At 68.5% G+C, this 57,671-nt stretch carries 46 protein-coding genes and 1 pseudogene (1 of these 47 running past the window's edge); 27 read left to right on the top strand and 20 right to left on the bottom strand.

The features are described from left to right. From ACFU7D_RS01960 to ACFU7D_RS01945, 4 genes are all read left to right on the top strand, one after another. Positions 1 to 65, top strand: the end of a protein-coding gene (locus tag ACFU7D_RS01960; protein WP_378862599.1) for a hypothetical protein. 793 nt of this gene lie to the left of the window's left edge; 65 of the gene's 858 nt are visible here — the last part of the coding sequence; its start codon lies beyond the left edge, outside the window; the stop codon is at positions 63 to 65. Next, positions 62 to 586 (top strand): restriction endonuclease, encoded by a 525-nt coding sequence (locus tag ACFU7D_RS01955; protein ID WP_378862596.1) that lies wholly within the window; start codon positions 62 to 64, stop codon positions 584 to 586. The genes ACFU7D_RS01960 and ACFU7D_RS01955 overlap by 4 nt, the downstream gene beginning before the upstream one ends. Before the next feature lie 148 nt (positions 587 to 734). Continuing rightward, positions 735 to 1,466 carry a TIGR02391 family protein gene (locus tag ACFU7D_RS01950; RefSeq protein WP_378862593.1) on the top strand — a complete coding sequence of 244 codons (732 nt, stop codon included), beginning with the start codon at positions 735 to 737 and terminating at the stop codon, positions 1,464 to 1,466. A gap of 131 nt (positions 1,467 to 1,597) precedes the next feature. Continuing rightward, the gene (locus tag ACFU7D_RS01945) at positions 1,598 to 1,807 is read left to right on the top strand and encodes a hypothetical protein (RefSeq protein ID WP_378862590.1); all 210 of its coding nucleotides are present in this window, start codon (positions 1,598 to 1,600) and stop codon (positions 1,805 to 1,807) included. 227 nt (positions 1,808 to 2,034) lie between these two features. On the opposite strand, the gene ACFU7D_RS01940 is transcribed toward ACFU7D_RS01945, so the two are convergent. From ACFU7D_RS01940 to ACFU7D_RS01915, 6 genes are all read right to left on the bottom strand, one after another. Beyond that, positions 2,035 to 2,760, bottom strand: coding sequence for a hypothetical protein (locus ACFU7D_RS01940; RefSeq protein ID WP_378862587.1), 726 nt, complete (start codon positions 2,758 to 2,760; stop codon positions 2,035 to 2,037). Positions 2,761 to 3,797: 1,037 nt separating this feature from the next. Beyond that, positions 3,798 to 5,531, bottom strand: coding sequence for a helicase (locus ACFU7D_RS01935; protein ID WP_378862585.1), 1,734 nt, complete (start codon positions 5,529 to 5,531; stop codon positions 3,798 to 3,800). A gap of 74 nt (positions 5,532 to 5,605) precedes the next feature. Further along, on the bottom strand, positions 5,606 to 8,155 hold the full coding sequence (gene hrpB / locus ACFU7D_RS01930) for an ATP-dependent helicase HrpB (protein WP_378862582.1): 2,550 nt from the start codon (positions 8,153 to 8,155) through the stop codon (positions 5,606 to 5,608). 1,248 nt (positions 8,156 to 9,403) lie between these two features. Then, complete coding sequence (locus tag ACFU7D_RS01925) at positions 9,404 to 11,104, bottom strand: AAA family ATPase (RefSeq protein WP_378862579.1); 1,701 nt, start codon at positions 11,102 to 11,104, stop codon at positions 9,404 to 9,406. A gap of 204 nt (positions 11,105 to 11,308) precedes the next feature. Then, positions 11,309 to 11,809, bottom strand: coding sequence for a tyrosine-type recombinase/integrase (locus ACFU7D_RS01920; RefSeq protein ID WP_378862677.1), 501 nt, complete (start codon positions 11,807 to 11,809; stop codon positions 11,309 to 11,311). Positions 11,810 to 11,835: 26 nt separating this feature from the next. After that, complete coding sequence (locus ACFU7D_RS01915; RefSeq protein ID WP_378862576.1) at positions 11,836 to 12,222, bottom strand: site-specific integrase; 387 nt, start codon at positions 12,220 to 12,222, stop codon at positions 11,836 to 11,838. A 260-nt stretch (positions 12,223 to 12,482) separates the two neighbouring features. Here ACFU7D_RS01915 and ACFU7D_RS01910 point away from each other — a divergent pair, with 260 nt between their 5' ends. Further along, entirely contained in the window at positions 12,483 to 16,643 is a 4,161-nt protein-coding gene (locus tag ACFU7D_RS01910) for an NACHT domain-containing protein (protein WP_378862567.1), read from the top strand. 377 nt (positions 16,644 to 17,020) lie between these two features. Here the strand turns inward: ACFU7D_RS01910 and ACFU7D_RS01905 are convergent, their stop codons facing one another. Beyond that, positions 17,021 to 17,404: an MmcQ/YjbR family DNA-binding protein gene (locus ACFU7D_RS01905; protein WP_378862564.1), complete on the bottom strand. Its 384-nt coding sequence runs from the start codon at positions 17,402 to 17,404 to the stop codon at positions 17,021 to 17,023. 79 nt (positions 17,405 to 17,483) lie between these two features. Between ACFU7D_RS01905 and ACFU7D_RS01900 the strand changes: the two genes are divergently transcribed. Together ACFU7D_RS01900 and ACFU7D_RS01895 are read left to right on the top strand one after the other, a co-directional pair. Further along, entirely contained in the window at positions 17,484 to 17,939 is a 456-nt protein-coding gene (locus tag ACFU7D_RS01900) for a nitroreductase family deazaflavin-dependent oxidoreductase (protein WP_378862674.1), read from the top strand. A gap of 1 nt (position 17,940) precedes the next feature. Further along, entirely contained in the window at positions 17,941 to 18,318 is a 378-nt protein-coding gene (locus ACFU7D_RS01895) for a nitroreductase family deazaflavin-dependent oxidoreductase (RefSeq protein WP_378862561.1), read from the top strand. A gap of 64 nt (positions 18,319 to 18,382) precedes the next feature. Here the strand turns inward: ACFU7D_RS01895 and ACFU7D_RS01890 are convergent, their stop codons facing one another. Both ACFU7D_RS01890 and ACFU7D_RS01885 read right to left on the bottom strand, forming a co-directional pair. After that, positions 18,383 to 18,877, bottom strand: a complete 495-nt coding sequence (locus ACFU7D_RS01890) for an NUDIX domain-containing protein (RefSeq protein WP_378862558.1) — start codon at positions 18,875 to 18,877, stop codon at positions 18,383 to 18,385. A gap of 34 nt (positions 18,878 to 18,911) precedes the next feature. Then, positions 18,912 to 20,267, bottom strand: a complete 1,356-nt coding sequence (locus ACFU7D_RS01885) for a hypothetical protein (RefSeq protein ID WP_378862556.1) — start codon at positions 20,265 to 20,267, stop codon at positions 18,912 to 18,914. Positions 20,268 to 20,492: 225 nt separating this feature from the next. Here ACFU7D_RS01885 and ACFU7D_RS01880 point away from each other — a divergent pair, with 225 nt between their 5' ends. The 6 genes and pseudogenes from ACFU7D_RS01880 (at position 20,493) to ACFU7D_RS01855 (ending at position 24,196) form a co-directional block, all read left to right on the top strand. After that, complete coding sequence (locus tag ACFU7D_RS01880; RefSeq protein ID WP_378862553.1) at positions 20,493 to 21,242, top strand: hypothetical protein; 750 nt, start codon at positions 20,493 to 20,495, stop codon at positions 21,240 to 21,242. A gap of 76 nt (positions 21,243 to 21,318) precedes the next feature. After that, positions 21,319 to 22,233, top strand: coding sequence for a hypothetical protein (locus tag ACFU7D_RS01875; protein ID WP_378862550.1), 915 nt, complete (start codon positions 21,319 to 21,321; stop codon positions 22,231 to 22,233). A gap of 1 nt (position 22,234) precedes the next feature. Then, positions 22,235 to 22,927, top strand: a complete 693-nt coding sequence (locus ACFU7D_RS01870) for a class I SAM-dependent methyltransferase (protein ID WP_378862548.1) — start codon at positions 22,235 to 22,237, stop codon at positions 22,925 to 22,927. 34 nt (positions 22,928 to 22,961) lie between these two features. Further along, a complete protein-coding gene (locus tag ACFU7D_RS01865) occupies positions 22,962 to 23,504 on the top strand; it encodes an HAD domain-containing protein (RefSeq protein WP_378862545.1) in 543 nt (180 codons plus the stop codon). Next, a pseudogene (locus ACFU7D_RS01860) lies at positions 23,501 to 23,698 on the top strand (helix-turn-helix domain-containing protein); the annotation flags it as partial. The gene ACFU7D_RS01865 and the pseudogene ACFU7D_RS01860, both read left to right, overlap by 4 nt. 9 nt (positions 23,699 to 23,707) lie before the next feature. Then, the gene (locus ACFU7D_RS01855; protein ID WP_378862679.1) at positions 23,708 to 24,196 is read left to right on the top strand and encodes a TetR/AcrR family transcriptional regulator; all 489 of its coding nucleotides are present in this window, start codon (positions 23,708 to 23,710) and stop codon (positions 24,194 to 24,196) included. On the opposite strand, the gene ACFU7D_RS01850 is transcribed toward ACFU7D_RS01855, so the two are convergent. Then, a complete protein-coding gene (locus tag ACFU7D_RS01850) occupies positions 24,159 to 24,596 on the bottom strand; it encodes an NUDIX domain-containing protein (protein WP_378862542.1) in 438 nt (145 codons plus the stop codon). The two genes, ACFU7D_RS01855 and ACFU7D_RS01850, sit on opposite strands and share 38 nt — an antisense overlap. Before the next feature lie 306 nt (positions 24,597 to 24,902). Here ACFU7D_RS01850 and ACFU7D_RS01845 point away from each other — a divergent pair, with 306 nt between their 5' ends. Further along, the gene (locus ACFU7D_RS01845) at positions 24,903 to 25,718 is read left to right on the top strand and encodes a TIGR02452 family protein (RefSeq protein ID WP_378862539.1); all 816 of its coding nucleotides are present in this window, start codon (positions 24,903 to 24,905) and stop codon (positions 25,716 to 25,718) included. 17 nt (positions 25,719 to 25,735) lie between these two features. On the opposite strand, the gene ACFU7D_RS01840 is transcribed toward ACFU7D_RS01845, so the two are convergent. Continuing rightward, positions 25,736 to 27,499 (bottom strand): beta-galactosidase family protein, encoded by a 1,764-nt coding sequence (locus ACFU7D_RS01840; protein ID WP_378862536.1) that lies wholly within the window; start codon positions 27,497 to 27,499, stop codon positions 25,736 to 25,738. Positions 27,500 to 27,601: 102 nt separating this feature from the next. Between ACFU7D_RS01840 and ACFU7D_RS01835 the strand changes: the two genes are divergently transcribed. The 8 genes from ACFU7D_RS01835 (at position 27,602) to ACFU7D_RS01800 (ending at position 41,848) form a co-directional block, all read left to right on the top strand. Further along, complete coding sequence (locus tag ACFU7D_RS01835; protein ID WP_378862533.1) at positions 27,602 to 31,447, top strand: endo-alpha-N-acetylgalactosaminidase family protein; 3,846 nt, start codon at positions 27,602 to 27,604, stop codon at positions 31,445 to 31,447. A gap of 38 nt (positions 31,448 to 31,485) precedes the next feature. After that, positions 31,486 to 32,268, top strand: a complete 783-nt coding sequence (locus tag ACFU7D_RS01830) for a DeoR/GlpR family DNA-binding transcription regulator (protein WP_378862530.1) — start codon at positions 31,486 to 31,488, stop codon at positions 32,266 to 32,268. A 91-nt stretch (positions 32,269 to 32,359) separates the two neighbouring features. After that, on the top strand, positions 32,360 to 33,280 hold the full coding sequence (locus tag ACFU7D_RS01825; RefSeq protein ID WP_378862527.1) for an SIS domain-containing protein: 921 nt from the start codon (positions 32,360 to 32,362) through the stop codon (positions 33,278 to 33,280). Further along, positions 33,280 to 34,206: an ROK family protein gene (locus tag ACFU7D_RS01820; RefSeq protein ID WP_378862524.1), complete on the top strand. Its 927-nt coding sequence runs from the start codon at positions 33,280 to 33,282 to the stop codon at positions 34,204 to 34,206. Before ACFU7D_RS01825 ends, ACFU7D_RS01820 begins: the two co-directional genes overlap by 1 nt. Beyond that, entirely contained in the window at positions 34,203 to 35,111 is a 909-nt protein-coding gene (locus ACFU7D_RS01815) for a 1-phosphofructokinase family hexose kinase (protein WP_378862521.1), read from the top strand. Before ACFU7D_RS01820 ends, ACFU7D_RS01815 begins: the two co-directional genes overlap by 4 nt. 1 nt (position 35,112) lies before the next feature. Continuing rightward, positions 35,113 to 35,964, top strand: a complete 852-nt coding sequence (locus tag ACFU7D_RS01810; RefSeq protein WP_378862518.1) for a ketose-bisphosphate aldolase — start codon at positions 35,113 to 35,115, stop codon at positions 35,962 to 35,964. A gap of 84 nt (positions 35,965 to 36,048) precedes the next feature. Beyond that, positions 36,049 to 39,627, top strand: a complete 3,579-nt coding sequence (locus ACFU7D_RS01805) for a TIM-barrel domain-containing protein (RefSeq protein WP_378862515.1) — start codon at positions 36,049 to 36,051, stop codon at positions 39,625 to 39,627. A 106-nt stretch (positions 39,628 to 39,733) separates the two neighbouring features. Next, on the top strand, positions 39,734 to 41,848 hold the full coding sequence (locus ACFU7D_RS01800; RefSeq protein ID WP_378862512.1) for a hypothetical protein: 2,115 nt from the start codon (positions 39,734 to 39,736) through the stop codon (positions 41,846 to 41,848). Between the two features lie 34 nt (positions 41,849 to 41,882). On the opposite strand, the gene ACFU7D_RS01795 is transcribed toward ACFU7D_RS01800, so the two are convergent. The 8 genes from ACFU7D_RS01795 to ACFU7D_RS01760 form a co-directional block, all read right to left on the bottom strand. Then, positions 41,883 to 42,731, bottom strand: a complete 849-nt coding sequence (locus ACFU7D_RS01795) for a GAF domain-containing protein (RefSeq protein ID WP_378862509.1) — start codon at positions 42,729 to 42,731, stop codon at positions 41,883 to 41,885. Positions 42,732 to 42,759: 28 nt separating this feature from the next. Next, positions 42,760 to 44,664: a CheR family methyltransferase gene (locus ACFU7D_RS01790; RefSeq protein WP_378862507.1), complete on the bottom strand. Its 1,905-nt coding sequence runs from the start codon at positions 44,662 to 44,664 to the stop codon at positions 42,760 to 42,762. Beyond that, the gene (locus tag ACFU7D_RS01785; protein ID WP_378862504.1) at positions 44,664 to 45,266 is read right to left on the bottom strand and encodes a chemotaxis protein CheB; all 603 of its coding nucleotides are present in this window, start codon (positions 45,264 to 45,266) and stop codon (positions 44,664 to 44,666) included. Before ACFU7D_RS01785 ends, ACFU7D_RS01790 begins: the two co-directional genes overlap by 1 nt. A gap of 62 nt (positions 45,267 to 45,328) precedes the next feature. Continuing rightward, positions 45,329 to 46,096 carry an ANTAR domain-containing protein gene (locus ACFU7D_RS01780; protein WP_378862501.1) on the bottom strand — a complete coding sequence of 256 codons (768 nt, stop codon included), beginning with the start codon at positions 46,094 to 46,096 and terminating at the stop codon, positions 45,329 to 45,331. 65 nt (positions 46,097 to 46,161) lie between these two features. Then, positions 46,162 to 46,851 (bottom strand): sensor histidine kinase, encoded by a 690-nt coding sequence (locus tag ACFU7D_RS01775; RefSeq protein WP_378723746.1) that lies wholly within the window; start codon positions 46,849 to 46,851, stop codon positions 46,162 to 46,164. Positions 46,852 to 46,986: 135 nt separating this feature from the next. Next, positions 46,987 to 48,105: an FAD-dependent oxidoreductase gene (locus tag ACFU7D_RS01770; protein WP_378862497.1), complete on the bottom strand. Its 1,119-nt coding sequence runs from the start codon at positions 48,103 to 48,105 to the stop codon at positions 46,987 to 46,989. Next, on the bottom strand, positions 48,102 to 48,980 hold the full coding sequence (locus ACFU7D_RS01765; RefSeq protein WP_378862494.1) for a DUF1295 domain-containing protein: 879 nt from the start codon (positions 48,978 to 48,980) through the stop codon (positions 48,102 to 48,104). The genes ACFU7D_RS01770 and ACFU7D_RS01765 overlap by 4 nt, the downstream gene beginning before the upstream one ends. A 65-nt stretch (positions 48,981 to 49,045) precedes the next feature. After that, positions 49,046 to 49,702: a FadR/GntR family transcriptional regulator gene (locus ACFU7D_RS01760; RefSeq protein WP_378862491.1), complete on the bottom strand. Its 657-nt coding sequence runs from the start codon at positions 49,700 to 49,702 to the stop codon at positions 49,046 to 49,048. A 48-nt stretch (positions 49,703 to 49,750) separates the two neighbouring features. On the opposite strand from ACFU7D_RS01760, the gene ACFU7D_RS01755 reads away from it, so the two are divergent. Together ACFU7D_RS01755 and ACFU7D_RS01750 are read left to right on the top strand one after the other, a co-directional pair. After that, complete coding sequence (locus ACFU7D_RS01755; protein ID WP_378862488.1) at positions 49,751 to 50,977, top strand: CynX/NimT family MFS transporter; 1,227 nt, start codon at positions 49,751 to 49,753, stop codon at positions 50,975 to 50,977. Between the two features lie 21 nt (positions 50,978 to 50,998). After that, positions 50,999 to 51,625, top strand: a complete 627-nt coding sequence (locus ACFU7D_RS01750; protein ID WP_378862484.1) for a hypothetical protein — start codon at positions 50,999 to 51,001, stop codon at positions 51,623 to 51,625. A gap of 3 nt (positions 51,626 to 51,628) precedes the next feature. Here ACFU7D_RS01750 and ACFU7D_RS01745 read toward each other — a convergent pair whose 3' ends face one another. Further along, complete coding sequence (locus ACFU7D_RS01745) at positions 51,629 to 52,282, bottom strand: TetR/AcrR family transcriptional regulator (RefSeq protein ID WP_378862481.1); 654 nt, start codon at positions 52,280 to 52,282, stop codon at positions 51,629 to 51,631. A gap of 99 nt (positions 52,283 to 52,381) precedes the next feature. Between ACFU7D_RS01745 and ACFU7D_RS01740 the strand changes: the two genes are divergently transcribed. The 3 genes from ACFU7D_RS01740 to ACFU7D_RS01730 are packed head-to-tail and all read left to right on the top strand — an operon-like array spanning position 52,382 to position 57,457. Continuing rightward, positions 52,382 to 53,866, top strand: coding sequence for an aldehyde dehydrogenase (locus ACFU7D_RS01740; protein ID WP_378862478.1), 1,485 nt, complete (start codon positions 52,382 to 52,384; stop codon positions 53,864 to 53,866). A 28-nt stretch (positions 53,867 to 53,894) separates the two neighbouring features. Then, positions 53,895 to 55,409: an APC family permease gene (locus ACFU7D_RS01735; RefSeq protein WP_378862475.1), complete on the top strand. Its 1,515-nt coding sequence runs from the start codon at positions 53,895 to 53,897 to the stop codon at positions 55,407 to 55,409. Next, entirely contained in the window at positions 55,406 to 57,457 is a 2,052-nt protein-coding gene (locus tag ACFU7D_RS01730; RefSeq protein ID WP_378862472.1) for an FAD-dependent oxidoreductase, read from the top strand. Before ACFU7D_RS01735 ends, ACFU7D_RS01730 begins: the two co-directional genes overlap by 4 nt. Positions 57,458 to 57,671: the final 214 nt, after the last annotated feature.

Below are 57,671 nucleotides of genomic sequence, written 5' to 3'. Positions count from 1 at the left end.
TCCAAACCGAAAGTCTTGGCCGAGTGCTATCTGCGGCTCGTAATCGAGCGGTGCATGCACTATGAGCGGCCTCGACCCGCAAGTTGTGAAGCAGATGATGGACGCCTCGGATAATGCCCCGCACGCTCAGGCGAAGGGCGAGCGCTTCGAGTTGTTGCTCAAGTACGTCTTCGAGTCCGTTCCGAATACACTCGTCGTGCACAATTCTGCATCGTTCTTAGGCTCCGAGCAGATCGACCTAGCGGTTGCGAACCGAGGGGGCTTTCCCGGACTTCCTGACAAGTTCCTGGTTGAGTGCAAGAACTACTCCGACCCAGTCGATAGCAAGGCTGTTGGCTACTTTCTTTACATCTGTTTGAGCCGCTCTGCCGAGCTTGCGGTGATTGTTGCGTCAAACGGGCTAACGGGTGACAATGACGAACTCACACACGCACACTCCCTAGCCATGACGGCACAAGCTCTCAGATGTCGCCTTGTCGTCCTTACGCGTGATGATCTTCTTGGGTTGGCTAATGAGCAAGATTTGGTTGATCTGCTTGAGGAACGGCACCTCGCGGCATTTTCCACCGGTGGCATCGGCGCATGACCACAGTTCTTGCGGTATCGGGATGGTGCCACTGTTGCGGCGGTGCGACGCAGACGCTTCCGGCAAGACACACGAGCAGGGCCCGGGCCACGGGGTCGGTCAGGTGAATCCTGACTCGTTGTGTCGGTGCTTCGGGCAAAATGGGCACATGGCAAAGTTGGACACCGCGTGGGCAATCGATGAGATTGACGGCTTCATCCGGGCGACGGACCAGGTCGCTTACGACAATCGTCCGGGTTCTGGAGTCGTGGTGTTCGGAACTCACATGCGAAGCTCGGAGACGGACGCATCGCAGCGCGCACACGTTGTCGAGCAGATTCTTGACCGCGTGCTGCCCCGCTGGCGCAAGGAGCGTCCCGTGAAGGACGAGGAGTTTGCCTGGCTTCGCGACCAGGCAGCTCGCGCGAAAGCGGCGTTGCACCGCGAGGCGGAACTTGCCGAGAAGCTCGGCGACAACGCCCCCGACATGGACGCTGCCAATTTGCATCCGTGGGCATGGGAGAACGGCAAGAGCTACTGGAGCAACGGTTTCTATCACCAAGCGGTGATGCAGGCGGCGCTCCGCGTCAACTCGGAGGCGCAGGTGAAGCTCGCGCGCGTCGACGTCTCCGAGACGGACCTGTTTAACCAAGCGTTCTCCCTTGATCCGCCGAAGGCGGGTATGCCGCGCTTTCGGCTCATGAAGGACGACGGCAGCAAGACCTACCAGAGCCTGCACCGGGGAGCGCGGTCCTTTGCAGAAGGCCTGTACGCAGCCATCCGCAACCCAGGAATGCACGTGCCACAAGACGGCGGCGAGGAGCAGCTCGCACTGGAGCAACTGGCGGCGTTCAGTCTCCTCGCCCGATGGATCCATCAGGCCGACGTGGAATCCGTCTGAACGGTGGCGCCAATCCAGCGACTGCGAACGGTCGGGTCTTACGCGATCGTCGTCGCCCGTCTGCAGGGCGCTGACGCGACGGAGTTGCCCGCCAGCGCGATCCAGAACGCAGTGCGAGGGAAGATGGGGTCATGACGCGTTGGGTAGAGATCAACAGCGGCAATCCGGTTTATCGAATCCGAGACACCCGGGTGGTCGACATCAACAGCGGCAACCCGGTCTACCGGATTCGAGGAGACAGGGTGGTGGATATCAACAGCGGCAACCTGGTCTATCGAATCCGAGACACCCGGGTGGTCGACATCAACAGCGGCAACCCGGTCTACCGGATCCGCGAGTAGTCGAATGCCTGCTCATCGGCATGAGTTGAACGTCCGGATGGCCACGCTGACGCGGTGCGACGGCTTCTCGGCCGTGATCGGTACGCCGCGGTTGAAGGACGCGGCGACCTCAAGGTTGTGGCTCGGTCGCCCGGCAAGCGGCTGTGTGACGCAGCTTCGCGGTCGCTTGAGCCGGTTCAAGCGTGCGCCGGCTGTTCAATGACTGGACCGGGGTGCAAGGCGCGCGGCTAGCGAGGCCGCGCGATGGCTTCCTGGACCAGCGGGGTGATGTCCGCTGCCGGGTTACGCCAGTCTGCTCGGCCAGGGTGGGTTACCTGGATGACGTTCACGCCGCCCGTGCCGGCATACGCACGACTGGTCCATCCGCGACGGTTCTGTTCGACGAAGGTTCCCCATGGCTCGTCGAAGGCGCCGAGCTTTACCCGCACGTAGTCAGCGACGCGTGCTCCGAAGCAGACGACCACGCGGACCTCCAGCTCTTCGATGACCGCCTGGTGGACCGGCCAGCAGGCATCGGCGAGCATGTTGAGTTCGTCCTCAATGTGGACGGCCTGGCGGCTGCGGGGGAAGACCAGGTTGCCTGATGGGATCTCGCCGGGATCGAGGCCGAGCCGGTCGAGGAGGTGCAGCACGCGCGGCTGGAGTCCCCAGGTGCCGGGTTTCGCCCCTGGTCCCCACGGTTCGTCGCGGTAGCGCGACCAGTTGTCTGGCTCGTCGCGCAGGGCAACTTCGAGGTGATGTTCGATCGTGCCGCCGATGAGGTCGGCGTCGCCGCCAGGGTTGAGGCCCAGGAGGTAGAGCGGCGATGGGCTGCTATAGGCGTCGCGACCTGAGTAGAACACGACGCCGGAGCGCGTGGCGACCTCGCGCGGGACTAGGGCGGCGAAGCGTTCGATCGACGGCCGTGACGCACCGCCGTCGATCTCGGCGCCAGGGCCGTTAGTGCTCGACATGGTCCTCACAGTAGGGGTCGCTGGATCGTCGATTGTGCAGGCTGAGCATCAGAGCTAGTCCCGCTGGGCGACCACGCTTGGCCGCTCTGGCGGCGGATCGAAGCACCTGGCTGAGGTGCCGGATGGTGGCGATTGGACACATAAGCCACGCTGGCGTTGGGCCGCGCCCTCGTTGTGGCGGCTGGGGTCATGCAGGCGGCGCGCCGAGCGGTCTGAACAATGATTCGCGCGCCCAAGCCTGAATCGCCTCACCGCTCGGCGCCGGGACCGCTTCGAGGGCTGGTCCACTAGGCGCAGCCTCTGGCCACAACGCCTCGAACCATGCACCCTCGTCTATGGCATCCCAGTGTCTGCGCACGAAGGCAGCCAGGTCGCGCCTGCGGGGACCATCAGCCACATGTCGGGCCAAGTACGCCAAGGCGTAGGCAACTTGGGATCTTCCGTGTGCCCGGCGCGCGCGTCGGAGGACCGAGCGCAGGTAACCGAGCGCTTGGCTCCACGCCTGGTCGTCGCCAGCTCCAGCGAGGCCGATGATGGCGTAGTTCTTTACGCTCGCGTCAGGCGCGGCCAACCCCTCCATGAGGTCTGGGGTGGCCAGAGCACCAGCTCGCTTCGCCAGTGCTAGGAGTGATGCGCAGCGCGTATCCCGTGTGCCGGGGCCTGTTGCCTGGATGGCGCGACGGAGAGCGGCATCCCCACGGGTCCCGGCCAGATCACCGAGGTGAGCGGCGATCAATGGCTTGGCAAAGACGAGGTCGCCAGATCCGTCGAGCATCTGTGCGAGGAGTTCGTCTGCGTGGGGATCGACGAAGGCGTCCTGTATCGCACGAGCACGATCGGCACTTCGTCGGCTGCGCGCCGCCGCGAGGGTGGCCCCGTGATTGCATGCGTCACTCACAGATGCAGCATGCCCGATCCCCGCGGCCAGCGGACACTCAACTCGGCAGGCGATTGCGCCCGGCATAGGCGGCGGAATGCCGCCTCACCTCTGCATGGGTGTCTCCACGGTGACGGTGTGGCTTGCAGGAGCCGAGAAGTCAGTCGCCGTCCTCGGTCAGGGTGGTGGAGGGAAGCCAGTCGGCGCCGAGGAGCTGGGCGACGCCGGTGAGGCCGGTGGTGTCGCCTCCCACCGTGTCAGAGGCGGCAGCGATCCGCTCGACCATCACCCTGCCGACCTGCTCCTCGACGGTGCCCTCGGCGTAGGCGATGTGCCAGGGCGAGAGCTGGTGGTCGCGGTGGGTGCGGCCGGTCACCTGCCGTCCCGCGATGCCTGAGAAGCGGGCCTGGTGGAAGACGCCGACCCGCGGCTCGCTGCTGGCCCGGCGACCGTCGGCGAGGGTTTCACCGGCGTGCAGGCTGATCGAGGCGACAGTGGTGAAGACGCAGACCTTCGCCTGTCCGGTCTGGAACCGGAGCCGCTGGGCCTCTGCGTCGAACCGGTCGCGACCGTAGATCGTGGCGACTTCGAGGCCGGAGTCACGCAGTCGGTCGGCGATCGGGTCGGCGGCGGTCGCGACGAACTCGACCGAGCACGCCACCTGTCGCTCGGCCTCGACCTGCTGGACGATCCAGGCGACCGTGGAGTCGACGCGGATCAGCCCGGCCTTCTGTCGGAAGCGCAGCAGCGCTGCCCGCCCCTTTGCGACATTGCGGCCACGCCGGGCGATGTCCATCTCGCGGCAGAACTCTCCCCATTCGGCCTCGTACGCCGTCCGCTCCGACGGCGTGAGTGCCACCGGCATGCCGGAGATCGGCACCGGTCCCCATGGTGCCGCGCGGTGCAGCATCGCGGGCGGTCGCTCGTCCTCGAGCCAGCCGCGTACGAGCTTGAGGTCGGCGGCGCGCCGCGCCGGATCGGCGGTCCAGGTTGCGCCGTAGCGTCCCCGCTCGACCCCGATCCCGTTGCGCTCGAGCGCGGTGGCGAACGTGGCGCCGGGCTGGGTCGCCGAGGTCCACTCCTGCATCGGCTCGCCGAGGACCTGCGCATAGGCCGGGGCGAGGTAGGGCAGGTCGAGCGGCGTGTGCCCGGGCGTCGCGGTCGTCGCGATGACGAAGGGGGCTTTGTCGTGCGGCCGCCCGTGGCCCGAGATCCGCGCCCAGAGCTTCCACCGCTTCGTCGTCGTACGTCGCAGCGCGTGCGCCTCGTCCGCGATGATCACGTCCCACGCGTGATCCTTGACCTTCTCCAGGCGGTCCCACGTGATCACGACCCATTCGAGACCGCCGTCGCCAAGCGCGGCGATCGTGCGGCACCAGTGGCCGATCGTGATCGCGGCAGGGCGGTCGGCCACGACCAGCACCCGTCGCGCACCGCGGAGGTCGCCCACCGCTGTCGCCCCGAGGACCGCGGAGATCGTCTTGCCCACGCCGGGCTCGTCGGCCAGCAGGAACTGCCGTCCGCCTGCCGCAGCACGCGCCGCGATAGCGTCAGCAGCCTCGTACTGGATCTGCCGCGGCTCGAGCGCTTCGGTCGGCTCGAGGCTCCGTGTCGGCATGTCGGGAGTGAGGGTGCTCTCGATGAACCGACCGAGCGTGTACGGACGCGGCGCGTACGGCGCGAGGTGCGCCGGCAGCGCGCGCCCGACGTACAGGTGGGTCTTGACTCCCGGGTGCCACGCGGCGCCTTCGACCTGGGTGCCGTAAGGAACGTCGAGCACCCACAGCCGCTCGCCCGGACCGACGGCGGGCAGCGGCCGGTTCGGTTGCCGCGTCCCGCTACGGCGCGTACGCCCGCCGCGGCGGCGAGCACTGGATCGGCGAGGACTGGCCACCCCTCGACGCTATCGGGGTCTCCTCCATGTGCAGAGATGGCTCGCCCACGTCGGTCGGCGAGTCGACCCGCTGCTCACCTTCGGCGGCGGGGGTTGTTCGTACGCGCGGTGGCTGGTGCGCTGCGGGGATCCTCCGGCCAGGCGTGCTTGGGATAGCGCCCGCGCAGATCAGCACGAACGCCGGGGTAGCCGTTGTCCCAGAAGGACTCCAGGTCTGCAGTGACGGCTGCCGGGCGTCGCGCGGGGGAGAGCAGATGCAGCAGGAGCGGGACCCGGCCGTCCGCGAGGGCCGGCGCTGCGGTCCAGCCGAAGACCTCTTGGATGCGCACAGCGAGCACCGGTTGTTCGGCGGAGTAGTCGATCCGCACGCTCGACCCACTGGGGACCTGAACTCGCTCGGGAGCCAGATCGTCGAGCCTGCCTGCCTGCGGCCACGGCACCATCGCCCGTAGCGCGGCAGCCACGTCGACGCGACGAAGATCCTGGGCCGAGCGAACCCGCGCCAGCTGGGGACCGAGCCACGACTGGAGGTTCTGCGTCAGTGCCGCGTCGCTCACATCGGGCCACGGGTCACCGAGCGCACGGTGCAGGAAGTCGAGGCGGTCGCGCAGCGCCGTGGCCGCCTCCGACCAGGCGAAGAGAGCGATTCCCTCCCTCGCCACCGCCTCTCGGATCGCGTCGGCCACGGCCTGCGCGGGTGGATCGCTGAGCGGGACGGAGCGGAGTTCGATCGCGCCCAGCAGCGTACGTCGGCGCGCCAGCACCCGCCCTTCGGTCCAGGTGACCTCGTCCACCTCGGTCCACAGGGACCCGGCCGCCTCCAGCGCGAGGTCCTCGGTGAGCGGGGCCGCCGATCGGATCCGGGCTTCACGCTGCCCGGGCCGTCGCTCCGCGTCTCCGACCGCGAGCCACTCCATTCCGACCAAGGGCCCCGGGGCACGCGGATCGAGCGCCGCGCCCGTTCCGGACGTCATCAAGTAGCTCGAGGCACTCGAACGCTTGCGCGCAATCCGGTCCGGATGCGCCAGGGCCACCACCAGCCCCACCGCCACGTCATCGGTGAGTGCTCGGGCTGCCTGGGAATGGTCCGACGCGTTGCTCCGTCCGCCCGTGGTGCCCTGCTTCTCGACGATCGTCTCCAGGCGGGTGGCCTGGCTGCGCCACGAGCCCGCACGCTGGTTGCCACGGAGCGACCGGAGCGCGGCAACCAGGTCGCCGCCGGGAGCGAGTACGTCCTCGCTCAGCATCGCGACCACCTCTGAGGCGCGCTTGGCTCCGACGAGACCAGCCCCGTCGATGAGGGCACGCGCCAGCCTGGGGTCGGTCGGCACGCCGGCGATGACCCGGCCTCGCGGGGTGGCTCTCCCATCCTCGGTCATCGCCCCCAGATCCACCAGCACCTCCTCGGCTGACGACAATGCATGCGCCGGTGGCTGGTCGAGCAGCGCCAGATCGCGCACGTCGAGACTGCCCCAGCACGCCACCTCCAGGGCGAAGGCCGTCAGATCGGCGGTGGCGATCTCGGGCTCCGGGTGAGCGGCCAGATGCGCGTGCTCCGCCTCGGACCAGCAACGCAGCACGGCCCCCGGCCCCAGCCGTCCGGCCCGACCTGCCCGCTGCTCGGCCGCTGCCCGGCTCACCGCGACGGTGACCAGAGAAGCCAGTCCGCGACGGTGGTCAGTGCGCGGCTCGCGCGAGAATCCGGCATCCACCACGACACGTACCCCAGGTACGGTCAGCGACGACTCGGCGACCGCGGTCGAGACGATCACTCGTCGACGCGGGCCCTCGCTGAGCGCACGATCCTGCTCGGCGCCGGACAGCCGTCCGTGCAGGGCGTGCACGTCCGCGTCCACGCCGGCTAGGCGATGTACGGTCGCCTCGACCTCCGCGACACCCGGCACGAAGACCAGGACGTCACCCTCGTGCTCTATGAGCGCACGACGTACGGTCGCTGCGACGTGGTCGTGGAAGCTTGGGGTGATGCCCCGCTCGTCGGTGCGGCGTACCCCCGCAGGCAGCGGGCACCAGACCGCCTCGACCGGGTGCAGAGCACCCGGGACGCGGATCACCGGAGCGGACTCGACCCCACCGAGCAGGGCGGCGGTCCGTTCGGCCTCGATGGTGGCCGACATCGCCACCAGGGACAGGTCGTCACGCAGGTGGGCTCGGACGTCGATGAGCAGCGCCAAGGTCAGGTCGGCGTCGAGGTGGCGCTCGTGCACTTCGTCGAGCACGACAGCCCCGACGCCGACCAGTTCGGGATCGTGCTGGATCCGCCGGAGCAGCAGGCCGGTCGTGACGATCTCGACACGTGTACGTCGACTGGTGCGTCGGTCTCCGCGCACGGAGTATCCGACCGTCTCGCCAACCGGTTCGCCCAGCAGGTGTGCCAGCCGACGGGCAGCAGCACGGGCTGCGATGCGGCTGGGCTGCGTGACGACGACCCGTCCGGCGACCACCTCGGCGACCGCGGGCGGGACCAAGGTCGTCTTGCCGGTGCCTGGCGGTGCATGGACCACCGCGGCTCCGTGGGCACGAAGCGCCTCGTCGAGAGCGGCCAAGCCGGCGGTGACCGGGAGATCGGGCGGCGCGGCGAGCAGACTGCGCAGGGGGTCGGACACTCCTGCAGTGTGCCTGACGTGCCTCGGCCGGCGTCGCGTCGGCGCCCAGGGCTGTCACCACGACGACGCCCGGGCAGAACGAGCTCATCGTCTGACGCATCGAATCGGGGGTGGCGATCTGGGACTGGTGGATGTGGGGAGCAGTGCTGAAGGGTCATGTGTCTCAGGCCCGTCGTGCCCTAGCCGGTCACTGTCCGGTGTCCGCAGTGCTCCTGCCGATCGGTGCGGCATCGGCCACTTGCACTTCCGTCCAGCACCGCCTCAAGTCTCGACACGGTTGGTGCGCCCCACTGGCGGCGGAAGGACGCGCACGCATTCAGCGTCGAGTCGTATCTGGCGAAGTTGTCCCGCCATGGCGTGCGCCGGGGTCAGGTGCGCTGACCTGCCGAGACTCAGCCGACCTGGCGCGTGGTTCCAATGAGACGTCAACCTAGCTCGCGGGCAACTTGTTCGCTTGAGTCGCTAAGAACGAAGGGATTCGATCATCGTTTAGCACCCCACGCAAGAAGGCTGGCCGCCAACCATTTTCATCGGATTCCTCTACCTCCTCTCGGAGTCGAACTGAGAGTTCCGCTCGAGCTGCCTCGTCATCGATGGCGCCGGAAACCCTCCTCCTAATGTGCGCGGGCAGGATACCCCAGTATCGGCGGGCGCTTTCTCTCCATTCATCACCAAGAACTTGCGACAAATGAAACTCAACAGTCGTTCGCCTCGCATGAGGAATTGTGGGAAGCGGGACGGGCAAGAGGGTCACGGCTGTCAAGTCGTAGCCAAATGCGACCTGCCATAGGGGTTGCGAGGCCCAATCGTCGTAGTACGGATGAATCAGCCGCTCTGAGGGAACAGTCCCCGAATGCCCAACGCCTTTCTCGTCACTGTTGCAGATCGTACAGGCAGGGACCAGATTCTCACGTAGAATCGAGAATTCTGGATATTCTGCTTTAGGTAGGGCGTGATCCAAAGATCTGCCACCTGAAGAACCGCACATTGGGCAACTCGAAAAGCCGCCGGGCGGCCGTCGAATGCGAGCGATGGGGCCATTCTTGCGACGGCTATCGTAGAGCTTCCTCAGCTCTGTTCCTTCGGTTTCAGTAAAGTTGGCCGGCTTCACGACCCAGGGATTTCCTTGGCCGTTTCTGTAGGCTGAAGCAGCGGCCAGCCACCGCGAGCGGAAGCCATTCCACCCCTGCTTATTGCATTGGCGAGTTATCACGTCGTCACCCGCGCCTGGCGGGAATGGTAAGTGTTTCACTCTTCTCGGCGTTCTGACAAGATTTGTGCGAGGTACGAGAGAGTCTCGGCGTTAAGATCATCTTGGAAACGCTGTCGAAAGGCCTCGACAGACGGGTCCAGCGTAGATTCCATCCACTGGTCCAGAAGGCTTTGATAGCGATGCTTTAGCGCAAGGTCTCCGAAGACAAACTGGGAAATCGTGTCTATGCTTGCACCAAATGTCTGTAGGCCGGGGGGTTCAATCGTAACCTCGCTAGGATTGGTAGTTCGGATAATCCGAACCCTCCGTGCGGGCACTTCGCGGACCACGTATGCAGAATGGCTAGCTATCAATGCAACCGAACTTGCCGAGCCCAAGAGTCGGTCAAGCATCGACATGAATTGTGACACATATCGCGGATGCAGATGAGTTTCTGGTTCATCAAACAGTAACAGCGACCCTGGTCGCACCGAACCAGCAGCCTGCACGGCGAAACGCACCAAAGCCTGCTCGCCACTACTCAGGTCTCGCACCCGTCCCGATGCATCGATAACTTTGGGCTCGGCGTTCGAAATCATTCTTGCTTGGAGGCGGAGGCGGCGCTGCTCGCCCGAGATTGAGAAGAACGGCAGATATCTGGAACCGTTGTGGACGGTAGGGGTGGGCAAGTGAGGGGCCTCCTCGTCGGGGTCGTCCTTGACTTCGACATGAAGGTGACTCTTGACGCCAAGAGGTTCCAGAACCTCGTCTAGGAGATCCACTCGTTTCATGCCTGCCAGGTCCTCATCAGCAGCATCCATCCGGACACAATCGATAAACGACTGCGCTAAGGTGTCCGCGCCGGTCGCCGGTCCTCCAGCCATTCGGTGAAATCTATAATCCACACCCCGCCACGGTGGAAGTTGAGAGGGATAGGAGTCTGAGGCGGCCGACGAAAAGACCACGAGTCTTGAGAATATGGGTTTGGGGTCGAACGTCGCCGTGTCATCGGACGCCGCGTCACCATCCCAAGTTTGCCTTTCTTGGAGACCCTCGATTAGTGCCTGAAAGAGTCGGGTCTTCCCAACCCCGTTCTCGCCAACCAGCACGAGCGATCGCCTCGAGAGTGGAAAGTCAACGCCAAAATCGGCGTCGAGTACGTGGTCGCCAGGCATCCCCGCAAGGCTCGCTCTGACTTCAAAAGACTGGGCCGAATCTTCGACATCGTGCGATAAAATTGGGCTGAGGTAGCGGGCGCCCTGTCGTACGGCTACCCAAGTGTCAGCGTTGCGAAGTACTCCTTCGGTAAAATTGACAGTTTCTGCTAGGCCAATTGTCGGGCTATCCACCCCCTCTAGTCTGGTAACGACGATATCGTGCAACGATCGCAAGGAAGCAAACGCGTTGCCGAATCCTATTCGCTCGACTATCGTCTTGTAGCTCGTGAGGTCCGCAAGTGCAGAGACGAATATCTCGTCTAGAATCTCAATGTTCACGTGCCCGCGATCGCGCAGGAGCGTCTGCACCTTGGTGTCAGTGCGCAACTCATCGGCAAACATTAGTTTCATTGCTAGCGGAGCGTATTCTTCTTCAAATCCAACGAAATGCAGATGGGCATTGAAGTTCTTGGAAAAGTCGTTCCAGGTGCCTCCATCTGCAACCGCGGCAAGTACCAACTGCCCATCTGGCCTCGGGATCTGTGCTTCGCTTCGAGCTAGAACGATGCGAATTGCAGTCTCGGCCGGATTGCTCGCCACGGTGGATCAGTTTCCCATCTGTCACGGCGACGCCCTTGCTCGCGTAACCCAATTGCTCGTCAGGCTATCCTGACGACTCGCGACTTACAGGTTCCGGGGCCGTAAATCGCCCTCCTTGAGACGCGGCCTGCGTGTGACAGCGAGGGTTAGTAGGCCCGTGCGCAGCATAGTGGGCGTAGCTGATGTGCTCATGATGCTGAGTGGTCAGACGCCGGCGACGTAGGCAGTGAGGAAGTGGACTCCGTGGCTGTCGAGGTTCCCGCGGGCGCGGTCGTAGTGTTCGGTGGTTCTGGGGTCTGCGTGCCGGGCCAGGATCTGGGCATCGCGGAGCGGGACACCTGCGTCGAGGGCGTTGGTGATCGCTGCGTGCCGTAACGAGTGTGGGCTGATGTGCCGAGGGATTCCGGCAGCCTTTGCGGCCCGTGTGACCGTCCGGTACGCGTCGCGTCGGTCGATCGACTTGCCTGACGTGGGTCGCAAGATGAGTCGTTCGGTGGTCCGTTCGCCGCGGCAGGCATCCAGAACGCGGAGGACGGGGACGGTGATCGGCATGGTCGTGGGCTTGTCGCCCTTGCCGACCAGGTGGAGCACGCGGTGGCCCCGCAGTGTCTCGGTGTAGTCCTCGATCCGGACTGCTGCTGCTTCGGAGGCACGTAGCGCGTTGACGCCCAACAGGTAGGCCAGGGCACCGTGGTGGACGGTGATGGTCTGGGCGAGCTGAAGGAAGCGGATCAGTTCGAGCCGGTCGAGGCGTGGGTTCGGGATTCGTCTGTGTGCACCTTGGGCAGCCGTGCGTAGACGGCGGGATCGGCCGGGATCAGTCTGTCGATGTGGGCGAACCGGAAGCAGCCACGGAGTCCGTGCATCATCGTGTTGATCGAGGACGCCATGAGACCGGCCTCGCCCAGGTTGCGGATGTAGAGCTTCACGTGGGCACGTTGGATCCCGATCAGCGGATCCAGCCCGTTCGTCTGGTACCACGTGAACCAGCGGCACAGCTGGTAGGAGTACAGCTCGTGGGTATGACCCGAGTAGTGGGCCAGGAGCGAGACCGCGGCCATCTCTGCGGTCGTCATCGATAGTGGCTGGGACGGCGGCAGCTTCGATGCGGTGGACATGCGACACCTCACGCGACGACCCAAGCGAGGCCAGGCCATGCTCGCCGCCAACACGGCGAGGCACTCGGACAGATCAACGCTGACGACGTCAGGACCAGCGCCGCTGGCGGCGTTAAGACGCGCTGCGGACTCGGACCCGACATGGCCTCCCTCGAGGATCTCTGCGACGCTAATGTTCAATCTGATACCGGCTGGCGCTGTGGCGCAGGGGATGGTGCTCAGTCTTTGGGCGAGCCGGTCTGGGATACAGGAGTCAGGGCATGAATAGTTCCGGCGCTATCGTCAGCCTTGAGCGATTCTGGGTCGCCTCTGGCGAGGCCTACGAGCTGACACAGGACGGCTGGCTGGCCGAGCCCTCCGATGGCACGTTCTACTCGATCAACGCTCGCATAACCTCCACGCGCGATCTTGCTCGTACTCGATGTCTTGTGCTGTTGGGGGAGCCCGGCATCGGCAAGACCAGTGCGCTCAATGAGGGTCGGGACTTCCGGCCCGATCTGAGCGTTCCGGTACAGCATTTCGACCTGGGTTCCTTCAGCAGCGAGGAGCGGCTGGTGAGCCGTGTCTTCGAGAGCGCCGAACTCGCGGTGTGGAGAAAGGGGCGCGGCGAGCTGTGCCTGAGCCTTGACGGCTTCGACGAGGCATATAGCCGCGTCGAGACCCTGCCACGCCTTCTCGTCGACTTTCTCAACCAATGTGACTGCTCTCGGCTATACCTGCGGGTCGCATGCCGAACCGCGAACTGGCCAGCATTCCTGCGGGAGGCGCTGGAGGTGGGGTTTGGCGAGGACAGCGTCCGCGTCCAGGAGCTGCTGCCGCTGCGACGCGACGACGCAGCAACGCTCCTTCGAGCAGCCGGCGTCGATCCGATCGACGTCTTGACCGCGGTCGAAGCCGCCCGTGTAGTGCCCCTAGCTGCGCGACCGTTGACGCTGAACCTGCTGCGAGCCGCGATCGACCCCGCCGGCGGATTCCCGCAAAGCGCCTCAGAGCTGTACGACAAGGGCCTTCTGGCGCTAGCCGATGAGATGAATCCGATCCGGCATGGCACAGGCTTCGCCGCCGGCAGCGCCGCCGAACGGCTCAGGGTCGCATCGCGAATTGCGGCGATCTCGATCTTCGGGGGCCGTCCGTCGATCTGGATCGGCCACATCGCTGAGGCTGAGGACGCGACGATCACCGTCGATGAGTGCCTGCCAACGGATTTCGTCGCACAGGCGCACGCGACCTCCTCGGAAGTCGTTGATGCAACGCTGCGAACGGGCCTGTTCACGGGCAACGGCGAGTCTCGGCTGGGGTGGGCACATGCAACGTTCGCTGACTACCTGACCGTGCGGTGGATGCTTGCAAGCTCGCTCGACGACCAGCAGATCGAGTCTCTGCTGTTCGCCGAGGACGGGCAGATGTATCCGCGAGTACGGCAGGTCGCCACGTGGTTGGTCGCGATGGCGCCGACTCGGTTCCGCTCCTTCATCACCCGCGACCCCCAGGCGTTTCTTCAGAACGCAGACATCCCCGAGGAATCGCTGAGGGCTGAGCTGGTCGACGCGCTCTTCGCAGCGGCGCGCGCTGGCACGTTCTATGACGAGTACAACCTCGACTTGACCGGACTCGGCCATGCGGGCCTGGCGGCCCAGGTTCGTCAAGCGCTCGCGGACCAAAGTGACGATGCCAGACGGCTCGCGCTGCGCATCGCACGCCAATGCCTACTCACTGAACTTGTCCCCGACCTGACCGCCCTCGCGTTGAACCCGACGGCCGAGGTGAGCCTGCGGGTGTCGGCAGCGCTCGATGTGCGCGACCTCTCCGAGAAGAGCCCGAGCACTGCGCTGGTCGGTCTGCTCAAACCGTCGGGAACAAGTCGCGCGGAGAGCCCCATTCACCATGAGCTCGAGGGCGCAGCATTATTGGCGTCCTGGCCGCATGCCATCACCACTGCAGAAGTCTTCGCAATGCTCAGCCCCCGTCATCCCCGCAACTTTATCGGCATGTACTCCACGTTCGTACGCCACTTCGCCGCGGAGTTGACAGACGCAGACCTCGCCCCCGCTTGCGATTGGGTCCTCTCAAACCCTGACAGGCTCAACGACAGCCGGTTCGCGGCCCTGGTCGACGCCGTCACTCGCTTGTGCATCAGCCATCTCGAGGACCCGCACGCTCGCCAAGCGCTGCGACACGTGGCGTTTCAACGCGCCGAGGACTACGAGCCGCTCTTCAGCGAGCGCGCGCTCGACCCGGCCCCAGAACTGAACGACGATCAGCGACGAGGAGTGGCGCTCGTGCTCCTGGCCGAGGCAACCAAGGAACAGACCTGGGCCATGAGCGACCACCTATCGAATCACGGACTACGTCTGCTCTCGGAGGCCGATCTTGAATGGCTCATCGAGCAATATCGATACGCCGACGGGACCCTTCGCACCAACATCGCCACCGCGCTGCACTACCTGTACCGCCCCGATCTTGTGGCACACAGCGACGTGGTGCTGGGCCTGTCGGATAACGACCCAGCGGCGGAAATCTTCAGCTCATGGCGCGCCGTAGTGCTGCTCGCCTCACCGGAAGCGGCGCAGGCACGTGCTCAGTGGGCTCAGTGGGCCGATCGCCGAAGGAAGCGAGAGGAGCGGAGGGCAACCGAGGCGAAGGACGCCTGGGTCAACCCAAAGATCGCCGCGCTCGCGCAGAGTGCCGTCGGCGGCGACGTCGAAGCGTACTGGTACGCAGTGCGCCTGGTGACTGTGCGACCTGGCACGCAGCGGTTCATGGACGAGTTCCAGCCCGACCTCACCGAGCATCCTCGGTGGAAGACCCTCCCCGCGACCACTCATGCCGACCTCGTTGCGGCGTCGGTTAAGTACCTGCGCGACGGGCGGTGCGAACCTGATCGCTGGTTGACCAAGGACGTCATGTTCCACCCCGCGCGGGCGGGCTACCGCGCCCTGGTACTCCTGCTCCGAGAACGACCCGCCGCGCTAGCGGCTCTCCCGTCCGCCATCTGGCAGGAATGGGCTCCGATCATCATCGACTGGACTGTCACGGTTAACGGCGCCAAGCCCGACGACAAGACCACCCTGATCGAACTGGCAGCCGAGCACGCCCGCCCCGAGATGGTCTCGACTCTCCTCGCGCTCATCGACCGTGACATCGCCGAGCAGAAGCACGTCTTCGCAAGAACCGAGTTGGCCGCGCTCATGTCGGAAGACCTTGCCAGCGAGCTGGTCTCAAGGCTGGACGAGGCAACAGCCAAGGAAACCCGAGACAGCCTGCTCGACGCCCTCCTCGCAGGCGGCTGGATCAGTCTGGTCGAACCCGTGCTGCTCCGCTGGATCGGCGACACGGAGCGGATCGGTGACTCCGATCGCGCGGCAGAAGCAGCCATGACGCTGCTCCAGCACGCGCCCACGGCCGGATGGCCACGCCTGCGAACGCTGCTGGAGACCGATCCGGAGTTCATCAAGAAGGCCTTCCTCACGAACCGTTTCGTCTACGACCGCAAGGTGCCCGACCTAGATGACGCCAGCCTTGGCGACCTGTATCTCCGCCTCCGTGAGCTCTTCCCTCCCACAGAGGACCCACAGTTCGACGACGTTCACGGGGTCGGCCCGCGCGAGGCTCTTGCAAACTGGCGTGACGCGCTGCTCGAAGGACTCCGACTCAAAGGCACGGCCAGCGCTGTTCAAGCCATCCAGGCACTCTGCGACGCCCTGCCGGAGGAGACTTGGTTGAAGCGAGTCCTGATCGACGCCAAGCGGATTCTCCGTGATCAGTCCTGGCAGCCGCTCAGCCCGCAAGAGCTTGATCAACTTACAGCTAGTCAATCGGTGCGACTGGTCCGCACGGACGCTGACCTTCAGAACGCCGCCCTCTTGGCCCTGGAAGGCATCCAGGCCCGCCTGCAGGGCGACACCCCATCAGCGCCACTCCTATGGGATACACACGCGGCGCGACCCAAGACCGAAGAGGAGATCTCCGACTACCTGGCCATCGAACTGAATGACAGGCTCGGCCATGCAGGTGCGGTCGTCAACCGCGAGGTCCAGGTCCGTCGTATCAGGCCGTCTGGGCTGCCTGAACGTACCGACCTCCGCTTCGAAGCCATCCCTACAGATGTCGCACGAGAGGGGACGGCCTCAGTGAAGATTCCGGGTGAGGTGAAAGGAACCTGGAACGCCGGGGTAATCGACTCGGTCAGCAGCCAGCTCGTAGGGCGCTACATGGCTGACTTCCAAACCGAATACGGCATCTACATCGTCGTTTGGTTCGACCAGGAACCTTGGGCTGACAGATCTGATCGGCGTCGGAACGCCGCTGCTCGCTTCGCTGGCATCGACGATCTACGTGCTCAATTAGGTGGCGCCGCTGCGGCGGCGGGAGGAAAGGTTGCCGTCGTTGTCCTCAACGCTTCGATCCGACGAGGGGCCTGAGAATTCGACCGGACGGACGTCGCGGATGGCCGCGTCGGCCGTCGCTTGGTACCGGGCGTCACCGAGGCGGCGTCCGACCGTGTTCGCCGTTGGTCATCCCCAGGACGACGGTGAAATTGGGCATGGCGTCACTCTCGTCGCACGTGATCGGGGATGTCCCGGGGCACGGTCGTGGATGCTCGAACACTGAAACTGATCCAAGTGGTTGCTCAGAGTCTGACCCGCACCTGAGGGAGAGCGGAAGCTCTTCGTGTTTCGATGGTGGTGGCGTGTTGGCTCGCTCCCACACGTCACGAACGTCGTCGCAGTGATCCGCCCGCGTCAAACTGGGCGGTATGTCTCGCCCTGCCCGAGCACGATCGCGGCGAGGCAGCACTTCAGCCGTCAAACCCTTCGACCAACTCAGCTGGGGCGGCGGCCAGCCATGCGTCGACCAATAGGTCGCGGAGGTCGCGTGGGTCGATGGCGCTGAGCTCGATGAGCACGGCGGGGTAGTTGTTGAAGTGCTCGATGGTGAAGACGCCGTCGATGCCGGCGGCGAGGATGCCTTCTTTCTCGTGCAGGTCGGCGGTGTTGACGGCGAGGATCGGCGGGGCCGGCGGTGTCTGGTCGCCGAAGCGTTTGAGGTCGGCCTTGCTGAACGGGCGCAGCCAAGCGATGCTCTTGCCGCGTACGGACCAGGTCGGGTGTCCGTAGCGCTCGCCCTCGGTCACCTCGGGCAGTTCGCCGATGATCCGGGCGAGGTCTTCGAGGGTTGCCATCTTCGGAGCGTAGCTCTTGGTTCTGCTGGTTTGAACCGGATCGACCGAGTGGGTGAGTAAGGTCCCTGACGTGACGTCGATGATCGACTCGATCGCATCCCGGCTGCTGCGGACGCGCGCCGTCGTACGTGCTCCGATCTGGCTCTATCGACACCACGCCGGGTGGCTCTTCGGGTCCCGGATGCTGATGCTCGAGCACGTTGGCCGCCGATCGGGGGCGCCGCGGTACGTGTGTCTCGAGGTCGTCGAGCGGCCGAGCGCGGACGAGATCGTGGTGGTGAGCGGCTTCGGCACCGGCGCGCAGTGGTATCAGAACCTTCGTGCCGAGCCTGCCTGTCGCGTCAGCATCGGGGCGCGGTACAGCGTCGCGGCGCGGGCGCGCTTCCTCACGGATGAGGAGTCCGCTGCCGCGCTGGGTCGCTACCAGCAGGCGCACCCGAAGGCCTGGCAGCGTCTGCGCGGCGCGATCGAGGCGGCGGTCGGTCACGAGGTCGAGGGACTGCCGATGGTGAACCTGAAGCTCGAAGGAGACTGAGATGCGTCGCAGGTGGCTCTGGTTGCTGAAGAACTCGCTCAACCGGGTGACGAGCCGGGTGGCCCGCTCGGGGCACGGGCCGTTCTCGCTCGTGCGTCACGTCGGGCGGAAGTCGGGGAAGACGTACGAGACGCCGATCATGGTCGCGCGGGTGCCGGAAGGGTTCATCGCGGAGCTGACCTACGGCGAGGACGTCAACTGGTATCGCAACATCGTCGCCGCCGGTGGCTGTGAGCTGCTGGTCGACGGCCACTGGCATCAGGTGTCCGCGATCGAGCCCTATCCGTCCGAGGCCGGCCGGAACGCCTTCGGCTATCCGGCCAAGCTGGTTCTGCAGGTGCTGCGGCGGCACGAGTTCAGGCTGCTGCGTACGGCCTGATGGGCCATCGACACAGGATGGGCTGCGATCGCGATCCGTCGTTCGGGCGCCGCTGCTGTCGCCCTCACCAGCCGTCGATGGAGACCTCGGTGCCGCCGTTGAGGTATTGATGGAGGGCGCTGGCGGTTGTGTCGACGAACTCGGTGGGGATGGAGTCGGTCTCCACCCAGCGGACCTGGGCGTGCTTGCGTGGCTCGCGATTCTCTGGCTCGCCGTCCCACTCATGGGCGACGAACACGACAGTGAGAAAGCCGTTGGGTGCCTCGACCCCCCAGGCGCTGTGGATGATGTGTGCGACCTTGAGGTGCTCGGGCTTCACGGTGAGCCCCGTTTCCTCGTAGAGCTCGCGTACGGCGGTCTGGGTGATCGGCTCGCCGGGGTCGCTCTTGCCTACGGGAATGTCCCACATTCCTTGGGCGAACTTGGCGTTCGCGCTTCGCTGGAGGAGGACCACACGGTTGGTGGCCGTGTCGTGGACGATGACGCCGGCAACCAGAAGGGTCATCGACTCGAGTGCTGGCTTGAGGGCCTTGGGCTGAGTGTCGGACTGCTGGGTCACGGGGATTTCCAATCGTCAGTTGGTCTTGTGCATGTTAGGCGAGCGCTTCGCGTGCACGGCGGGCGAGATCAGCGGCGCCGGGGACGCGACGCCGTTGGTAGATCGCGAGTGTCGAGCGGATCGACGTGATCGCCTTGCGAGTTCGGTCGGAGGTCATTCCCTCCATGAGGACAAGGGCTTCTGTCCACGCGGCGACAGCCTCATCGGCCCTGGCCTGGGCGGCAAGGCTGTCGCCGAGGTCGGCATGGGTAAGGGCGTGGACTCGCTTGTACTTGTCGGGGTCCCAGCGAGTCAGTGCATCTCGGTGCTGTTGCTCCGTTCCAACGTGGTCGGCGAGATCCGTCAAGGTGCGTGCGGTGTGGCTGGCAACGGTTCCAGCAGCCGGTCCGCTGACTCTGGAGTAGCTGGGTTGGTGGTCGTCAATCCGTAGGAGAGCATCCTCGGCCGCGAGCAGGGCGCGAGCAGCCGACGGGCTTTCATCTGTGGCGGCGTAGGCGCGTGCGTGAGTGATGTGGAGGAGGGCCTGGGTCTGCCCGTCGACGTGTCCTTGGCTGCGCTGCAGCGCGCCTTCGATCAGGTCGACACAGTGATGGGGCTGTTTGAGGCTGAGTGCCTGGTGGGCGAGGGCGCGCATCATCCAGGCAGCGTGGCCGTGAGGGTCGGCTTCGCAGGCGAGTTGGTAGCCGACCTGGTAGTAGCGCTGAGCGGCCCCTTCTTGGCCGAGATCGTGGTGTTTCCAGCCCGCAAGGTAAGCGAGCTCGGCGACAGCGCCGAAGGCTGCCCTACGTAGAGCTTCGTTGGCGTAGCGGCCGCGCAGCATCGGGGCAGCAGTGTCGGCGAGGTATGCCGTGACGGTGGTGAGGCCGTGTCCTCCACCGAGACGTTCGTCGGCGGCGCTGAAGACTGTGGTGATCTGCCGAACGACGTCTACGTCCTCGGCGCCGACTCGTGACACGCCACTACGTGCCCGGAGCATCCGAGCGGTGGCCTCGTGGTCGTGATCTAGCGGCATCGCAACGCCAGCTGTAGTGAAGGCGGCGATGGCGAGGAAACGTCGGCGTTCGACGTCTGCGCGTCCGAGGTCAGTGATCGCCAAGACCGGGTCGGACTCCAGTGGAAGGTCGGTATCTCCGGGGTGGAGGCCGATCTCAGTTTGAGTGACCGGTCGGCGCGCGCGGCGAGACAGCGCCTCCGCGAGGTAAAGACCCACACGGCCCGAGGGAGTGCGAGTGCCGTTGACCCAGTGCGAGATGGCGGACTTGTTGGTCTGGAGGATCTCGCCGTTCTCGGCAGCGATGCGTCGTACGTCCCTGGCGAGGGAGTCGAAGGTGCAGCCGACGGTGTCGATGACTTCGCGCAGCCGGAAATTGGGGTCTCTTTGCGTCGCCACGCAGATTCTCCGTTCCCGAGTTGTAAACCGCGTACACCGCTTGACCTGCGCTACACCGTACCCACCGGGAGTGATCAGCGGTTGACTTATCAGCAGCCGCCCTCGATGCAATCTCGAGACCAGGTCCCTTGCTTCGGCTGGGTGGCACGTCGAAGTTCCGTACGCCCACCTTCGGGCGGGCACATACCTGTGCCCGAACCCGGCCGATCAGAGACGGAGAAACCCATGACCATCATTGACACCGAGATCATCACGGTCGAGCTGCCCACCGCGTTCGACCCGCGCTGGAACCGCCTGCCGGGCATTAGCGTCGAGGGGCGCGTCCTCGCCATCGACCCTGCCGAGTACTTCTTCCGCTTCGAGACCAACACCTGGCTCGTCTCCGACTGGGAACTCGTCAGGTCCGAGCTCCTCGATGTGGACGAGACGTCCGAGAGTGCGGTCGAGCAGCTGGCACTCGACTTCATCAAGGACCACAGCGATTCCACCTCGGACGCGGCCCGCGTGCTGGCCACCGCACACGAGGTCTACACCTACCTCTTCCGCAAGGAGCACCTCGCGACGCTCGGTCTGCCCCAGATCACCACCGATCACCTGCGGATGCTCCGCGAGGCCGCCACCCTCATGGCCCTGAACAAGGTCGAGCTGGACGGGCACATCTCCAACGTCGGCCCCTGCTGGTTCTTCCCCGCCGCCACCTCGGTCGTCTTCGACCTCGACGACGAGATGGGCGGTCTGCTCGACGAGGTCTACCACGGAGGCTGGTTCAACGAGCACCGCCGCATCGAGTCGATCAAGGCTCACGCTGCGCTCGGTGGCCGGCTCGTGCACGGCTGCCAGTCCGTGCCGGATCAGTCCGGCGGCGTCGTCGCGCCGTACGGTGCATCGATGGCGACCTTCCGAGACGACCTGGCTGCGTTCAAGGAGGGCTGGATCGAACAGGTCTACGCCCACCGAGTGAGTCCTACCGCCTAACGACCCCGATCAGGCATCCGGGGCGGGCGGACCTGCGCCGTCCGTCCTGGATGCCACCACCTTCCTGGAGCCTCCCATGACTGTGAACCCCAGCGCCGAGCTTCTCGACCACCTGCTCACTGAGATTGGTCAGGCGGCCGCCACGCGTGACCCGGTGCGAGTCTGGTCAATGTCGGGTGTCGAGCGTGTGACCCTGCCCGATGCGTCCACCCTCATCTTCAAGTACGCCAAACGCCCGTTCGAGCGGGAAGACGAAGCCCTGCGTCTCGCCGGAACTCTGGGGGTCCCAGTCCCACAGGTCTACGCCTCGGCGGTCATGCACGGCTGGCTCGGCATGCTCATGGAAGACCTCGGCTCATCCATCCGAGAGGCCGCAGACCGGGACGGCGTCACCGCGTCAGTGAGGCTTCACGGAGCCCCTGTGGCTCGAACCCTGCCGGTGCTCGATCAGGAGCGGCTGAGCACGCTGCCGACACGCTCGCTGGAACATCTCGCGCAGTTGCGGAGTGCCCTCCGATGGCAAGACGCCGACGATGTCGAGGATGCGCTCACCAAGATCGCACGAGCGGCCCGGGCTCGCTCGGCCGGAGCCATGATGGCCCCTTTCGGATGGGTTCACTCCGAGTTCCACCACACCAGCGTTCACATCGGAGAGCACGAGTCCTGGCGGCTGCTCGACTTCGCTCGCGCCTTCACCGGGCCTGGCCTGATTGACCTCGCTAGCTGGCACGGCACCATCGAACCACCGAACCCGGAGCGCCTGCGCGAGTTTCTGGAGCAGTACGTCGTCGCAGGTGGCACTGCTGATGCCCTCGGGCGGCGAGGTGGCCTCGCAGCCGAGACGTGGGCCCTTGGTTGGCACCGGATGTGGGCCGTCGAGTGGTTCATGGAGCAGTCTGTGCGCTGGGTTGACGACCCGGACACCGATCCCGTGTACCTCAAGGTTGTCCGTCGCCATCTTGCCGACGTCGTGGATCTCCTGGAGATATGACATGCCCACCCAGGCCTCCGCCTGGCACGCTCATGCCACCCAGCGGATCGCTGCCGGAACCGCTGGTCCGCGTTCCGTGCCTACCCACATGGAGTGGTGCACGAAGCCTGGTCACGGACCCGGAGCCGACCTGCTCGGCACCGATCTGGGTGGCAACCGGATCCTGGAGTTGGGCTGCGGCCCCGGCCACAACGCTGCCCATCTCGCGGTGCATCAAGAGGCGAGAGTAACCGGCGTCGATCTGGTCCGCCTCCAGATTCTTCGCGCTCGAAGTCACTACGGGCCCCTGCGCAACCTCGACTTCGTCGCTGGCCATGCTCTGCCCTACCTGAACGCCTCGGAGGAGCAGTTCGACGCCATCTACTCCGTCTTCGGAGCCATCGGCCTCGTTGCTCCCCAACTCGTACTCCCGGCCATCGCTGAACGCCTCGCGCCTGGCCGAGTGCTCGCCTTCTCCGTGCCCCACCCGCGTCGCGGCGGCCGAAGCACCGCCAATGACGACAAGCCCAGGCGTGACCACGTCACATTGCCCGATCGCACCCGCCTCTCGATCGCCCGCTGGGAACTCACTGCAGACCGCTGGACGAAGCACCTCGACCAAACAGGCTTCCGGCTTACCTCGACCGAAGAGCACTACGACTCTGGCGTGTGTCGCTGGCCCACAACTCTGCTGATTCGCGCTCACAAGCTCTAGCCGCCACTCGTCACCGCCCTCCTTGGAGAAACCGATGCCTCCGCCGTACCTGCTCCTCGACATCGATGGTGTTCTCATCCCGTTTCCGCGAGCCGATGATCTGACACCTGCCACCCACGTCCACCACGACGTGGTCCCCGCCGGGCGTAGTGCCGACAACCCGGTCACGGTTTGGCTGGACCCAACCCACGGTCCGATGCTCTCGGAACTGTTCTGCACTGGTCTGGTCGTCCCCGCGTGGTGCACCAGTTGGCGAGAAGACGCCTCCAATCTCATCGGGCCACTCCTCGGCCTCTCGCCGATGCCATACATTGACCTGCCGCAACTTCCGATCACCACCAGCCATCCCAACGGATACCTCTGGAAGCGTGACTATGTCGACAACTGGCTGGCCGATGCCCCCGCAGTGTGGATCGATGACGACTTCAGCAGTCTCGATCAGGAGTGGGCAGCAGAACGAACCACACGTGGAGCGGCGACCCTGCTCGTACAGCCCGAACCGCATGTCGGTTTGCAGCCCGAGCACTTGGCCGAGGTCATGGCCTGGGTCCGGGCCACCGACACCCGAGTCGCGTGACCAGGGGTCCTGGACGGCCGCGGCACACTGATTCGCGGTCAGGTGAGCATCCAGCAAGGGAGGAGATCCTCGACCATGCTGCGCGCTCGTTCGCCGATCGCGGCTACTCCGACACATCGACTCGAGCGATCGCGGAGGCCTGCGGGATCCGCCAGGCCAGCCTCTACTACTACTTCGATGGGAAGCCCGCCATCCTTGCCGAGTTGTTGCACCGGTCTGTGCGGCCCAGCCTCGACAAGGTCGAGAAGATCGAGATCGAGTGTCCGGCCGAGGTCCCCGAGGCGGCGCTCTACCTGCTGGCGCTGGTCGATGTGGAGACCCTCGCGACGGTGCCGCACAACATCGGCAAGCTCTACCGGATGCCTGATGTCAGGAGCAGCGAGGTCTTCGAGGAGGTCGAGCCTGCGCTGCAGGAGCTGACTGCTGCGTACGGCCGGTTGGGCGCCAAAGTCGTCAGCGGTCCTGTCGCTGCGACGGTGGGCGTGGAGCAGCTGGGTGGGCTGCTGGTTCAGGCGGTCGAGGTGGTGATCCGGATCCGGTCGGGCGGCGAAGAGATCACCGGCGCCCATGGGCAGGCGATCGCGGCGACCTGTCTGCGGATCTGCGGCGCTCCGGAGGAGAGGATCGCTCGCGCGGTGGCCGTGGCCGACGCGATCAGGGGTTGGGGTCGAGGTGGGGGAAGTTGCGGTTGAGGGCCCAGTCGATCCGTACGCGCTGGCTGCGGTCCATCTGGAGGCTGGGGACCATCTCGGGATAGAGCCACTCGGCGTGGGTGTTCTCGGCAGACGGGGTGGGCTCGCCGGCGAGGTAGCGGCCGGCGTAGATGATGCTGAACTCCTGGCGTACCTCGCCGTTGGCGGGGTATTCGATGCGATGCCGGGGGTCGGTCCAGATCCCGACCAGGCCGATCACCTCGGTGGTGATGCCGGTTTCCTTGAGCGTCCCGCGGACCGCGCAGGCGGTGAGTGACTCGCCCGGATCCATCGCGCCGCCGGGCATCGTCCAGTTGCCGGTGTCGTCGCGGCGGACCAGCAGGATCCGCCCCGGGTCGTCGAGTACGAAGACGCCGGCGCTCGGCCTGATGGTGTTCACCTCGGGCGCCGAGGGATCGTTGTGCCAGTCGACTCGTTGGCCCGTGCTGCTCACCTCAGGGGAGCGAGGGCGCGGCGGATATACAGACGCGTCTAGTGTCGGCCGAGATCCCACGGTGGGGAGCATAGCCGAATCAGACGAGGTCAAGCGCAAAGAAACAGGGCTGTCCCGGCCAAGAGTTCGATCCGGTAGCAGAATCAGATCTGACAGAAACCTATGGGGGTATCGGTCGAATTAACCTGGTTGCAGTGGAAACCTCGAGGGTCGGACGATGCGTGCCGTGAAGAAGATCGAAAGGGTGGCCGGATGAGCGCGCGGCTGCGCGCGCTCGCGCGGGAGAACCAGCACCTCATCGAGGCCGGGTACTACCGGCGTACGGATGGCACGAGGGCGGTCATCGGCGAGGCCGTCCGGGCGGCGCGAGAAGGAACCCGGGTGTACGGGCCGGAGCCGGTCGAGGTGCCTGCGACCGAGCCGGTGAAGACCCGGTTCGCGGTCACCGGCGGGAGCAGCCTGTGGGAGGCGCGGCGGTTGCCGGGATCGGTGGCGGTGCTGAACTTCGCCTCGGCGAGGAACCCCGGCGGCGGGTACGTCAACGGAGCCCAGGCGCAGGAGGAGGCGCTGTGCCGGGCCTCGGCGCTCTACACCTGCCTGCTGGAGGCGCCCGCCTACTACGTGCATCATCGCGCGATGCGGGACCCGTTCTACAGCGACCGCGTCATCCACTCACCGGGCGTACCGGTCTTCCGTGACGACCGCGGCCAGCTGCTCGACGAGCCGGCCGAGGTCGGCTTCCTGACCTCGCCGGCGCCGAACGCAGGCGTCATCCGCAGGAAGGCTCCGGAGCGTACCGACGAGATCCCGGCCGTCCTCGCGGGCCGTGCGGCTCGGGTCCTGGAGACCGCTGCCGCCAACGGGTACCGCAGCCTCGTTCTCGGCGCCTGGGGGTGCGGGGTGTTCCAGAACGATCCCGCCATGGTCGCGGGGTCCTTCCGGGACCTGCTCGGTCCGGGAGCCCGGTTCGAGGGGACCTTCGAGCAGGTGGTGTTCGGGATCCTCGACCGGACGCCGGGAGCAGTCGTCCGGCAGGCGTTCGAGGATGCCTTGGCGGACCTGCTGTAGGCGCGCCTCCCGCGGAGCTACGTCCCGGTCGGCAGCGTCTCGACGTACTCCTCGGTCGGTCCGAAGTCCGGGCCCGGGTGGACCTCGATGGACGTCGCGGAGGTGGTGAGGTCGAGGACGGCGACGTGGTTGGGGCCGGGGCGCCACAGGGGAGCGGGGGCGTACAGGCGGCATTGGGGGCCGCGGGCCCAGAGCCTGCCGAGCAGGGTGCCGTTGAGCCAGACGAACCGGTCGCCGTCGCCGGGGACGGCGAGCCAGCCGTCGGCGGGGGCGTCGGTGTCGATGTTGGCCTGGGGGAGACCGTCGAGAGCGTCCCAGCGGTCGAGGGGAGCGAGGTGGTGGTCCCAGCCGTGGACGAGGCGCCGGTCGACCTGGACGCCGCCGAGGATGCCCTTGTGCTCGCCGAGCAGCGGGCCGTAGTTGATCCGACCGAGCGCCTCCACGACCAGGGTCAGCTCGGCCGCCCTGCCCAGCCCGGGAAGCGTGAGCACCACAGGCTCGGCGTCGTCGCGCTCGAGGGTGCCGAGCGTGCGCCCGTCGAGGAAGACGTACGCCCTGTCGTGCAGCCCGCGCACGGTGAGATGGACGTCGTGGCCGGGGAGCGTGACCGAGGACCGGTACGTCACCAGGCCGGCGTCGATGCCGAGCTCCTCGAAGCTCAGCGGCTGCGCGGCCGCGCGGACAGCCGGGCCGCGGGTCACCAGCGACAGCAGATCGGCGCCGGAGGAGAGCGGCGCCGAGGAGAACCCGAGGCGAGCAGGAGCGGGCGGCAGCTCGGGGAGCGCGTCGACCGTGCGACCTGTGGCGGGCGCCAGGATCTCGCGGTAGAGCGCGAACTTGTCCGAGACCCGGCCGTCCTCGCCGACCGGGGCGTCGGAGTCGTAGCTGGTGACGGTGGGCTGGGTGCGGCGGCCGTCGTGGTTGGCGCCCGCCCAGAGCCCGAAGTTGGTGCCGCCGTGCGCCATGTAGACGCTCACCGAGCCACCGAGGTCGATGATCTCCCGCAGCGTCGCCGCGGCGCTGGCGGGGGAGCGGACGTGGTGGTTCTCGCCCCAGTGGTCGAACCAGCCGTTCCAGAACTCGGCGCACAGGAACGGCTCGCCGGGTCGTCGCGAAGCCAGCATCGCCTGGGCCTCCTCCGCGCGGCTTCCGAAGGTCGCTGCGGCGAGCGTGCCGTCGAGCATCCCGGCATCGAGCATGACCTCGGTCGGGCCGTCAGCGGTGTAGAGCAGCTCGGTGACGCCACGGTCGAGGAGCGCCTGACGGAGCCAGGCGAGGTGGGCGGTGTCGTCGCCGTAGGAGCCGTACTCGTTCTCCACCTGCACCGCCACGACCGGCCCGCCGTGGTCGGCCTGGAGCGGGACCACGAGGGGGAGCAGGACGTCGAGCCAGCGCGAGACCGCGTCCTGGTAGACCGGGTCGGTGCTGCGCGGTGCGCGAGCGCGAGAGGTCAGCCAGGACGGCAGCCCGCCGTTGGTCCACTCGGCGCAGATGTAGGGGCCGGGGCGGACGATCACGTCGAGCCCGAGATCGCCGGCGACGGTGACGAAGCGGGCCAGGTCGCGCGGTCCGGTGAAGTCCGGGGACCCCTCGTCCGGCTCGTGGAAGTTCCAGGCGACGTAGGTGTCGACGGTGTTGAACCCGGTGGCGGCGACCCGGCGCAGCCGGTCCTCCCACAGGTCCGGGTGGACGCGGAAGTAGTGGATGGACCCGGACAGGATCCGATGGGGGACGCCGTGCTTCAGGAACTCGCCGTCGCGCCAGGTCAAGGTGGGGCTCACCCACCCGAGGTTATGACAACTTTTGCGCAGAACGTAGCCAATCCGCGCAAAACTCTGCATGATGGACGGACCTCAGGCCCACCCCCACCCTCGGGAGTCTCGATGCCGAAGCGTTTCCCCACAGCCCTCCTCGCGTCCGTGACGGCCTTCGCCGGCGTGGTCGCCATCGCGCCCGCAAGCCATGCCACTCCCGCAGCCGCGTTCACGTTGACCTCACCCGTGCTGAGCGTTCAGGTGGCCGAGGACTTCCCGGCCGTGCTCGGCTACCGGCACACCGCAGGCGGTGAGATCGGCGGCGCGTCGACCCCGCCGACCGACGTACGGATCAACGGCACCGCGCACACCGCGACCGTGACCGGCACCCAGGCCGACGCCGACACCGCGACCTATCGACTGACCTTCGCCGATCTCCCCGGCGTCGAGCTCGACACGAAGCTCGAGGTGGCCGGCGACGTCGTCACCTTCGCCGTCACCAAGGTGACCGACACCGCCGAGCACCGGGTCGGCACCCTCGACATCCCCGGGCACGATCTCCTCTCGGTCAGCTCCGACCAGGCCGGTGCGACCGTGAGCACCGCCGTCGTGAGCGCCGACCGCACCACGAACGGCGACACCCACACCGAGGTCACCGCCGACCTGGCCACGACCGAGAAGCCGGTCGGATCGGCGTACGCCATCGTCGACACCGACCGGCTGGCCGCCGCCATCGAGACCAACTCGGTCTACGACCAGAGCGGCGGCGACGCGACCAACGAGCGTGGCCGGATCTGGCGGAGAGTGAGCGCCACCGACAGCGGCCGCCGGGTCGGGCTGTGGAGCGGCCAGTGGACCTACCGTGCCACCGGTTCGCCCTACACCGAGGAGCTCCCCTGGGCGAAGGTCACCATCACCCCCGACGCCAACGGCGACAAGGCCGTCGACTGGCAGGACGGCGCGATCGCGCTGCGCGACATCCAGCGGCCGGTGAACGGCGCCGAGGAGACCCCCGACCGGGTGGTCACCCACATCCCGTTCAACTTCGCCAGCCAGGCGACCCATCCGTTCCTGCGTACGCTCGACGACGTCAAGCGGGTCTCGCTCGCCACCGACGGGCTGGGTCAGCTGGCCGTGCTGAAGGGTTACGGCTCCGAGGGTCACGACTCCGCGCACCCCGACTACGGCGGCAACTACAACACCCGCGCCGGCGGGCTCGAGGACCTCAACACCCTGGCCCGTGAGGGCGAGAAGTGGGGCGTCGACTTCGGCGTCCACGTCAACGCGACCGAGGCCTACCCCGAGGCCAAGACCTTCGACGAGACCCTCGTCGAGGAGAACAAGCCCGGCTGGGACTGGATCGACCAGTCCTACTACATCGACCAGCGCACCGACCTGGCGACCAAGAACATCGTCGACCGCTTCGCCCAGCTCCGCCGCGAGACGCACGACAACCTCGACTTCCTCTACATCGACGTCTACTACTCCTACGGCTGGCTGCAGGAGCGCCTCGCCCAGGAGCTTCGCGGGCAGGGCTGGAACATCGGCACCGAGTGGTCCTACCACTTCGAGGAGGACGCGCTCTGGTCCCACTGGGCCAACGACGAGTCCTACGGCGGCGCCACCAACAAGGGCCTGAACAGCCAGCTGATCCGGTTCGTACGCAACGGGCAGAAGGACACCTGGAACCCGGACAAGCTGCTCGGGCACACCGAGATCGTCGAGTTCGAGGGCTGGACCGGCGAGAACGACGTCGACGCCTTCTACGACAACATCTGGCGTACGAACCTGCCGACCAAATACCTCCAGCAGAACCCGATCCTGCGCTGGAGCGCTGACGAGGTCGTCCAGGACGGCGGCGTACGCGTGGTCAACACGGGGGCGACCGAGGCGACCCGGAAGATCTACCAGGACGACGACGTCGTCCTCGACGGCGACGCCTACCTCCTCCCGTGGAAGGAGGAGTCGAAGCTCTACCACTACAACGCCGACGGTGGGCGGACCACCTGGACGCTGACCGACCCGTTCAGCCGGAGCGACCGGCTCAGCGTCTACGAGCTCACCGAGCAGGGCCGGGTCGCGGCGGGAACCGTGCCGGTCCGTGCCGGCAAGGTCACGCTCGAGGCGAAGCCCGGGACGGCGTACGTCCTGACGAAGGCTCCTGGGAAGTCGCCCGCCCCGCAGTGGGGTCAGGGGAGCCACGTCGCCGACCCCGGCTTCAATGCCGGTGACCTCGACGCCTGGCACCCGAGCGGCCCAGCCACCACCGGGCGGACCTCGACCGGTCAGCAGGTCGCCGTCCTGGGTGCCGGTGGCCGGGCCACCATCAGCCAGCGGCTGACCGGCCTGCGGAGCGGACGCAACGCGCTGGGTGTCTGGGTGGAGGTCGAGCCCGGCCGCAGCCGCGCGACCACGGTCACCGTCACCTCCGGCGGGAAGACCTACACCAACCGGGTCGAGCGCTCGACCGCGAAGAACTTGGTCGCCGCCGACGAGCTGCACAGCACCTACTTCCAGCGCGTCGAAGTGCCCTTCGACGCTGGCCGCGACGGCACCGCGACGGTCAAGATCTCCGCTGCGGCGGGCTCCGGGCGCGTCCGCCTCGATGACGTACGCGTCGTCGCGGTCAAGCGCGACCTGCCGGCCGCTCCGGGCGCGAAGGTCATCGTCCAGGAGGACTTCGAGGAGGTCGTCCAGGGCTGGTCGCCGTTCGTCAAGGGCACCTCGGGCGGGGTCACCGACCCGCGCACCCACCTGGCCGAGCGGCACGAGCCGTATACGCAGAGCGGCTGGAACGGCAAGGCCACCGACGACGTGATCAGCGGCGACTGGTCGCTCAAGTCCCACGCCGAGAACGGCGGCCTCGTCTACCGCACGGTCCCGCAGACCGTACGTCTCGAGCCCGGCCACCGCTACCGGGTCTCCTTCGACCACCAGACCGAGCGGGCCGACGACTACGAGTGGGTGACCGGCTACGACTCGGTCGCGACCGGTGAGCCGCGCACGGTCGAGGTCGGTGCGCGTCCGATCGGCAGGCAGGTCGAGACGGGCCGGTTCAGCGAAGAGCTCGTGGCCGGCGGCTGCGGCGACTACTGGGTCGGTCTGCGGACCGCCGACGACGGCGGCGCGAGCGGCGACATCAGCATCGACGACTTCACCGTCGAGGACCTCGGTGCCGCCGCCGACCTGCCGGCCTGCGCGACCCTCGCCGTCGACGCCGGTGAGGAGAAGCTGCTGCCGGGCGCCGTCAGCGAGGTCACCACGACGCTGACCAGCGACGAGGCCTCGGCGACGGGCGCGGGGAAGGTCGAGCTCGACGTCCCGGAGGGCTGGACGGCGGAGGCCACCACCCCGGCGGCCTTCGACTCGCTCGCTCCGGGGGCGAGTCACGCCGTGACCTGGAAGGTCACGCCGCCGGCCGATGCGGCCGAGTCGAGCTATCGGCTCGATGCTTCCGCGACGTACGACTTCGGCGGCGAGACGCGCACGGTGACCCGCTCCGCCACGGTGCAGACCGCGCCGCCCCCGCCGACCGCGGACACCTACGCCAGCGATCTCGGCTGGATCTCGGCCACCAACGGCTGGGGCCCGGTGGAGCGCGACGCCAGCGTGGGGGAGAGCGGTGCCGGCGACGGTGGGCCGATCACGCTGGCCGGCAAGGTCTACGCCAAGGGGCTGGGTGCGCACGCGGTCTCCAAGGTCCGCTACTACCTGGCCGGCAACTGCACCGGATTCACCGCCGATGTCGGTGTGGACGACGCGCAGACATCGCGGGGATCGGTGAGGTTCTCGGTCGTCGCGGACGGGACGACGGTCGCCGAGACCGGCACCCTGGGGCCGGCCAGCGCCACCGAACAGGTCACCGCCGACGTCACCGGCGCCGACTACGTCGACCTGGTGGTGGGCGATGCCGGCGACGGGAACGGTAACGACCACGGCGACTGGGCCGACGCGACCTTCCACTGCGGAGGGTGAGATCTGCGTAGGCTGTCCGGGACCCAGGAAGGGGGCCCATGAGGCAACAGCGACTCAACCAGCTGCTCGAGCTGATCAGCGAGCACGGGCACGTCTCGATCGCGGAGGTGGAGAGCGCGCTCGGTGTCTCGGCGGCGACCGCCCGCCGCGACATCGGGCACCTCGCCGACCAGCGGCTGGTCACCCGGACACACGGCGGCGCGACCGCGCTCGGCTCGGCGTACGAGCTGCCGTTGCAGTACAAGATCGGCCGTCAGGCTGACGCGAAGCGGGCGATCGCGGCCGCGGTCGCCGACCTGCTCGTGCCGGGCGAGACGGTGGCGCTCAACGGCGGGACGACCACCAGCGAGGTGGCGCGCGCGATCGGGCGCCACCCCGACCTGGCCGAGGACGACAGCATCACGGTGGTCACCAACGCGCTCAACATCGCCTACGAGCTCTCGATCCGGCCCAACGTCAACATCGTGGTGACCGGCGGGGCCGCGCGCACCCAGTCCTACGAGCTGGTCGGTCCGCTGAGCGAGGGGGTGCTGTCGAAGATCCACATCGACACCGCGATCCTCGGCGTCGACGGCATCAGCACCCGCGCCGGCCTCACCACGATCCACCCGGCCGAGGCCAAGATCAGCGCCGACTTCATCGCGGCGGCCCAGCGCACCATCGTCGTGGCCGACAGCACCAAGCTCGAGCATCCGACCTTCGCGCGCATCCGCGACCTCGCCGCCGTCTCCATGCTCGTCACCGACCGTGCCGTGCCCGAGCCGCTCGCGAAGGCGCTGGCCGACGGTGGGGCGGAGATCGTGATCGCGACTGAGCGATAATGATCATTTGGCGCGAATTATTGACAAAACCAAGCAATGGGTTGGAAGATTCGGGTCCAGCCGGCAACACATCGGAGAGTGACCCGACGCCATGACCGCATCCGCACCGACGACGCATCTCGCCACCGAGGTGGCGAGCCAGCCCGCCAACTGGCTGGCCGCCCGGGAGACCGCCGAGCGCTTCACCGCTTCCCTGCCACAGGCGGGGGAGAAGGTCGCGGTCGTCGGCTGCGGCACCTCGCTCTACATGGCGCAGGCCTACGCCGCGCTGCGCGAGGAGCAGGGGCACGGCATCACCGACGCCTGGACGCCCACCGAGGCCCGGATCGACCGCGGCTATGACCGACTGCTGGCGATCACCCGGTCCGGGACCACGACCGAGGTCGTCGACCTGCTCGCCCAGGTCGAGGGCCGGATCCCGGCGACGGTGATCTCGTCCTCGCCCGGCACCCCGGCGCTCGAGGTGGCCGAGCCGATCCTCATGCCCGAGGTGGACGAGAAGTCAGTGGTCCAGACCCGCTTCGCGACCACGACGCTCGCCCTGTTGCGCTGGCACCTCGGCGAGGACCTGAGCCTGGCCGCCGAGCAGGCCCAGCGGATCATCGAGGCCGGCGAGAGCTCGTTCGGTCCGGCGCTGACCGCCGACCAGCTCACCTTCGTCGGCCGAGGCTGGACCAACGGGGTGGCGCAGGAGGCGGCGCTCAAGCTCCGGGAGTCCGCACAGCTGTGGACCGAGTCCTACCCGATGATGGAATACCGCCACGGCCCGCTCTCGATCAGTGCCCCCGGCCGGGTCGTGTGGGCCTTCGGCGACCTGGTGCCGGGCTTCGCCGAGGACGTCGCGGTCACCGGCGCCGATCTGATGCACGCCGACGTCGACCCGCTCGCCGACCTGGTGCGCGTCCACCTGCTCTGCCTGGCGCGGGCCCGCCGCGCCGGCCTCGACCCCGACGCGCCGCGCAACCTCACCCGCTCGATCATCCTGAGCCCGGCTGACGCCCCGCCCGCGTGATGCCGGCACTCGCCCTCGCCTTCGACGTCGGCGGCACCTCGGTGCGCGGAGCCGTGGTGGGCGCCGCCGACGTGGTGCTGGCCGAGTCGCGGGTCCTCACCCGGCCCGGTCCGGCCGTGCTCGACGACATCGGGCGGATGGGCGAGGAGCTGCTGGCCGGCTTGAGCCCCGCGGCCCGGGCCGGGGTCGCCGGGGTCGGGATCGCCTTTCCCGGGCTCGTCGACACCGCGTCCGGCATCTCCCGCAAGGCGGTCAACCTGGGCCTCGTCGACACCCCGGTCGGGGCCCCGCTCGCCGAGCGCCTAGGCCTCCCGGTCGCGGTCGTGCACGACACGGTCGCCGCCGCGGGTGCGATCTGGGCCGATGCCGGGTCACCGGCCTCCGCGCTCGTCGCCGTGCTCGGGACGGGCGTCGCTGCGGTGACGTACGTCGAGGGGAGGGCGGTCGTCGGCGTCTCGGGGCAGGCCGGAGAGCTCGGCCACCTGGTGGTGGACCCGGCCGGACCGCCGTGCGTCTGCGGGCTCCGCGGCTGCGTGGAGACGCGCGCAGGCGCCCGCGCCATGCTGGAGACGTACGCCTCGCTGGGCGGTGACACCGGGGTCACCGGCGTCGCCGACCTGGTCGCGCGGACTCGGCACGACCCGCTCGCCGCCCAGGTGTGGTCCGAGGCGATCACCGCCCTCGCTGATGGTTTTCTCGCCGTGGGAGCGCTGCTCGCGCCCGGCGAGATCATCCTGGGTGGCGGCGTCGCCGAGGCCGGGGGAGACCTGCTCGACCCGCTGCGGGACCGGATGCGCGAGCGTGCCGGCGTGACGGCCGTCCCGCCCGTACGCCTCTCCGCACTCGGCGGCCGGGCCGGCCTGATCGGCGCCGCCAGACTGGCACTCGCCGCGACGGGGCCGGCCTCCCTGGGGAAGCGCGCATGATCATCACGGTCACCCTCAACCCGGCGATCGACGTGACCTACCGGCTCCCGCGGCTGACCGTGGGCGAGGTCCACCGGGTCGCCGAGGTCAGCACGCGGCTCGGGGGCAAGGGCGTGAACGTCGCCCGGGTCCTGCACCAGCTGGGCGAGCCGACCCACGCCGTCGGCCTCGCCGACGAGGCCTTCGCCGAAGCCCTCGCGAAGGAGCTCCCCTCGACCTTCCTGCCGGAGCTGGAGGAGGTACGCCGCACCCTGGTCGTCGTCGCCGATTCGACGACCTCGCTGTGGGAGCCGGGCCGAGAGGCGGCCGTCGGTGCCGACCGCAGGCTGCTCGACCTCCTGGCCGACCGAATCCCAGCCGCGACGGCCGTTGTCGTCTCCGGTAGCCTGGCGGCAGGGGTGCCCACCGACCTCCCGGCACGGATCGGGAGGCGCGCGGCGGCCGCCGGCGTACCGGTGCTCCTCGATCTCGACGATGCGGCGCTGGCCGCCGCGGTCGGCACCGGCGCCGTCCTGACCCCCAACGAGGACGAGGCCGCGCGCCTGCTCGGACACGCCCTCGACGACCCCGCCGCCGCGGTCACCGAGCTCGCCGACCGCCACGGCGGCCCGGTCGTGCTCACCCGCGGCCACCACGGGCTGGTCGCACACGCCGACGGCGACTGCTGGGAGGTGCGCCCGCCCGCCGGGGTGAGCGGTAACCCGACCGGCGCCGGCGACGCGACCGCCGCCGGGCTGGCCCGCGGTCTCGCCCGGGGCCGGCCGTGGCCCGAGATCCTTCGCGACGCCGCTGCCCTGGGTGCTGCCGCGGTGGTCGCGCCGGTGGCCGGCGAGATCGACCCCGACGCATACCCGTCGTTCCTGGCGGACGTCCAGGTCAGACGAATCGACCGCAAGGAGCCCTGACATGCCCCTGGTACCGATGTCCCTCCTGCTCGACCACGCCCGCGGGACCGGACGCGGGCTGGGCGCGATGAACGTCATCCAGCTCGAGCTGGCCGAGGCGATCGTGGCCGGCGCCGAACAGGCCGGCCGTCCCGTCGTCCTGCAGATCTCCGAGAACACCGCCGACTACCGCGGCGGCCTCGCGCCGCTGCTGCGGGCCACCATCGCGATCGCTGAGCGCGCGACGGTCCCGGTCTGCGTGCATCTCGACCACGCGACCCGGGTCGAGCTCGTCGAGGAAGCCGTCGAGCTGGGCTGTCCCTCGGTGATGTTCGACGCCTCCAAGCTCGACTACGACTCGAACGTGGCCGCCACCGCCAAGGTCGCGGCCTGGTGCCACGAGCGCGGCGCCTCCATCGAGTCCGAGCTCGGCGAGGTCGGCGGCAAGGACGGTGTGCACGCGCCAGGGGTCCGCACCCAGCCGGCCGAGGCCGCGGCGTACGTCGAGGCCACCGGGGTCGACGCGCTCGCGGTCGCGGTCGGCTCCTCGCATGCGATGACGACACGCACGGCCAGCCTCGACAACGAGCTCATCGCCCGGCTCGCCGCTGCCGTCGAGGTGCCGCTGGTGCTGCACGGCTCCTCCGGGGTTCCGGACGAGGGCATCGTGGCGGCGATTCGCGCGGGAATGACCAAGGTCAACATCGCGACTCATCTCAACGCCACCTTCACCCGGGCCGTCCGTGCGGCACTCGCGGACGAGGCGAAGATCGACCCACGCAAGTACCTCGGCGCCGGCCGTGACGCGGTCGCCGGCGAGGCCGCGCGACTGCTCGCACTGATCGGTGGACCAAGGGTGGACCGCGCCGTGTGACCTACGTTACAGTCGCCCTCGGCTTCGATTGATTCTGACTAATTAGGGCGTGATGTGATCATGTTCAATCAATCATTCAGACGGTTGCTGGTCGCGGGAGTCGCGCTGACTGCGGGCCTGGTCGCACTCAGCCCGGTCAGCTCCACGGCGGCCGAGGCGACGAGCGAGCTCGGCGACGTGACCGGCTTCGAGCGCGACGGCGACAGCTACACCTTCGAGTCCGGCGAGGCCGCGCTGCGCGTGACCTTCGAGGACGCCGACATGGTGCGCGTACGCCTGGCGCCGAACGGCGAGTTCGACGACCCGGCCAACGACGACCCCACCGAGCCCGGGGCTCCGGATGCCGACATCGTCGTCAAGCGCGACTACCCCGGCGGGCGCTCGCAGGTGAAGGAGACCGGCGCGGCGTACGTCATCAGCACCGAGAAGGCCGTGCTGACGGTGACCAAGCAGCCGATCACCCTGCGACTGACCGATCCGGCCGGGAAGGTGCTGATGGCGGAGGCCTCGCCGCTGACCTGGGACGACCAGGGCACGGCGCAGCACCTGGAACGCGGTGCCGAGGAACAGTTCTTCGGCGGCGGCATGCAGAACGGGCGGTTCAGCCACCGCGGCGAGACGATCAAGATCTCGCGCGACTTCAACTGGAACGACGGCGGCAACCCGAACGCGGTGCCGTTCTACGTCTCCTCCCGCGGCTACGGGGTCCTGCGCAACACCTTCGCGGCCGGCAGCTACGACTTCGGTGCGCCGACCACGACCACCCACGACGAGCAGCGCTTCGACGCCTACTACTTCGTCGGTGACGCCGAGCGGGTCATCGACTCCTACACCGAGCTGACCGGCCGGCCGGTCGCGGTCCCGATGTACGCCCTGGAGGTCGGCGACGCCGACTGCTACCTGCACAACGCCAACCGCGGCGAGCGCGAGACCCTGCGCGACTCCACGGCGATCGCCGAGGGCTACGCCGAGCACGACCTGCCGCTGGGCTGGATGCTGGTCAACGACGGCTACGGCTGCGGCTACGAGGACCTGGCCGAGACGGGCGACATGCTGCAGGACCACGGCGCCGAGCTCGGCCTGTGGACCGAGGACGACCTGACCGAGCAGACCCGCGAGGTCGCCGCGGGCGTGCGCGTCCGCAAGACCGACGTCGCCTGGGTCGGCCCGGGCTACCGCTTCGCGTTGGATGCCTGCGAGCAGGCCCGCGACGGCATCGAGACCAACAGCGCCGACCGCTCGACCGTCATCACCGTCGAGGGCTGGGCCGGCACCCAGCGCTGCGCCGCGGTGTGGAGCGGCGACCAGTCCGGGAGCTGGGACTACATCCGCTGGCAGATCCCGACGTACGCCGGCTCCACCATGTCCGGCCAGCACCTCGCCACCGGCGACGTCGACGGCATCTTCGGCGGCAGCGCCGAGACGTACGTCCGCGACATGCAGTGGAAGATGTTCCTGCCGATGACCTACCTGATGAGCGGGTGGGCGGCCTCCGACAAGCAGCCGTGGCGCTACGGCGAGCCGTACACCTCGATCAACCGGAAGTACCTGAACCTGCACGAGCGGCTGCTGCCCTACTTCTACACGCACACGATGCGCGCCAACCGCAACGGCGTGGGAGCCGTCAAGCCGCTCTACCTGAACTACCCCGAGGACCCGAAGACCTGGGGCGACGACGTGAAGTACGAGTTCCTCGCCGGTGACGACTTCCTGGTCGCCCCGGTCTACGAGGACGCCACGATGCGCGACGGGATCTACCTCCCCGAGGGCACCTGGGTCGACTACTGGAGCGGCCGGATCCACCAGGGACCGACCACGATCGACGGCTACAAGGCCCCTCTCGACACGCTCCCGCTGTTCGTACGCGCCGGTGCGGTCGTGCCGCAGTTCCCCGAGGGCACGCTCGACTGGCAGCAGGGCAAGAAGTCGGGCCGCCTCGACCTGGACATCTACCCGCAGGGGTCCTCCTCGTTCGTGAACTACGAGGACGACGGGCGCAGCCAGGCGCACGCCTCGGGCGAGTCCGCCACCCAGGAGTTCGAGGTCGACGCCCCCGAGCAGGGCCGCGGCCGGGTCGTGGTGCGGCTGGGCGAGGTCGACGGCTCCTACGCGGGCAAGCCCGCCTCGCGGGGCTACGGGCTCAGCGTGCACGCCGATGCCGAACCGGGCAGCGTGGTGCTGGACGGCTCCGAGCTGCCGCAGCGTGGCTCGAAGAACGAGCTGGACGGCGCGGCGACCGGATGGTTCCACGACTCCGCGACGGGCATCACGCACGTGAAGACCGGGAAGCTGTCCACCTCCGCCGGTGCCGTGGTCGCGCTGAACGGGTCCGCGGCGGTCGGCGGTGCCCACCCCGGCGACCGTGACGTGAGCCTCGACGCCACCACCTCCGCGATCGCGGTCGCCGGTGAGGCAGCGGAGGTCAGCGCCACCTTCACCAACGACACGGGCTCCCGGGTGCGGCTCGAGTCGATCACGGCCAACGCCCCCGAGGGCTGGGAGGTACGCCCGAGAGGTGCGGTCTCCGGTGGCCTCGCGCCGGGTGCTTCCCGCACCGCGACGTTCGCCGTCACGCCACCGGCGGACGCCTCACCCGGCAGGGTGAAGATCGACACGACCGCGACCTACGTGGCCCACGACCGGTCGTACGCCGTGACCGACTCGGCCACGACCACAGTCGCTCATCCGGACCTGGCCTCGGCGTTCAACAACGTGGGCGTCACCAAGGCCGAGGAGCCCGAACCGGGCGACATCGACGGAGGTGGCAGCAGCTTCCTCGCCGACAGGCTCGCCGAGAAGGGCGTCACGCCCGGGGCGACCGTGAGCGCGAACGGCTTCGACTTCACCTGGCCCGACTCCGTCCCCGGCACCGAGGACAACGTGGCCTCCGGAGGCGAGACCATCCGGATCAGCGGCCAGGGCAACGCGCTGGCCTTCCTGGGGACCGGCACCAGCCTCTCGGCCTCAGCGAAGGCGACCGTCCACTACTCCGACGGCACCTCCGCCACAGGGACGCTCGGGTTCCCCAACTGGTGCTGTGCCGCGACGGACAGCTACGGCGCAAAGGTGGCCGTCACCACGCTCGGGAAGAACACGCCGAACGGACCGGCGTACCCGACGGTCTCCTATCGCCTGTTCACCAAGACCCTGCGCACCGACCCGGCCAAGGAGATCGCCGCGGTGACCTTGCCCGCCAACGCCGCCGTCCACGTGTTCGCGATGACGATCGGTGACGAGGAGATCGTTCCGCCGGTTCTGGCGGACGGCCAGTACTCGCTCGGCAACGTCGCCTCCGGGCTCGCGCTCGACGCGGCCGGTGAGTCAACCGATGGGCAGCTGACCACCTCGGCGGTCGGGGCGGCGGCCTCGCAGAAGTGGGTGGTCACCCGGAACGAGGACGACGGCAGCTACCAGCTGAAGAACGCCGGCACCGGTCTGTGCGCCGATGTCGCCTACGGCTCGACGACCAGCGGCGACCCGGTCGTGGAGTACACCTGCACCGGCACGCCCAACCAACGCTGGGTGATCGCGGCCGACGGCGCGGCGCTGAAGATCGCGGCCAAGCACAGTGGCCTCAGCCTGGCCGCAGGCGCCGACGGGCTGGTCGTGCAACAGGCCGACACCGCGGCCACATCTCAGCGTTGGCGCGCCACTCCGAACTAGGTCGGTGGCGGACACCCCGGTCGCACTGCTTACATGACCCTCAGGCACCGCGTCGTGCGGTGACAGGGGAGGACGGTGAGCGGTGCGGCCGGGGAGTCGTGAGGTCGTGCTCTGCGCTGTCCTCGTGCTGATCGCCCTCGGGTGGATCGTCACCGGGCTCCGCGCCGACTCCGGCGAGCTGCACGAGGCTCCGGTGGTGCTGGTCGGTCCCGACGTCGTCACGTCGCCGCTCGTGAAGCAGGTCAACGCAGTGCCGGGGCGGCCGTTCTCGGCCGGTGCCGTCGACGACCCGGCCGAGGCGGCGGAGCTGCTGGCCGGCGGTGATGTCGTCGCGGTGCTCGAGCTCGACCTGTCGGGCACGCAGGATCAGCTGCGGCTGGCCGCCGCTCATCGGCCGGCGCTCGCTCGTGCGGTCCGGGCCGAGGTTTCGCGGATCGAGAAGACGCGTGGGAGGACCGTCGCGTTCGTCTCCTCCACCGACCGGCACGAGGCGCGGTCGTTCTCGCCGCTCACCTTCGCGACCGCCCTGGCCGGCTTCCTGCTGGTGTGCGTCGTCTCGCTCGTGTGGGGGCCGCTGGCACGTACGCTTCCTCGACTGCTGGCGCGACTGACCGCCCTCGCCGCGCTGGCGGTGGGAGCGGGCCTCTCAGGCTGGCTGCTCGCCGCGCCGTTGCCGGCGGGGGAGCGGATGCTCCTCGGGTCGGTCCTCGCGGCCACGGTGATCGCCGCAGGGGCGCTGACCTTCGCCTGCGAGGTCATCGGTGGGCTACCGGGCCTGCTGCTCGCGGCCATGGTGATCGTCGCCGGGCCCGTCCCCCTCCTCCTTGCCGGAGACCGGCTGCTGCTCACGGACCCGTGGTCGACCGGCTCCGGCTGGACGATCGCGGGCGCCGCGGAGTCCCTGTCGTGGGCGGCGGTAGGAGACGCTCACCCCGGCATCGCCCAACCGTTGGTGACCATCGTGGGGTCAGCGCTGCTCGGCCTGGTCGTCCTGGTGGCGACCAGGTGGCTGGTGCGAGGGGTCGTCGTGCCCGAGGGCGCTCACCTGTCGGTGGGCAGGTGGCGGGGAAGCCTCGGGGCGGTCCTGGTCTCGGCCACCTGTCTGACGGTGCTGGTGACCGCGGTGACCTCCGCGCTGCACGGCCAGACCGTGCCGCGCCCGCTGCCGAGCCTCGCCTCGACGACCCAGTGCGTCCCCTCGGGCCCGGTCGAGGACGTCGACGACCTCAACCGGATCACCAGGCTGCGCGCGGAGCCCGCCCTCCAGGGCGGCGACGTGGGGGTGAGCGCCGCCCTCGGCGACGGCCGGAGCATCTGGATGTTCGGCGACACCCTGCGGGACAAGGACCTCCCCGGTGCCGGCTTCGTACGCAACTCGATGCTGCTCGTGGAGCCCGACTGCCTGCGCGTCGTCCTCCCGGAGTCCGGCGGCGCCATCATCCCCGACCGCGACGACGGCGTGGGCTACTGGCCGATGTCGGTGACCTCACTGGACAAGCCGGGCTACGCGCTCGTCGTCGTGGCGGCGCAGCGGGTCCGGACGACCGACTCCGAGGACGCCTTCGGCTTCGAGGCCCTCGGACCCGCGATCGCCCAGTTCGTGGTCCCGGACGGGGGAGTCCCGCAGCTGATCGCGGTGACCGATATCGGCGCCGACGACGCCGACACCCGCCGCCCGATGTGGGGCGCCGCGGCGGCGGTCTCGGGGGAGTGGCTCTACCTCTACGGCACCGCCCGCGAGCCCGACCCGCCGCTCGGCACCGGCTTCGCCCTCCATGTCGCCCGGGTGGCCCCGGACCAGGTCGCGGACCCCGACCGCTGGACCTACTGGGACGGCACGAGGTGGAGCAGACGGGCGGGATCCTCGAGCGAGCTGATCCCCGCGACCGACGGCGTCTCCCAGACGCTGAGCGTCTTCGAGCGCGACGGGCGCTGGTACGCCTTCAGCAAGAGCGGCGAGTTCCTGGGCGACGACCTGGTCTTCTGGACCTCGTCGTCACCGACCGGTCCGTTCCGGGCGCAGCCACCGGTCGGCACACTTCCGTCGGGAGTGGCAGCGGGGGAGCTGCGCTACATGCCGCTGGCCCACCCCGACATCCTCGAGCAACCCGGCTCGGTGATCGTCTCCTACAGTCGCAACAGCACCGACCTCGGGGCCGTGCTGCGCAACCCGCTCCTGTACCGCCCGAAGTTCATCCGCCTCGATCTCCCGGACCGCTAGCGCCGCCCCAAGCACTCGTTCCTGGGCTATCGGGTCAGAGCCGCAGTTCGCCGCTCAGGACGCGCTCGGCGATGGCGCCGGTGGCGCAGTCCTCGACGAAGGAACGCGCGCGGATCAGTGCCAGGGCGTCGTCGATGGTGCAGTCGGAGTCGACGGCGACGACGCCGGCCGCTCGGTGGAGCATGCTCACCCCGTCGATGTCGGCCAGGTCGATGGCGTCCGGGGTCTGGCCGACATCGACCGTGCGGGCCAGGAGGAGGGCGAAGGCGTCGGCGGCGCCTTGCAGCGCGTTGCGGCCGAGCATCCGGGCCGGAGGGTTGTAGAGCGTGAGCGCGCCGAGCACCCCGTGAGGTACGCGGACGGGGACGGCGAGGACCCTGCTGATCCCGAGACCGCGCAGCGGCGGTCCGAGGTGGGGCCAGTGGTGTGCGATCTCGTCGCCCTCGTTCAGGATCGGCTGCTGCGAGCTCCAGGCCGAGCGCGACGGTCCCTCCCCGTGCACGAGCTCCAGATCCTGCGCCGTCTCGCCGAGACCGTCGGTGGCCTGAGACCCGGCCGCCGCCCCGTCGCTGGTGAGGAGCAGCAGCGAGACATCGGGTGCCTCCGTCGCCTCCGCGATGGCCGTGACGACAGAGGCGCCGACGGCCTGGGTCGTGACCTGGCGGGCAAGCGACCGGTGGAGCCGGGCGGTGGCGCGGTGGAGCTCCTCGTTGCGACGGTGGACGCCGGCGGCCGCGGCGTGGATCTTGCGCATCTCCGGTGCGCACCTCATCGCGCGCAGCTCGGCCTCGGCGGCGCGTGCAGCCGCCGAGTCGGCGCGGACGTCCTCGGCAGCCGCACGCGTCAGCAGCAGGTTGAGATCCCATCGACCGGAGCGGGCCACCTGGCCAGCCTACGCCTGTGGCGGTGGATCAGGGCCGGTCGATCGGCTCCATGATGATGACGACGCCGCCGGTCTCGCCCACGAGCGGTGAGCAGGTGATCTGGCAGGCCAGTGCGCGGCCCTTGCGGTCGATCGCCGCCACCTCGATCGGGCCGGTGCGGACGTCGTCCGCGCGGGCCTGCTCGACGACGCCGTGGATCTCGGCGACAGGCAGCCCGAAGTCCAGCCGGAAGAACGCCTCGTCCCGCACCTCGTCGGCGCGCAGCCCCCACATGTCCTCGGCGGCGGTGTTCCAGCTGCGCACGGTGAACCGGTCGTCGAGCACGACCACCGCGAGCCCGACGCTGGAGAGCACGCTCTGCAAGAAGGTGCGCGTCTCGTCGAGCTCGCTCGAGCGGATGCGGAGCTCCTCGTTCATGGTCTCGAGCTCCTCGTTGCCCGACTGGAGCTCTTCGTTCGTGGTCTCGAGCTCTTCATTGGTGGACTGGAGCTCCTCGTTGGTGGTCTCCAGCTCCTCCATCCCGGACTGGAGCTCCTCATTGGTGGTCTCGAGCTCCTCGTTGGTGGACTGCAGCTCCTCGTAGGCCGTCTCGAGGTCCTCGCGCACGCGCTTGACCTCGTGCTCGAGCAGCACCTGGGCGGAACAGTCGATGAACGAGATCGAGGCGCCGAGCATCTCGCCGCCCGCGGTGGCCAGCGGCTGCACGACGACGTCGTAGTACTGGGACTCGGTGGTGTCTCCGGTGCGGCGCTCCACTCCGGCGAGCCGGATGACCCGACGCTCGTTGGTCGCCTTCTCGATGACCGAGCGCACCTCCACCGGTCGGTAGGAGATCTCGAGATCGCGGAACGGCCGGCCGATGTCGTGCACGCCGATCCCGAACTGGGTCCGCGCGGTGCTGCTCGCGGAGACCAGCACGCCGTCGTAGTCGATGCCGAGGACGGCGTACGGTGCGACGTCGAGCAGGCTGTCCCGCAGCTGTCGCTTTCGGCCGGTGCCACCGGTGGTGATCTCTGGGTGAGCGGACTCGGCTCGAGGCCGTACGCCCGGTGCTCGTCCCAGGCCGTGCTTGCTGGTGCGCCGAAAGATCCGCTGACGCATGTTCACGGCGCTGAACCGGTCGCTCGAGGTGAGCATCTCGGCCTTGCCGAGGAAGAGGAAGCCGCCCTCGCCCAGAGCGAAGTTGAACCGGTCGATGATCTCGCGCTGGGCCTCGACGTTGAAGTACATCAGCGTGTTGCGGCACACCAGCAGGCTGAGCCGGGAGATGGGCGCATCCCGGGTGATGTCGTGTCGCCCGAAGATCACCCGGCGACGAAGGTCCGGACGGAAGCTGTAGGTGGTGCCGTTGTGCTCGAAGTAGCGCTCTCGCAGTCCTTCGGGCAGGTTCTTCAGCGCTCGCGCGCCGTAGACACCCGCCCGCGCCTGCTGCAGCTCCTCCTCGTCGACGTCGGTGGCATAGATCTTCACCCGGTCCAGACACTCCTGAAGGCCCATGGCCTCGGCGAAGGCGATCGCGAGCGAGTAGGGTTCCTCGCCGCTGGAGCAGCCGGCGCTCCAGACCCGGATCTCCTCCTCGCCCTCGGCGGCGGCGAGGATCTTCGGGATGATCTCCTCCTGGAGGTACGCCCAGGCCTCGGCATCGCGGAAGAAGCTGGTGACGTTGATGAGAATGGTGTTGAAGAGGTAGCTGAACTCGTCGGCGTCGATCTCGAGCCGGTCGCGGTAGTCGGTCCAGCTCTCGACGTCGATGTCGGTCATCCGCTTCTTGATCCGGCGGGCAAGCGATGACCTCTTGTAGCCGGTGAAGTCGAACCCGCGCGCGTCACGGATGAACACCAGCAGCTCCTCGAGCTGCTCATCGATCGGTGACTCGGCGCGTACGCCCTGGTCCTGGGGTGCCTGATCCTGGGGTGCCTGGTCGTCTGTCATCATGCTCTCCGCTGTCTGACCAGCCCGTCGAGGACGCTGGCGATCTCGTCGAGGGGGAGGACGAAGTCCGCCGCTCCGGTGGCCGTTGCGGCCTCGGGCATCCCGGGGAACTCAGCGGTCCCCGGGTCCTCGACGATCACCGTACCGCTACGGTCACTGACCGCGGTCACCCCCATCGAGCCGTCGACCCCGGTGCCCGTCAGCACGCACGCGATCGCGCGGTCGCCGAACGTCGCGGCGACCGACTCGAACAAGAGGTCGGCCGAGGGACGCACGAAGTGGACCAGCTCGCTCTCGGTCAGGGTCAGCACGCCGCCTTCGCGGACCAGGAGGTGGCGGTCGGGCGGCGCGACGTACACGATCCCCGGTGCTGCGCGCTCGCCGTCCTCGGCGAGCTTGACCCGCAGTCGGGTCCGGCGTTGCAGAACCTCGGCGATGACGGTCTCGTGGCGCGGGTCGAGGTGCTGGACGACGAGGAGCGGGACGGGTAGGTCCCCGGCGAAGCCCGAGAGCAGGAGACCCAAGGCGGTGACCCCGCCCGCAGACGACCCGATGGCGATGACATCGAACGCCGTGGATCGCGCCGGGGCTGCCGCAGACACGTCATCGAGCATAGCGCTGTCACCGTGTGCGAGCGGGCCTTCGGCATGGTGTCCGGGACGATCTATCCAGACGCACGTGGGGAGCGTGGCCGAGGTGGCACCGACGACCGCTGCGGACCCGGCCGGTATCCGTTGTTCACGACCGCTTCGGCGATGCTTCTCACCGTGACGCCCCGGCGGCGCGCTTGGTCGCGGAGCCTGCCGAAGGCCTCGTCGGCGCCGATCGACTCGCTGGCGACCAGGACCCCCTTGGCCTGCTCGATCATGACCCTGGAGTCGAGTGCGTGCTGAAGCTGGCCGACGGTGTTCCTCTCGTTGTCCAACCGAGTCGCCGAGGTCAGGAACGCCGAGGTCAGCGTGCCGATGAAGCCGGCGAGACCGAGGTCCTCGCCGGACCAGCGGCGCGGCTTTCGGGAGTAGAGGGTGAGGCTGCCCTCGCCGTCCTCCTGGACGAGGGGGAGGAGGACGTGCGCCATCGCGCGGATGCCGAGACGGTCCGCGACCTCGAGCTCGGCCGTCACCGCGGCGTCGGCGACGGAAACGTGGCGCAGGTCCCGCACCACGGCGACGGTGGCCGTGCGGGTGTCGGCCATCGCCATGAGCCGGTCTCCGAGCAGCGGTGGGACAGGGACGTCTCCCAGCGAGCTGAGCCGGGGTGTGGCCTGTGCGAGCACGGCGTCGTGGGCGTTGCTGAGCACCGCCGCGTCGACGGAGAGGAGACGGCACGTCGCTGCCGTGATCACGTCCAGGTCGCTGGACGGTGACTCGCCTGCGGCGAGCACGGTGACAAGATCGCTCAGGTCCGGCCAGGGCATCTCCGGGTTGCTCACGCTCGCGTCCCTCCCTTCACCCCGATCATGCCCCGTCGGGACGCGTCGCGCCACCCGATCTGTGGTCACCGGGCGGGGTGGGGCTCGTCACGCTGAGCAGGCATCGAGGTGGTGTCCACCGGGGTGAACGGGATATCCCAGTGCGCGACGGACGCGCCGTCCGGGTCGAGCGTGAAGGTGCAGCGTCCACCCAGGTGCTGGGCGCGGTCGAGCATCCCGACGAGATCGAGACCGGCACCGTCACGGCGCTGCCAGGCGCCGCGATCGGAGATCATGACGTCGATGGCGTGGTCGCCGATCGCGATCGTGATGTCGGGCCGGCCGCGGCCCGAACCCGCGGCCGCTGAGACGACCACACCCCCGAGCAGCTCACCCAGGCCCTGGGCGACCGTCGGTGGAAGCCGGTCGAGGTCGCCGTGCACCGAGATGCTCGCGCCGGGGGCCGACAGTTCGGCGCTCGCGTCGAGCAGTGTCTGCAGGATGAGTCCGTTCGCGTCGTGGGTGGCGTCCTGGTCGTCGCGCCGGTCGAGTCCGAACGCCAGTCTGCGAAGGCCCCGGATGATGTCGTCGATGTCGCCGACGGCGTCTCTCAGCCGGTCCCCCGAGGGGCCTTGGACCGAGCTGCTGATCGAGACGAGCTTGAAGCCGAGAGTGAGTAGATGCGCCATCGCGACATCCCGAAGCTCTTCGGCGATGCGCTCGCGCTCCTGCAGAAGGTCTCGGCCGGAATCGCTGGCCGCGGTTGTTGCTGACATCACTGTCCCCTAAGAGCCGAGACATGACGGATCGACTGCCGGGGTCAGGGGCTTTACTCGTGGTCACGGCGGAATCACGAGGTCAACAGCAGGTTATCAGCCGGGCGACGCGATGGACACAGACGCGGCGACTAGTCAGCCACGGCCGCGGCGTACTCCCTTGTAGATGCCCCACCTCACGATCCAAGGCTGCAGGACGGCGGTGATCGTCCACGCGGGGAAGCGGAAGGGTCGTCCGTCGGGCGCGAAGACCTGGAGCCCGTCTCGCTGAACGCCGATCACCGAGCCCCAGCGGCGACGCGGTGGTTGGTAGCTGTCGAGCGGCCTCCCCCGGAGAACTGCCTTGATGTTGCGAGCGAGGAGCCGGTCGGCGCGGTTCCTTGCGGAGGATCTCAGCTCGTCGGTGGCCGCTACATCGCCCACCGCGAAGACGCCGTTCTGCCCCTTGACCTGGAGATTCGGATCCACGACGACGAACCCGCGGTCGTCGAGGATCTCCGCGGGAAGCCAGCCGGTGTTGGGGTGCACGCGTCCGATGGCCCAGAGGACGGCGTCGGCCTTCGCCGGTGGTTGGCCGGTGCTCCACGTGACCGCGTCGCTGGTGATCTCGTCCCCGACGAAGCCGCGCGGAAGCTCGGCGCGATGGCTCGGGTGCAGCCCGACTCCTCTCTCGACAAGACGTCTCTCCAGGCTCTGCCACGTCCTTCGATGGTGCTGGGGGAGGGCGCGCTCGCCCGGGTAGTAGAGGTCGACCTGCTTGTCGGGCCACGTGCCGCTGATGTTGGCCGCACTGCTGACCGCCGCTGCGCCACCGCCGATGACGATCACCGAGGCCGCTCTCCGCAGCTGCTGGTGGACATGCTGAAGGTCGGCATCGATCTGGTCGTCCGTCTGGAAGCCCGGCCTTCTCCAAAATCCGTTGCTGACCCCCGTGGAGATGACCAGCAGGTCGTACGGCTCAGGGCGAGTCGTGCCGTCCGGCCGCTCGACATGGACGGCCCGGTGCGCAAGGTCGAGACCGACGAGAGTGCCGTGAATGGCATCGGCCCGATCGAGTCCGCGGAACCGGTCGAACGAGATCCGGTAGTCGCGCTCCCACTCGGCCGGCCTGCTGACTCGGGCGCCGAGCTCTTGGCCGCTGACCAGCCCTGGCTTGGTGGAGATCCCGACGACGTCGGCGTGCTTCGAGAGGCGTACAGCTGTCAGGACACCCGTGTCGCCGAGCCCCGCGATGACGACCCGCTTGCGCCTCACCCCGCCGCCTTGGGTGGTCTCGGCACGAGGCGGGGCACCCGGTCGATGACGTCTTGGTAGGCCGGCCGCCGCGCGAGACTGCGCTTCTCCATCATCGGGATGCTCGCACCCAGGAACATCGCCGTCATCGCGACGGTGCCGGCGAACAGCCACCACCAGCTGTCAGGCGAGGCGGCCAGGCCGAACAGAGCGAGGGAGAACCAGAAGCTGATCTCTCCGAAGTAGTTCGGGTGCCGCGACCAGCCCCAGAGTCCGCGGTCCATCACCTGGCCCGGTTGGCTGTCGCGGGTGAACCGGTGCATCTGAAGGTCTGCGCCGAACTCCAGAGCCACGGCACCCAGGCCCAGCGCGCAGGCGGCGATGTCGAGCCAGCCGACGTCCTGACCCGTGTGGGTGACCGCGACGTAGATCGGCAAGGATCCCAAGAAGACCTGGAGGGTCGGGATGAGGTGGATCGCGACGAGGTCCACGATCACCGCGAATCTGCCGGCCCGTTCGCGAAACAGCGGGTAGCGCCAGTCCTCGTGATGGAGCCCGGGGAACGCGTACGCCCAGTTGCCGGTCAGCCGGATCGACCAACAGAGGACCACCAGAGCTACGAGGATGACGCGGACGTCGGGGGCGTCCTCGCCGGCCGAGGCCCACCAGTAGAGAAGGAGAAGTGGAGGAACGACGCTCCAGTACGCGTCGTAGAAGCTGGAGTTCTTGTGCAACCGGCTTGCACCGAAGATGACGAGCGTCGCGAGGACGTCTGCGATCAGGGTGTCGAGCCACAGGTGAGGCGTGTCGGGTCCCCAGATCAGCCAAGCCGTAGCCACAGCGAGGGCGATGACGTACGCCGCGGCGACGCGGACGAGAGACTCTGACTTGCTCACCGCTCGAAGGTAGTGGACCTTTCGAAGAATTGGAACATGTTCTAGCTGTGTCGAGTGGTCAGGCGTCAGCGGGCGAGCGTGTGGAGCAGACCGGTGACCGCGGCCGCGGCGGCGTCGGCATCCTGGGCGCGGATCGCGTCGAAGACGGCGACGTGCTCGTCGGCGATCTCGGTGGTCTCGTCGTCGAGGTGGATGGTCGCGCGCAGGGTGTCCTCGAAGCCGGCGTAGAGCTCGATGAGGAGCGGGTTGTGGGTCGCGGTGACCACGCCGAGGTGGAACTCCGCGTCTGCCTCCGCGAAACCGTCGGCGTCCCCGGCCGCGACGGAGGCTGCGCGGCGTTCCATGATGGCGGTCAGGGATCGCAGGTCGTCCTCGGAGCGGCGCTCGGCAGCAAGTGCCGCGGCGCGGGTCTCGATCGCATGGCGGACCTCGAGGACGTGTGTCAGGTCGACCCGGCCGACCTGGCGCCTCATCATCGCGGCGACCTCGTTGGAGGCGGCGACGTACGTCCCGTCCCCGCGCCGCACCTCCAGCACCCCGGTGTGGGCCAGGGCTCGCACGGCCTCGCGGACCGTGTTGCGGCTGACGCCGAGCGCGGCGGCGAGCTCCGGCTCGGGCGGGATGCGGGTGCCGACGGCCCACTCGCCGTCGGTGAGGAGCGCGCGCATGCCGTCGATCGCCTGGTCGACCAGGGAGCGAGGCGTGGTGGTCGAGAGCGGCACGATGCCGTCCTTTCATCCAATCATCCGATGTCTGGCATCCTAGTGGGCGTGAAGTCGCGTCTCCAGTCCCGCCCCGAGTCACCGCCGTCGAACACCGCCGTTCGGTCGACGGCATGGCTGCTGATCGCGGTCCTGCTGGTGGCCGCGAACCTGCGCGGGGGCATCACGTCCCTCGGCGCCCTGCTCGACAGCCTCGACGGGCTCTCGGCCGGAACCAGATCCTTCCTGACGTCGCTGCCGGTGCTGTGCTTCGCGGTCGTCGGCGCGACCGGGATGACGCTCGCGCGCCGGCTCGGCGTGCACCGTGGCATCGGCGTCGCGCTCGGCCTGCTCGTGGCCGGCCTGCTGGTCCGGGTGGTCGGTGACCCGTGGCTGCTCCTCGTCGGCACGTTCGTCGCCTGTGCCGGCATCGCGCTGGCCAACGTGCTGCTTCCTGCGGTGGTCAAGGAGGGCTTCCCGAACCGGGTCGGCGCGGTCACCGGCGCCTACAGTGCAGTGATGTCCCTGGGTGCGGCGATCGCGGCCGGGGTCACGGTGCCGATCGCCCACGCCGCTGGGAGCTGGCGGGTCGGTCTCGGCGTCTGGGCGCTGCTCGCCGTCCTGGCCCTGCTGGCCTGGGTGCCGCACCTGAGGGAGCGTGACCTGCGCCGCGGTGGCGGGCCGCGGGTGTCGCTGTGGCGGGAGCCGGTCGCGTGGGCCGTGACCGTCGTCTTCGGCACCCAGTCGCTGTTCGCGTACGTCGTGATGAGCTGGCTGCCCAGCATCTACGCCGACGCCGGCTTCAGCCACGCGACGGCAGGGCTGCTGCTCGCGGTGAGCATCCTGGTCGGCGTACCCGTGTTCTTCCTGGCGCCGACGCTCGCGATCCGGTCGCCCCAGCAGGGCCACCTGGTCGCGGTCCTGACCGCGCTGCTGGCGATCGGGTTCGCCGGCCTCTGGCTCGCTCCCGTCGCCGGCGCCTGGCTCTGGGCGGTGCTGATCGGCATCGGCGGCGCGGTCTTCCCGGTGGTGCTGACCCTGTTCAGCATCCGCACCGCGACCACCGCCGGCACCACCGCGCTGTCCTCGATGGCCCAGAGCATCGGCTACCTGCTCGCCGCCGGCGGCCCCTTCCTCGTCGGCCTGCTGCGCGAGTCCACCGGCTCCTGGTCCGTCCCGATCGCGCTCCTGCTCGGCCTCGCGGTCGTCCAGGTCTGCGCCGGGTACGTCGCGGGCCGCCCCGTCGACATCGGAGACCCGGATGACACGGTGCCGTCCTCCCGGCACGACCGCTGACGGGCGGCAATACTGCTGGGCATGACAGTGACTGCGGAGCGGACGGATCGGGTCGGACTCTCGGTGGTGGCGGCGGTGGTCGTCGTGGTGGTGGAGGCCGCGCGGCTGCTGCTCCTGAACCGGCTTCGGTGGGAGCTCGGCTATCCGGAGACGTACGCGGTCCAGGGTGTGCTGTTCACGCTGGTCTACCTGACGTACGCGGCGGTGCTGGTCTGGCGCGGACGAACGTTCGTTCGCCGGATCACGGCCCCGCTCCTTCTGCTCGTGCCCTGGCTCTTCGATTCCTTCTGGCTCGTGATGAGCTTCCTGATGGCGCGCGGGCCGTTCGACCTGCCGTCTGGTGAGTGGTGGCTGTGGATGATCCGGCTGCAGATGGTGGTCACGGTGCTGTGCCTGACGGCCGCGTGGGGGATCGCGCGGCGCCGGGGCTACCTGTGGCTGGTCGGGCTGGTCGTGCCCGGGGTGCTGATGTTGGTGTGGATCAGGTGGGCGGACCGGGCCTGGGAGACGCTGGGTGGTCAGCCGGTGGTCTCCGACCTCTTCATGATGGTGTCCACCGTGGCCATTCCGCTCATCGGCTGCCTGGCCTGCTGGGGCGTCGAGGCCCTGTCGCGGACGGCTCGACCGGCCCAGGTCGCGGCTGCCTGACAGCTATCTCGCGGCCGGCGGATTCTTTGCCTTCTTGGGCAATTCAGGGTCGATCGGGGCGACCCGGACCCCGAGCGCGGAGTGGGCGTAGCTGGTCAGCTGCTGCTCGGCCCGCTCCAGGGTCAGCGACGAGTTGTGGGCGAGCAGGTGGAGGCCGAAGGCGTCCTCGAGGGCGACGAAGTTGCGGGCGATCGCCTCGGCCGAGTCGGTGAGCGTGAAGACGCCGGTCGCGTGTCCGACCTCGAGCACGGCGACGTAGAGCGAGACCTCGCGGTCGAAGAGCAGCGTCATCAGGGTGGCGTGCATCGGGCTGCGGCTCGCGTTGACCGAGATCTCGTCGAGGACCTGGCTCAGCAGGAGGTCCTCACCTCGGGGAAGACCCGAGTACATCAACCGGCCGAGCTTCTCGGCGGGGGAGAGGTCACCCTCGATCGCCCGCTGCCTCGACCAGTAGTAGCGGTCGGTCGCGGCCTGGTGGGCGGCCTCGATGAGGCCGTCGAGCTCGGGGTAGTAGTAGGCGATCAGGCGCGGTGAGATGCCGGCCTCGGCGGCGATGTTCTTCATCGTGGCGCCGGCCAGGCCGTGAGTGCCGATCACGGTCAGCGTTGCCGCGGTCAGGTGTTCGCGTCGGGCGGCCTGGTCCTTGCGTCGAGCCATGCTCAACCGTAACGCCTATGTGAAATCTGTGGGCAGAAGATTGACACCCGGTGTGGCGAGGCTCATATTTGCGGTGAAGCGCAAAGAAAGGACTTGCACGTGCGAACCCACCAGGACTGGCTCGACCTAGCCGCCGAGGTCCGCCCACGGACACAACCATTCGTCGGGGGCCGTTCCGTCGACACCGCGGAGGGCTCCTTCGAGAACCGCAACCCCGCCACCGGCGCCCTGCTCGCCGAGGTCGCCGACGCCGGCGCCGCGGGTGTCGACGCCGCCGTGCGGGTGGCTCGGTCTGCGTACGACGACGGCGGGTGGTCGCGGGCGGGGGTCGGATTCCGTCGCGAGCGGATGCTCCGCTTCGCCGACCTCCTCGCCGACCACGCGGCCGAGCTGGCCGTCCTGGACGCACTCGACATGGGCAAGCGGGTCGTGGACGCCTACGACCTGGACCTGCCGTTCTCGGTGAACCTGTTCCGCTACTACGCCGAGGCGATCGACAAGATCAACGACGAGGTGGCGCCGACCCCGCCGGGCACCACCGCCCTGATCCGCCGGGTCCCGCTCGGTGTCGTCGGCGCGGTCGTGCCGTGGAACTACCCGGTCGACATGCTCGCCTGGAAGGTCGCGCCCGCGATGGCCGCCGGCAACAGCGTCGTGCTGAAGCCCGCCGAGCAGTCGCCGTCCTCGGCGCTGCGGATCGCCGAGCTCGCCGCCGAGGCCGGGATCCCCGACGGCGTCCTCAACGTCGTCCCCGGCCTGGGGGAGACCACCGGCCGCGCCCTCGGCCTGCACCCCGACGTCGACGTGCTCGCCTTCACCGGCTCGACCGAGGTCGGCGCCTACTTCCTGGAGTACGCCGGCCAGTCCAACCTCAAGCAGGTCTGGCTCGAGTGCGGCGGCAAGAGCCCCCACGTCGTCTTCGCGGATGCCGAGGACCTCGCCGCCACCGCCAAGCAGACCGCCTTCGGCATCTGGTTCAACCAGGGCGCGGTCTGCTCGGCGCACTCCCGCGTCCTGGTCCAGCGCGAGGTCCACGAGGAGTTCGTCGACCTCGTCGCGAAGGAGGCCGAGGCGTACGCCCCCGGCGACCCGCTCGACCCGGCCGCCGGGATGGGCGCGATCGTCTCGCCCGAGCAGACCGACCGGATCATGGAGTTCGTCGACGGCGCCCGCGACTCCGGAGCGCGTCTGGTCACCGGCGGCGAGCGGGTCACCCGCGACGGCAGCGACTGCTACGTCCAGCCCACCGTCTTCGACGGCGTCGACCCGGCCTCCACCCTCGCCCGCGAGGAGGTCTTCGGTCCGGTCCTGGCGGTCACCGCCTTCGACACCGAGGACGAGGCCGTCGCGCTCGCCAACGACACCGCGTACGGCCTGGCCGCCTCGGTCGCGACCAGCAACCTCGGCCGTGCGCACCGGCTCGCCGAGCGGATCCACGCCGGCACCGTGACCGTGAACGGCGTCGACGCCTTCAGCGCCTGGACCCCGTTCGGCGGGTTCAAGGGCTCCGGCTTCGGGCGCGACCTCTCGCTGCACGCCCTCGACAAGTACGTCGGTCTCAAGACCGTCTGGATCAACCACTGACCTGCCCGCACCAACAGGGACATCAACCATGACGCAGACCAACCAGCCGACCGCGCTCGCGGCCGAGCAACAGTCACATCTCCGCAAGTCGCTGCGACGCTTCGACATCGTCTTCCTGCTCATCGCCGCCGTCGTCGGCCTCGAGACCCTCGGGCAGGTCTCGCTCTACGGCGCCGAGGCGTTCACGTGGGCGCTCGTGCTCGCGGTCTTCTTCCTCGTGCCGTACGGCCTGATCTTCGCCGAGACCGGTGCCGCGTTCAGCGAGGAGGGCGGGGCCTACACCTGGGTCCGGGACGCCTTCGGGCGCCCGGCGGCCGCGGTGGCCGCGATCCTGACCTGGATCACCCAGCCGGTGTGGGTCGGTGGCTCGATGGCCTTCCTCGCCGCCGAGACGGTGAGCACCTACATCACCCCGCTCGAGCACGGCTCGCTCGGCGACTACCTGTTCAAGATCGTGTTCATCTGGATCACCGTGGTCGCGGCGATCGCCAGCCTCGCCAAGGGCAAGTGGCTGCCGACCAGCGGCGCGATCCTCAAGGTCGCCCTGCTCGCGTTCTTCGTGCTGACCACGGTCATCTACGCCGCGAAGAACGGCGTCGTCGACCTCAGCGGAGGCGACTTCAGCCCGACCCTGCTCGGCCTGTTCGGCTCGGTGCCGATCCTGCTCTTCGCCTACCTCGGCTTCGAGTCCTCCAACAGCGCCGCCGGTGAGATGGAGAACCCGGCCCGCGACGTACCGGTCTCGATCTTCCGCTCCTGCGCGACCGCCGCGGTCTGCTACCTGGTGCCGATCTTCGCGATCCTGCTCGTCGTCCCCAGCGACGACATCACCGGCATCGGCGGCCTTCTCGACGCCGTCGGCACGGTCTACTCCGTCTACGGCGCCGCAGCGGAGCCGCTGCTCACGCTCACCGCCGTCGTCTTCGTCTACATCCTGATGAGCCAGGGCGCGGCGTGGATGATCATCTCCGACCGCATGCAGGCGATGACCGCGGCCGACGGCTCCTTCTTCGGCGGCTTCTTCGGCCGCTTCCACGAGGGCCTCGGTACGCCGGTGCGGGTCAACATGCTCTCCGGGGTCGTGGCCACGGTGTTCCTGCTCGTCGCGATGCAGGTCACCGGCGACGGCGCCTCGATCTTCGGTGTCGTCCTGACGATCTCGATCTCGACCTTCCTGCTCAGCTACCTCCTGGTCATCCCGGCCGCGATCCGGCTGCGCACCCGCTACCCCGACCGTCCGCGCCCGTTCCGGGTCCCCGTCTCCGACCGCGGCTTCGCGGTGCTCGGCTGGCTGGCCTTCGCCTGGGTCCTGCTCGGCTCGTGGGTCGCGGTGTTCCCGGGCACCCTCGAGCGGCTGTTCGGCGAGGCGTACCCGTTCAAGGAGATCTGGGGCGTGAGTCAGCTGACCTTCGAGGTCTTCACGCTCGGCACCCTCGGCTGCCTGCTGCTGCTGTGCGCCGTCGGGTACGTCCGCGGTGCCCGCGTCCGCGCCCAGGTCGGTGCCCCCGTCCCGTCCGTTCCTACCGAGGAGACCACTCGATGAGCGCGTACGACATCCTGTTCGAGCCCGTGCAGATCGGGCCGTTCACCACGAAGAACCGCTTCTACCAGGTGCCCCACTGCAACGGCATGGGCTACCGCGACCCCAGCGCCCAGGCGGCGATGCGCAAGATCAAGGCCGAGGGCGGCTGGTCGGTCGTGTGCACCGAGCAGGTCGAGATCCACGCGACCTCCGACATCGCGCCGTTCATCGAGCTGCGGATCTGGGACGACCAGGACCTGCCCGCGCTGAAGCGGATCGCCGACGCGATCCACGAGGGCGGCGGCCTGGCCGGCATCGAGCTGGCCCACAACGGGATGAACGCGCCGAACCAGCTCAGCCGCGAGACCCCGCTCGGGCCCGCGCACCTCCCGGTCGCGCCCGACACCATCGCACCGGTCCAGGCCCGGGCGATGTCGCTGCAGGACATCGAGGACCTGCGGCGCTGGCACCGCAATGCCGTACGCCGCTCCCTCGAGGCCGGCTACGACGTCGTCTACGTCTACGGGGCCCACGGCTACGGCACCCCGCACCACTTCCTCTCGCGGCGCTACAACAACCGCACCGACGCGTACGGTGGCTCGCTCGAGAACCGGATGCGGCTGCTGCGCGAGCTGATCGAGGACACCATCGAGGAGGTCGACGGCCGGGCCGCGGTGGCCTGCCGGATCACGGTCGAGGAGGAGATCGACGGCGGCATCACCCGCGAGGACATCGAGGGCGTGCTGCGCGAGCTCGGTGAGCTGCCGGACCTGTGGGACTTCGCGATGGGCAGCTGGGAGGGTGACTCGGTCACCTCCCGGTTCGCGCCCGAGGGTCGCCAGGAGGAGTTCGTCGCCGGGCTGAAGAAGCTGACCTCCAAGCCCGTCGTCGGCGTCGGCCGGTTCACCTCGCCGGACGCGATGGTGCGCCAGGTCAAGGCCGGGATCCTCGACCTGATCGGCGCCGCACGCCCCTCGATCGCCGACCCGTTCCTGCCGAACAAGATCCGCGACGGCCGGCTCAACCTGATCCGCGAGTGCATCGGCTGCAACATCTGCGTCTCCGGCGACCTCACCATGTCGCCGATCCGCTGCACCCAGAACCCGAGCATGGGGGAGGAGTGGCGCCGCGGCTGGCACCCGGAGAAGATCCGGGCCAAGGAGAGCGACTCCCGCATCCTCGTCGTCGGTGCCGGTCCCTCCGGCCTGGAGGCCGCTCGGGCGCTCGGGGTCCGGGGCTACGACGTCGTGCTGGCCGAGGCCGGTCGCGACCTCGGTGGCCGGGTCACCGCAGAGTCGAAACTGCCGGGTCTCTCCGCGTGGGGCCGGGTCAAGGAGTACCGCGAGGCCGTCCTCGCCGAGCTCCCCAACGTCGAGATCTACCGCGAGAGCCCGATGAGCGGTGAGGACATCGTCGAGTTCGGCTTCGAGCACGTCATCACCGCGACCGGCGCCACCTGGCGCACCGACGGTGTTGCGCGCTTCCACACCACCGCGATGCCGATCGCCGAGGGCATGCAGGTGCTCGGTCCGGACGACCTCTTCGCCGGCCGGCTGCCTTCGGGGAAGAAGGTGGTCGTCTACGACGACGACCACTACTACCTCGGCGGTGTCCTCGCCGAGCTGCTCGCGCAGAAGGGCTATGACGTCTCGATCGTCACCACCGGCTCGCAAGTCTCGTCGTGGACCAACAACACCTTCGAGGTCAACCGCATCCAGCGTCGCCTGATCGAGAACGGCATCACCCGGGTCACCGACCACGCGTTGACGGCTGTCGGGGCCGGCGGCGTGACCGTACGCGACACCTACGCGGGCATCGAGCGCGAGCTCGACTGCGACGCGGTCGTCATGGTCACCGCCCGTCTGCCGAAGGAGGAGCTCTACCTCGACCTGGTGGCCCGCCGTGACGCCGGCGAGATCGCCTCCGTACGCGGCATCGGCGACTCCTGGGCCCCCGCCACGATCGCCGCCGCCGTGTGGTCCGGTCGCCGCGCCGCCGAGGAGTTCGACGCCGTCCTGCCCTCCAACGACGAGGTGCCGTTCCGGCGCGAGGTCACCCAGCTGGCCTGAGGCGCAACCACGCCAGCTGGGCACAGATCCGCACCCCGGTCTCCTCGTGAGGCCGGGGTGCGGTGCGTACGCCGCCGACTCGGCTCGTCCTGACCGGTTTCGTCGTCGAGTCGGCTGGTCCTGACCGGGGTGGTCGTCGAGTCGGCGCGTTAGGACGAGCCGGCTCGGCGTTGTTTCTGGTCAGCACGAGCCGACTCGGCGTTGTTTCTGGTCC

It is taken from the genome of Nocardioides sp. NPDC057577, from assembly GCF_042801335.1.
Taxonomy (GTDB): domain Bacteria; phylum Actinomycetota; class Actinomycetes; order Propionibacteriales; family Nocardioidaceae; genus Nocardioides.
The sequence above is the reverse complement of the archived record's forward strand: the minus strand, read 5'-3'. Positions and strand labels throughout refer to the sequence as shown.

Bases quoted from the DNA above. Each gene is read 5' to 3' on its own strand.
- ACFU7D_RS01955 (WP_378862596.1), top strand. From the start codon at position 62: ATGAGCGGCCTCGACCCGCAAGTTGTGAAGCAGATGATGGACGCCTCG.
- ACFU7D_RS01950 (WP_378862593.1), top strand. From the start codon at position 735: ATGGCAAAGTTGGACACCGCGTGGGCAATCGATGAGATTGACGGCTTC.
- ACFU7D_RS01945 (WP_378862590.1), top strand. From the start codon at position 1,598: ATGACGCGTTGGGTAGAGATCAACAGCGGCAATCCGGTTTATCGAATC.
- ACFU7D_RS01940 (WP_378862587.1), bottom strand. From the start codon at position 2,760: ATGTCGAGCACTAACGGCCCTGGCGCCGAGATCGACGGCGGTGCGTCA.
- ACFU7D_RS01915 (WP_378862576.1), bottom strand. From the start codon at position 12,222: ATGTCCACCGCATCGAAGCTGCCGCCGTCCCAGCCACTATCGATGACG.
- ACFU7D_RS01910 (WP_378862567.1), top strand. From the start codon at position 12,483: ATGAATAGTTCCGGCGCTATCGTCAGCCTTGAGCGATTCTGGGTCGCC.
- ACFU7D_RS01905 (WP_378862564.1), bottom strand. From the start codon at position 17,404: ATGGCAACCCTCGAAGACCTCGCCCGGATCATCGGCGAACTGCCCGAG.
- ACFU7D_RS01900 (WP_378862674.1), top strand. From the start codon at position 17,484: ATGATCGACTCGATCGCATCCCGGCTGCTGCGGACGCGCGCCGTCGTA.
- ACFU7D_RS01895 (WP_378862561.1), top strand. From the start codon at position 17,941: ATGCGTCGCAGGTGGCTCTGGTTGCTGAAGAACTCGCTCAACCGGGTG.
- ACFU7D_RS01880 (WP_378862553.1), top strand. From the start codon at position 20,493: ATGACCATCATTGACACCGAGATCATCACGGTCGAGCTGCCCACCGCG.
- ACFU7D_RS01875 (WP_378862550.1), top strand. From the start codon at position 21,319: ATGACTGTGAACCCCAGCGCCGAGCTTCTCGACCACCTGCTCACTGAG.
- ACFU7D_RS01870 (WP_378862548.1), top strand. From the start codon at position 22,235: ATGCCCACCCAGGCCTCCGCCTGGCACGCTCATGCCACCCAGCGGATC.
- ACFU7D_RS01865 (WP_378862545.1), top strand. From the start codon at position 22,962: ATGCCTCCGCCGTACCTGCTCCTCGACATCGATGGTGTTCTCATCCCG.
- ACFU7D_RS01845 (WP_378862539.1), top strand. From the start codon at position 24,903: ATGAGCGCGCGGCTGCGCGCGCTCGCGCGGGAGAACCAGCACCTCATC.
- ACFU7D_RS01835 (WP_378862533.1), top strand. From the start codon at position 27,602: ATGCCGAAGCGTTTCCCCACAGCCCTCCTCGCGTCCGTGACGGCCTTC.
- ACFU7D_RS01830 (WP_378862530.1), top strand. From the start codon at position 31,486: ATGAGGCAACAGCGACTCAACCAGCTGCTCGAGCTGATCAGCGAGCAC.
- ACFU7D_RS01825 (WP_378862527.1), top strand. From the start codon at position 32,360: ATGACCGCATCCGCACCGACGACGCATCTCGCCACCGAGGTGGCGAGC.
- ACFU7D_RS01820 (WP_378862524.1), top strand. From the start codon at position 33,280: ATGCCGGCACTCGCCCTCGCCTTCGACGTCGGCGGCACCTCGGTGCGC.
- ACFU7D_RS01815 (WP_378862521.1), top strand. From the start codon at position 34,203: ATGATCATCACGGTCACCCTCAACCCGGCGATCGACGTGACCTACCGG.
- ACFU7D_RS01810 (WP_378862518.1), top strand. From the start codon at position 35,113: ATGCCCCTGGTACCGATGTCCCTCCTGCTCGACCACGCCCGCGGGACC.
- ACFU7D_RS01790 (WP_378862507.1), bottom strand. From the start codon at position 44,664: ATGACAGACGACCAGGCACCCCAGGATCAGGCACCCCAGGACCAGGGC.
- ACFU7D_RS01775 (WP_378723746.1), bottom strand. From the start codon at position 46,851: ATGTCAGCAACAACCGCGGCCAGCGATTCCGGCCGAGACCTTCTGCAG.
- ACFU7D_RS01750 (WP_378862484.1), top strand. From the start codon at position 50,999: ATGACAGTGACTGCGGAGCGGACGGATCGGGTCGGACTCTCGGTGGTG.
- ACFU7D_RS01745 (WP_378862481.1), bottom strand. From the start codon at position 52,282: ATGGCTCGACGCAAGGACCAGGCCGCCCGACGCGAACACCTGACCGCG.
- ACFU7D_RS01735 (WP_378862475.1), top strand. From the start codon at position 53,895: ATGACGCAGACCAACCAGCCGACCGCGCTCGCGGCCGAGCAACAGTCA.
- ACFU7D_RS01730 (WP_378862472.1), top strand. From the start codon at position 55,406: ATGAGCGCGTACGACATCCTGTTCGAGCCCGTGCAGATCGGGCCGTTC.